This is a genomic window from Thioclava sp. F36-7, from assembly GCF_002020075.1.
Taxonomy (GTDB): domain Bacteria; phylum Pseudomonadota; class Alphaproteobacteria; order Rhodobacterales; family Rhodobacteraceae; genus Thioclava; species Thioclava sediminum.
This window is the reverse complement of record NZ_MPZR01000003.1, coordinates 222,607-279,662: the sequence shown is the minus strand read 5'-3', so window position 1 is coordinate 279,662 and position 57,056 is coordinate 222,607. Positions and strand designations below refer to the sequence as shown.

52 protein-coding genes (2 of these 52 only partly in view) are annotated in these 57,056 nt (G+C 63.9%); 29 read left to right on the top strand and 23 right to left on the bottom strand.

Translation table 11 applies throughout. The features are described from left to right. Nucleotides 1-339, top strand: partial view of a peroxiredoxin gene (locus BMI89_RS07135; RefSeq protein WP_078570365.1) — the 3' portion only. Its footprint begins 210 nt before the window's first position; only the last 339 of its 549 coding nucleotides appear in the window; its start codon lies beyond the left edge, outside the window; the stop codon is at nt 337-339. A 54-nt stretch (nt 340-393) separates the two neighbouring features. On the opposite strand, the gene BMI89_RS07130 is transcribed toward BMI89_RS07135, so the two are convergent. Both BMI89_RS07130 and BMI89_RS07125 read right to left on the bottom strand, forming a co-directional pair. Beyond that, a complete protein-coding gene (locus tag BMI89_RS07130) occupies nt 394-1,287 on the bottom strand; it encodes a hydrogen peroxide-inducible genes activator (RefSeq protein WP_078570364.1) in 894 nt (297 codons plus the stop codon). Nucleotides 1,288-1,557: 270 nt separating this feature from the next. Continuing rightward, nucleotides 1,558-2,682: a DUF6456 domain-containing protein gene (locus BMI89_RS07125; protein WP_078570363.1), complete on the bottom strand. Its 1,125-nt coding sequence runs from the start codon at nt 2,680-2,682 to the stop codon at nt 1,558-1,560. Between the two features lie 215 nt (nt 2,683-2,897). Between BMI89_RS07125 and BMI89_RS07120 the strand changes: the two genes are divergently transcribed. Then, the gene (locus BMI89_RS07120) at nt 2,898-3,314 is read left to right on the top strand and encodes a DUF6477 family protein (RefSeq protein WP_348638852.1); all 417 of its coding nucleotides are present in this window, start codon (nt 2,898-2,900) and stop codon (nt 3,312-3,314) included. Here the strand turns inward: BMI89_RS07120 and BMI89_RS07115 are convergent. Further along, entirely contained in the window at nt 3,301-4,884 is a 1,584-nt protein-coding gene (locus tag BMI89_RS07115; protein WP_078570507.1) for a helicase HerA-like domain-containing protein, read from the bottom strand. The genes BMI89_RS07120 and BMI89_RS07115 overlap by 14 nt on opposite strands. A 561-nt stretch (nt 4,885-5,445) precedes the next feature. Between BMI89_RS07115 and BMI89_RS07110 the strand changes: the two genes are divergently transcribed. Then, nucleotides 5,446-6,189 carry an invasion associated locus B family protein gene (locus tag BMI89_RS07110; RefSeq protein ID WP_078570362.1) on the top strand — a complete coding sequence of 248 codons (744 nt, stop codon included), beginning with the start codon at nt 5,446-5,448 and terminating at the stop codon, nt 6,187-6,189. Between the two features lie 72 nt (nt 6,190-6,261). Here the strand turns inward: BMI89_RS07110 and BMI89_RS07105 are convergent, their stop codons facing one another. Genes BMI89_RS07105 through BMI89_RS07090 form a run of 4 tightly spaced genes read right to left on the bottom strand, consistent with a single transcriptional unit; the run spans nt 6,262 to nt 10,554 of the window. After that, a complete protein-coding gene (locus BMI89_RS07105; RefSeq protein ID WP_078570361.1) occupies nt 6,262-7,467 on the bottom strand; it encodes a beta-ketoacyl-[acyl-carrier-protein] synthase family protein in 1,206 nt (401 codons plus the stop codon). Then, nucleotides 7,467-7,748: an acyl carrier protein gene (locus tag BMI89_RS07100; RefSeq protein WP_078546851.1), complete on the bottom strand. Its 282-nt coding sequence runs from the start codon at nt 7,746-7,748 to the stop codon at nt 7,467-7,469. The genes BMI89_RS07105 and BMI89_RS07100 overlap by 1 nt, the downstream gene beginning before the upstream one ends. Nucleotides 7,749-7,756: 8 nt before the next feature. Further along, complete coding sequence (locus tag BMI89_RS07095; RefSeq protein WP_078570360.1) at nt 7,757-8,857, bottom strand: UDP-3-O-(3-hydroxymyristoyl)glucosamine N-acyltransferase; 1,101 nt, start codon at nt 8,855-8,857, stop codon at nt 7,757-7,759. A gap of 56 nt (nt 8,858-8,913) precedes the next feature. Then, nucleotides 8,914-10,554, bottom strand: a complete 1,641-nt coding sequence (locus tag BMI89_RS07090; RefSeq protein ID WP_078570359.1) for a L,D-transpeptidase family protein — start codon at nt 10,552-10,554, stop codon at nt 8,914-8,916. 367 nt (nt 10,555-10,921) lie between these two features. On the opposite strand from BMI89_RS07090, the gene BMI89_RS07085 reads away from it, so the two are divergent. Further along, nucleotides 10,922-11,476, top strand: coding sequence for a DUF882 domain-containing protein (locus tag BMI89_RS07085; protein ID WP_078546845.1), 555 nt, complete (start codon nt 10,922-10,924; stop codon nt 11,474-11,476). A gap of 142 nt (nt 11,477-11,618) precedes the next feature. Here BMI89_RS07085 and BMI89_RS07080 read toward each other — a convergent pair whose 3' ends face one another. Beyond that, entirely contained in the window at nt 11,619-12,269 is a 651-nt protein-coding gene (locus BMI89_RS07080) for a cytochrome b/b6 domain-containing protein (RefSeq protein ID WP_078570358.1), read from the bottom strand. Continuing rightward, nucleotides 12,262-13,983 (bottom strand): tetrathionate reductase family octaheme c-type cytochrome, encoded by a 1,722-nt coding sequence (locus BMI89_RS07075; RefSeq protein ID WP_210402146.1) that lies wholly within the window; start codon nt 13,981-13,983, stop codon nt 12,262-12,264. The genes BMI89_RS07080 and BMI89_RS07075 overlap by 8 nt, the downstream gene beginning before the upstream one ends. Before the next feature lie 262 nt (nt 13,984-14,245). Here BMI89_RS07075 and BMI89_RS07070 point away from each other — a divergent pair, with 262 nt between their 5' ends. After that, the gene (locus tag BMI89_RS07070) at nt 14,246-14,821 is read left to right on the top strand and encodes a DsrE family protein (RefSeq protein WP_078570357.1); all 576 of its coding nucleotides are present in this window, start codon (nt 14,246-14,248) and stop codon (nt 14,819-14,821) included. Nucleotides 14,822-14,921: 100 nt separating this feature from the next. Here BMI89_RS07070 and BMI89_RS07065 read toward each other — a convergent pair whose 3' ends face one another. From BMI89_RS07065 to BMI89_RS07040, 6 genes are all read right to left on the bottom strand, one after another. After that, nucleotides 14,922-15,275, bottom strand: coding sequence for a cytochrome C oxidase subunit IV family protein (locus tag BMI89_RS07065; protein WP_078519282.1), 354 nt, complete (start codon nt 15,273-15,275; stop codon nt 14,922-14,924). After that, on the bottom strand, nt 15,275-15,889 hold the full coding sequence (locus BMI89_RS07060; protein WP_165756923.1) for a cytochrome c oxidase subunit 3: 615 nt from the start codon (nt 15,887-15,889) through the stop codon (nt 15,275-15,277). Before BMI89_RS07060 ends, BMI89_RS07065 begins: the two co-directional genes overlap by 1 nt. A gap of 8 nt (nt 15,890-15,897) precedes the next feature. Beyond that, nucleotides 15,898-17,961, bottom strand: a complete 2,064-nt coding sequence (locus BMI89_RS07055) for a cbb3-type cytochrome c oxidase subunit I (protein WP_078570356.1) — start codon at nt 17,959-17,961, stop codon at nt 15,898-15,900. Next, the gene (locus BMI89_RS07050; RefSeq protein WP_078570355.1) at nt 17,958-18,815 is read right to left on the bottom strand and encodes a hypothetical protein; all 858 of its coding nucleotides are present in this window, start codon (nt 18,813-18,815) and stop codon (nt 17,958-17,960) included. Before BMI89_RS07050 ends, BMI89_RS07055 begins: the two co-directional genes overlap by 4 nt. A 599-nt stretch (nt 18,816-19,414) precedes the next feature. Continuing rightward, a complete protein-coding gene (locus tag BMI89_RS07045; protein ID WP_158522062.1) occupies nt 19,415-20,062 on the bottom strand; it encodes a Crp/Fnr family transcriptional regulator in 648 nt (215 codons plus the stop codon). 213 nt (nt 20,063-20,275) lie between these two features. After that, nucleotides 20,276-21,004 carry a Crp/Fnr family transcriptional regulator gene (locus BMI89_RS07040; RefSeq protein ID WP_078570353.1) on the bottom strand — a complete coding sequence of 243 codons (729 nt, stop codon included), beginning with the start codon at nt 21,002-21,004 and terminating at the stop codon, nt 20,276-20,278. Between the two features lie 421 nt (nt 21,005-21,425). Here BMI89_RS07040 and BMI89_RS07035 point away from each other — a divergent pair, with 421 nt between their 5' ends. Next, nucleotides 21,426-21,812, top strand: a complete 387-nt coding sequence (locus BMI89_RS07035; protein WP_083075284.1) for a response regulator — start codon at nt 21,426-21,428, stop codon at nt 21,810-21,812. Between the two features lie 205 nt (nt 21,813-22,017). Further along, nucleotides 22,018-23,535 (top strand): acetyl-CoA hydrolase/transferase family protein, encoded by a 1,518-nt coding sequence (locus BMI89_RS07030; RefSeq protein WP_078570352.1) that lies wholly within the window; start codon nt 22,018-22,020, stop codon nt 23,533-23,535. A gap of 391 nt (nt 23,536-23,926) precedes the next feature. On the opposite strand, the gene BMI89_RS07025 is transcribed toward BMI89_RS07030, so the two are convergent. Together BMI89_RS07025 and BMI89_RS07020 are read right to left on the bottom strand one after the other, a co-directional pair. Then, nucleotides 23,927-24,847, bottom strand: coding sequence for a manganese-dependent inorganic pyrophosphatase (locus tag BMI89_RS07025; protein ID WP_078570351.1), 921 nt, complete (start codon nt 24,845-24,847; stop codon nt 23,927-23,929). Nucleotides 24,848-24,988: 141 nt separating this feature from the next. Continuing rightward, complete coding sequence (locus BMI89_RS07020; protein ID WP_078570350.1) at nt 24,989-25,990, bottom strand: TraB/GumN family protein; 1,002 nt, start codon at nt 25,988-25,990, stop codon at nt 24,989-24,991. 199 nt (nt 25,991-26,189) lie between these two features. On the opposite strand from BMI89_RS07020, the gene groES reads away from it, so the two are divergent. The 18 genes from groES (at nt 26,190) to BMI89_RS06930 (ending at nt 42,939) form a co-directional block, all read left to right on the top strand. Then, complete coding sequence (gene groES / locus BMI89_RS07015; RefSeq protein WP_075774612.1) at nt 26,190-26,477, top strand: co-chaperone GroES; 288 nt, start codon at nt 26,190-26,192, stop codon at nt 26,475-26,477. A gap of 65 nt (nt 26,478-26,542) precedes the next feature. Next, nucleotides 26,543-28,186 (top strand): chaperonin GroEL, encoded by a 1,644-nt coding sequence (groL, locus tag BMI89_RS07010; RefSeq protein WP_078519292.1) that lies wholly within the window; start codon nt 26,543-26,545, stop codon nt 28,184-28,186. A 170-nt stretch (nt 28,187-28,356) separates the two neighbouring features. Beyond that, the gene (locus tag BMI89_RS07005; RefSeq protein ID WP_078570349.1) at nt 28,357-29,496 is read left to right on the top strand and encodes a hypothetical protein; all 1,140 of its coding nucleotides are present in this window, start codon (nt 28,357-28,359) and stop codon (nt 29,494-29,496) included. A 71-nt stretch (nt 29,497-29,567) separates the two neighbouring features. Next, nucleotides 29,568-30,236 carry an HAD family hydrolase gene (locus BMI89_RS07000; protein ID WP_078570348.1) on the top strand — a complete coding sequence of 223 codons (669 nt, stop codon included), beginning with the start codon at nt 29,568-29,570 and terminating at the stop codon, nt 30,234-30,236. A gap of 5 nt (nt 30,237-30,241) precedes the next feature. Further along, entirely contained in the window at nt 30,242-31,189 is a 948-nt protein-coding gene (locus tag BMI89_RS06995; RefSeq protein ID WP_078570347.1) for a sugar-binding transcriptional regulator, read from the top strand. A gap of 137 nt (nt 31,190-31,326) precedes the next feature. After that, nucleotides 31,327-32,646: a sugar ABC transporter substrate-binding protein gene (locus BMI89_RS06990; RefSeq protein ID WP_078570346.1), complete on the top strand. Its 1,320-nt coding sequence runs from the start codon at nt 31,327-31,329 to the stop codon at nt 32,644-32,646. Nucleotides 32,647-32,734: 88 nt separating this feature from the next. Beyond that, a complete protein-coding gene (locus BMI89_RS06985; protein WP_078570345.1) occupies nt 32,735-33,607 on the top strand; it encodes a sugar ABC transporter permease in 873 nt (290 codons plus the stop codon). 4 nt (nt 33,608-33,611) lie between these two features. Further along, nucleotides 33,612-34,442 (top strand): carbohydrate ABC transporter permease, encoded by an 831-nt coding sequence (locus BMI89_RS06980; RefSeq protein ID WP_078546811.1) that lies wholly within the window; start codon nt 33,612-33,614, stop codon nt 34,440-34,442. A gap of 12 nt (nt 34,443-34,454) precedes the next feature. Then, nucleotides 34,455-35,450 (top strand): ABC transporter ATP-binding protein, encoded by a 996-nt coding sequence (locus BMI89_RS06975; protein ID WP_078570344.1) that lies wholly within the window; start codon nt 34,455-34,457, stop codon nt 35,448-35,450. Next, nucleotides 35,447-36,211 (top strand): L-iditol 2-dehydrogenase, encoded by a 765-nt coding sequence (locus BMI89_RS06970; RefSeq protein ID WP_078570505.1) that lies wholly within the window; start codon nt 35,447-35,449, stop codon nt 36,209-36,211. The genes BMI89_RS06975 and BMI89_RS06970 overlap by 4 nt, the downstream gene beginning before the upstream one ends. Before the next feature lies 1 nt (nt 36,212). Further along, the gene (locus tag BMI89_RS06965; protein ID WP_078570343.1) at nt 36,213-37,679 is read left to right on the top strand and encodes a mannitol dehydrogenase family protein; all 1,467 of its coding nucleotides are present in this window, start codon (nt 36,213-36,215) and stop codon (nt 37,677-37,679) included. 128 nt (nt 37,680-37,807) lie between these two features. Next, nucleotides 37,808-38,953, top strand: coding sequence for an acyl-CoA dehydrogenase family protein (locus BMI89_RS06960; protein WP_078570342.1), 1,146 nt, complete (start codon nt 37,808-37,810; stop codon nt 38,951-38,953). Continuing rightward, nucleotides 38,950-39,996, top strand: coding sequence for an enoyl-CoA hydratase/isomerase family protein (locus BMI89_RS06955; protein ID WP_078570341.1), 1,047 nt, complete (start codon nt 38,950-38,952; stop codon nt 39,994-39,996). Before BMI89_RS06960 ends, BMI89_RS06955 begins: the two co-directional genes overlap by 4 nt. Beyond that, nucleotides 39,993-40,865: a 3-hydroxyisobutyrate dehydrogenase gene (gene mmsB / locus BMI89_RS06950; protein ID WP_078570340.1), complete on the top strand. Its 873-nt coding sequence runs from the start codon at nt 39,993-39,995 to the stop codon at nt 40,863-40,865. Before BMI89_RS06955 ends, mmsB begins: the two co-directional genes overlap by 4 nt. Nucleotides 40,866-40,966: 101 nt before the next feature. Continuing rightward, nucleotides 40,967-41,164 carry a DUF2892 domain-containing protein gene (locus tag BMI89_RS06945; RefSeq protein WP_078570339.1) on the top strand — a complete coding sequence of 66 codons (198 nt, stop codon included), beginning with the start codon at nt 40,967-40,969 and terminating at the stop codon, nt 41,162-41,164. 176 nt (nt 41,165-41,340) lie between these two features. After that, nucleotides 41,341-41,766: a hypothetical protein gene (locus BMI89_RS06940; protein ID WP_078570338.1), complete on the top strand. Its 426-nt coding sequence runs from the start codon at nt 41,341-41,343 to the stop codon at nt 41,764-41,766. A gap of 244 nt (nt 41,767-42,010) precedes the next feature. Further along, nucleotides 42,011-42,358: a hypothetical protein gene (locus tag BMI89_RS06935; protein WP_078570337.1), complete on the top strand. Its 348-nt coding sequence runs from the start codon at nt 42,011-42,013 to the stop codon at nt 42,356-42,358. Nucleotides 42,359-42,507: 149 nt separating this feature from the next. After that, the gene (locus BMI89_RS06930; protein WP_143593842.1) at nt 42,508-42,939 is read left to right on the top strand and encodes a hypothetical protein; all 432 of its coding nucleotides are present in this window, start codon (nt 42,508-42,510) and stop codon (nt 42,937-42,939) included. 36 nt (nt 42,940-42,975) lie between these two features. On the opposite strand, the gene uvrA is transcribed toward BMI89_RS06930, so the two are convergent. Beyond that, a complete protein-coding gene (uvrA, locus tag BMI89_RS06925) occupies nt 42,976-45,837 on the bottom strand; it encodes an excinuclease ABC subunit UvrA (RefSeq protein WP_078570335.1) in 2,862 nt (953 codons plus the stop codon). 288 nt (nt 45,838-46,125) lie between these two features. On the opposite strand from uvrA, the gene BMI89_RS06920 reads away from it, so the two are divergent. Then, entirely contained in the window at nt 46,126-46,494 is a 369-nt protein-coding gene (locus tag BMI89_RS06920; protein WP_078546795.1) for a rhodanese-like domain-containing protein, read from the top strand. Nucleotides 46,495-46,625: 131 nt separating this feature from the next. Next, nucleotides 46,626-47,567, top strand: a complete 942-nt coding sequence (gene htpX, locus BMI89_RS06915) for a zinc metalloprotease HtpX (RefSeq protein ID WP_078570504.1) — start codon at nt 46,626-46,628, stop codon at nt 47,565-47,567. A gap of 209 nt (nt 47,568-47,776) precedes the next feature. Here the strand turns inward: htpX and lpdA are convergent, their stop codons facing one another. The 5 genes from lpdA to BMI89_RS06890 form a co-directional block, all read right to left on the bottom strand. Then, a complete protein-coding gene (lpdA, locus tag BMI89_RS06910; RefSeq protein ID WP_078539426.1) occupies nt 47,777-49,171 on the bottom strand; it encodes a dihydrolipoyl dehydrogenase in 1,395 nt (464 codons plus the stop codon). Nucleotides 49,172-49,207: 36 nt separating this feature from the next. After that, a complete protein-coding gene (locus BMI89_RS06905) occupies nt 49,208-49,792 on the bottom strand; it encodes a DUF924 family protein (RefSeq protein WP_078570334.1) in 585 nt (194 codons plus the stop codon). Between the two features lie 87 nt (nt 49,793-49,879). Continuing rightward, the gene (locus BMI89_RS06900) at nt 49,880-51,193 is read right to left on the bottom strand and encodes an MFS transporter (RefSeq protein WP_078570333.1); all 1,314 of its coding nucleotides are present in this window, start codon (nt 51,191-51,193) and stop codon (nt 49,880-49,882) included. A gap of 88 nt (nt 51,194-51,281) precedes the next feature. Then, the gene (queA, locus tag BMI89_RS06895; protein ID WP_078570332.1) at nt 51,282-52,343 is read right to left on the bottom strand and encodes a tRNA preQ1(34) S-adenosylmethionine ribosyltransferase-isomerase QueA; all 1,062 of its coding nucleotides are present in this window, start codon (nt 52,341-52,343) and stop codon (nt 51,282-51,284) included. An 8-nt stretch (nt 52,344-52,351) separates the two neighbouring features. Further along, on the bottom strand, nt 52,352-55,681 hold the full coding sequence (locus BMI89_RS06890; RefSeq protein ID WP_143593841.1) for an AsmA-like C-terminal region-containing protein: 3,330 nt from the start codon (nt 55,679-55,681) through the stop codon (nt 52,352-52,354). A 245-nt stretch (nt 55,682-55,926) separates the two neighbouring features. Between BMI89_RS06890 and BMI89_RS06885 the strand changes: the two genes are divergently transcribed. After that, nucleotides 55,927-56,430 carry a peroxiredoxin gene (locus tag BMI89_RS06885; protein ID WP_078570330.1) on the top strand — a complete coding sequence of 168 codons (504 nt, stop codon included), beginning with the start codon at nt 55,927-55,929 and terminating at the stop codon, nt 56,428-56,430. A 363-nt stretch (nt 56,431-56,793) separates the two neighbouring features. Then, a protein-coding gene (locus BMI89_RS06880) for a M23 family metallopeptidase (RefSeq protein ID WP_078570329.1) crosses the window boundary here: on the top strand, nt 56,794-57,056 show its start. Its footprint extends 1,054 nt past the window's final position; 263 of the gene's 1,317 nt are visible here — the first part of the coding sequence; it begins with the start codon at nt 56,794-56,796; its stop codon lies beyond the right edge, outside the window.

Genomic DNA, 57,056 nt, shown 5'->3' with positions numbered 1-57,056 from the left:
TTCGCCGAGCAGGGCATCGACGAGATCTACTGCCTGTCGGTCAACGACGCCTTCGTGATGAACCAGTGGGCCAAGGCGCAGGGCCTCGAGAACGTCAAGGTGATCCCCGATGGTTCGGGCGAGTTCACCCGCCGCGTCGGCATGCTGGTGCGCAAGGACAATCTGGGCTTCGGTCTGCGCTCGTGGCGCTATGCGGCCGTCGTCAATGACGGCGTGGTCGAAGCTTGGTTCGAAGAGCCGGGCCTTGAAGACAACCACGGCGAAGACCCCTACGGCGTGTCCTCGCCCGAGACCGTCATGAACTGGCTGGTCGACGCCAAGGCCGAAGCGGCGGCGTGACCCTATGCCGGCCCGTAATCGGGCCGGCTTACGAGGGACCGGGCCGCGCGGCGATCAGAAGCGTCTGCGCGCCTGCGCCACCATCCCCTCGCCGGCTTTTTGCAAGACCTGCGCGAGCGGGTCGAACCACGCCTCGGCATCGGACACTTCGCGGGCACGGACCAGCCTTACGGTCCGTGCCGGCTCCTCGTCGAACCGGCTGAGCGCGAGAGTCGGGAAGGCGCGGGTTTCCTGCAAGCTCGCGATCTCGGGCACCAGCGTCAGCCCCATCGCCTGCCCGGCCAGCGCGCAAAGCGTGGTCAGCGAGGACGCCCCCAGATCGATGCGCTGCGCCGCCCGCGTCAGCCCGCACAGCGCCAGCGCCTGATCGGCAAGGCAATGCCCCTCATCGAGCAGCAAGAGCTGATCCGGGTCGATCGCCTGCGGGCTGAGGCCGCGCACCATGGTCAACTGATCCGGCGTCCCGGCCAGCAGGAAACGGTCCTCGAACAGCGGCGTCTCGAACAGTTCGGGCGCGGGCGTCGCGATGATCGCCGCATCAAGGCGCCCCTCGGCGATCTCGGCCAGCAGCGACTCGGTCGTCGCTTCGCGCAGCCGAAGCCCCCCTTGCGCGCGCAGCCCCGCCAGAGACGCAGGCAGCAGATAGGGCGCGATGGTCGGGATCACACCGAGATTGACCTGCCCCAGCCCGCGCCGCGCCTCGGACTGCAGATCGCGCAACTCGCCCGCGACCCGCTCGGCGGTCTCCAGCACGCGCCGCCCGGCCCGCGTCAGCCGCACATCGCGCGGGCGGCGCTCGACCAGCGGCTGACCAACCTGCTCCTCGAGCTCACGGATTTGCACCGAGAGCGCGGGCTGGCTGACATGGACGATCTCAGCGGCGCGCGAGAAAGAGCGCGCCTGACCGAGCGCCCGCAGATAGGTGAGTTGGCGAAGCGTGATATTCATAATCTTCGATTATCGACATGCGAAAAACTTTACAACTTCACATTATACCATTTCCACATGGATGGCTCATGCCACGAAGAGAACTCGTGAGGGTGCGCGCCATGCCCGGCAGGACGCGGACCAGCGACAAAAAGAAAGGGCGCGAGAAAATATCACGCCCTTTCTTTCGCTTTATCAGAGTCTTGCAAAGAAAAGCTAAGGTAACCCCTTAACTTAAGCGGACTGTTAGGCATTGAGGGTTCGGCTGAGTGAGAACGCCCGGACCGCCACTCACCCAATCATCGGACTGGCACCGCCATAGGTGTCGTCGTAATGCCGCTTGAGGCGTTGCAGAGCGATGCGGAGGACGATCTTGCCCGAGCGTGCCGACCAGCCAAGCCGCTTCTCCGCCGTCTCCAGACCTTCGAGAAAGCAGCAGCAGCGCAGCGCCATGTCGCCCAGTCCCGGCCCCAGATCGCGCAGCGCGAGCGCCACCCGCTCGCGCGCGGTGTCGGAGCCACCACCCATCGCCAGCTCGGGGCGATACTGCCCGCGCCCGCCACCACCGGTCAGAAACCGTTCCCAGTTCTGACCCACGCGCGGGCCCATCTGCGCCAGCTCAAAATCCTCGCGCAGGCGCTCGCCCGCCGCGACCAGATCAGCACTCAGGAACGGCCGCCCCTGCTTGTCACGCCGCCGCGCCAGCACCGCGAGCGGGCTTTCTGCCAGATTGGCGCGCACCCGGCGCTGATGCCCGTCCGCGTCGGCGCGCGTCTCGTGGGCGAACTCGCCATGCTGGGCGGCGAAGGGATTGGCGGCTGTCTCACCGCGTGCCGCGGCCTCTTCCTCCAGCACGCGTTTCAGCGCCGCGCGCCCCGCCTGTGTGATCTCGTAGCTGGTGACGCGCCCAGCATGGGCGACCTCGATCCAGTCCTTGAGCGCGAAAGCCTGCGCCACCGCGCGCTCCAGCACCGCCGTGCGCACCGTGCCGCGCAGCACCACGGCCTTGTCCATCTCGCGCCCCACGATCAGGAGCGCGCCCGGCTCGGCCAGACGGCGCAGGATGCGGCGCGTCTCGCGGCGCAGCTGGTCTTCATCGGCGGGCGTCTCGGAGGGGCGGAAAGCAGCGGTCATGGGCGTGTCCTTTTGGAGCACGGTCGTCATCGGAGCCTCGGGATAATTGGCAGCGCCCGGCCCGGCCGCGCGGCCAAGACGTTCGAGCGCCTCATCGACCAGCGGATCGTCCCGCCGCGCCTCGATCCGGCGCACACGGCGCAGGATCGTCGAGGCCGCGCACCCTTCCGCCCGTGCCAAGGCCCGTATCGGAACGCCTTCTTCGACATGGCGCAGATAGAGTCGGGCATGTTCGGGCAGCCAGGCGGGCAGTGCCGCCGGGGCCGGTGCGATCGAAGTCATATTGTCCCCCAGATTGCGCCGCGAAATGCGCGACGAGTCCGTCCGGTAACAACCGTGAGTTGCTTTGGTTACCCGTTCGTTAATAAACGGGACGCCAGCAAGAATTCCTTAAACTTCCTAAACAAAGCTTTGCGGGGCGCGCGCTTGAGGGCGAAATTGCGCAACACCGCCTGAGGCTGGGTAACGCTCGGGATCTCACCTCAAGGGAGTTTCCGATGACCTTCGCATTTCGCCAGAAATCCACGCCCGCCGTCCACGCCCCGTCGCCCTTGCGCCTCGTCGAACCGGCCGAAGCCGACAGCGTCGCCCCTGATCCCGATCCTGTCACCGCCGTGGCGAAACTGCGCCGCCCGCGCCTGTTGATCCGCGCGGCCCGGCACGGGCTGAGCGATTACAGCCGCAAGCGCGACCTCAAGCGGGTGATGCGGATGAGCGAACTACCACGTCCGGGCGCGGCCCTGCGTGCGCTGATGGCCGAGGAAGCGGCGCTCGATCAGGCGCGGCGCGCGGGCGAGGCGACCTATTCGGTCGCCCGCCATATCGAGCTGCTGATCGCGCTTCTGGCGGAGGCGCGGCTGGCGCGGCGGCCCACCGATAACTGTGCGGCAGATCCGTCTCTCAGCGCGACTTGAAGAGCGAGCCGAGAACCCCGCGCACGATCGTCTGGCCCGTCTTGGTGCCCAACTGACGCGCAAGGCTCTTGCCGAAGGTCTCGAGGATCGTATCGGACCGGCGGGCGGACGTTTTGCGCGTCGGCTTCGACTTCGCCGTCGGATCGTAGCGCCGCGCATTGTTGAAATTGTCGAAGCCCTCATCGAGCTCGGAGCGGCCCGCGGCGGTCTTGGCCGCCTTCTCGCGCGCCTCGGCCTCCGCGGCCTCGCGCGCGGCCAGTTCGGCACGCTTGGCGAGGATTTCCTGCGCCGACTCGCGATCCACCGGCGTGTCGTATTTGTCGCCCAAACCGCTTCCCGCGATCACGGCGGCACGCTCGGTATCGCTAAGCGGGCCGAGGCGCGACTGCGGCGGGCGGATCAGGGTGCGCTCGACCATGCCCGGCACGCCCTTCTTCTCGAGGAAGGAGGTCACCGCCTCGCCGGTGCCGACTTCCTTGATCGCGATCTCGGTGTCGAAGCTCGGATTGGCGCGGTAGTTCTCGGCGGCGCGGTGCAGGTCCCGCTGATCTTTTGCGGTGAAGGCGCGCAGCGCATGTTGGACGCGGTTGCCAAGCTGGCTGAGAATGCCGTCGGGCACGTCGCCCGGGTTCTGCGTGATGAAGAACACCCCCACCCCTTTCGAGCGGATCAGCCGCGCCACCTGCTCCACCTTGTCGACCAGCGCCTTGGGCGCGTCGTCGAACAGCAGATGCGCCTCGTCGAAGAAGAAGACCAACTTGGGCTTGTCCGGGTTACCGACCTCGGGCAGTTCCTCGAACAGTTCCGAGAGCAGCCACAGCAGGAAGGTCGCGTAGAGCTGCGGGCTGCCCATCAGCTTGTCGGCGGCGAGGATGTTGATCTGGCCCATGCCGTTTTCGTCGATCTGGATCAGGTCGGCGAGGTCCAGCGCGGGTTCACCGAAGAATTGCGCCCCGCCCTGATTTTCCAGCACCAGCAGGTCGCGCTGGATCGCGCCGATCGTCGAGGTGCCGACATTGCCGTATTCGAGCGCGATCTCGTCCGCGCGCTCGCCGATATGGCGCAGCATCGCGCGCAGGTCGTCGAGGTCGAGCAGCGCCAGCCCCTCCCTGTCGGCGATGTGGAAGGCGATGTTGAGCGCGCCTTCCTGCGCCTCGGTCAGCCCCAGAAGACGGCTCAGCAGCAGAGGCCCCATCTCGGAGACGGTCGTGCGCACCGGATGTCCCTTCTCGCCGAACATGTCCCAGAAGACCGTCGGATAGGCCCGGTATTGCAGATCGAAACCGATGGTCTGCGAGCGTTCCATGAAGGCGTTGTGCAGCTTGGCCTCGGCCGAGCCAGTCGCCGCGATGCCCGACAGATCGCCCTTCACATCGGCCATGAAGACCGGCACGCCCGCCTGCGAGAAGCCTTCCGCGAGGATCTGCAGTGTCACCGTCTTGCCGGTGCCGGTCGCGCCCGCAACCAGCCCGTGACGGTTGCCGTATTGGAGCTTCAATTCCTGCGGGCTTGCGTAGCCTTCACCACCGCCCCCAACGAACACACCCTCTTCGGTCAGAACACCGGTCATCTTGCCCTCGCCAAACAAATTTCGGCTCCGACAATACTACCTTAACCCTTTTGCGCCAGTGTGATCCTGCCCCCGGAGTGCGCTTTTGCGCGGATGGGGGCGCTTCCTCCCTGTTGAACTGGCCGCGCCACGCTTGGCGCGGTCTTTTTCTTCTGTGCCAAGGGATTGCGTCCCGGAGTTCATCGCTTCACCGAGCGTCACATTTCCTCAACTTTGCCTGTTGACCTGTGAAAAATTACGGCCTAGCGTGTCGGCAATGACGAAGTCGGCCAGTCCGACAGGGGGAAAAGGAAGGGGTCCGAATGGGCCCCTTTCGCTTGGAAAGCCCAGCTTTCACTCCCCCCGGAATAGCCGATACAGCCCGCGCGAGACGCGGCTGAATCTCCCCCGCTCTTTCGGCGAAATCCCTCGCCTGCGCCAGCGCCGATGCAGGCCGTCGAGCCGCTCACGAAACTGTGGCAGTTTGCCGCCGATCCGTGAGCGCCGCTGCGGAATTCGCGACTGACAGGGGCGCAGCCCCGTGTTAAGCCTTCGCCCAATACGTTTCAGGAGAAGAGTAATATGTCTCAACTGACGAAACCGCTCGCCCTCGCTCTGGCCCTCGGCCTTGCAAGCGGGGCGTGGGCGCAAGATACCACCTCGAGCGACACGACCACGACCCCCTCGGCGGATGCGACCGCAGGCGCGACCACCGATGGCGCGGCAACCCCGGCGGCGGATGCGGGCGCAGACGCGACCAGCACCGATCAGGCGCCCGACGCCACCGCGAACGGTGCTGACGCCACGCCGACGATGCCCGGCGCCGATCAGCAGGCACAAAAGCCGCAGGAGCCGCAGACCTACACCAAGGCCACCTATGGCGATTGGGATCTGCAATGCGCCAAGTCGCCCGACGGCAAGGATCCCTGCCAGATGTATCAGGTGATCAAGGACCAGAATGGCGGCAACGTGGCCGACATCTCGGTGATCGGCCTGCCCGATGGCAGCCAAGCTGCAGCCGGCCTGACCATCATGGTGCCGATGCAGACCCTGCTGTCGCAGAACCTCGTGATGCAGGTCGATGGCGGCAAGGCAATGGTCTACCCCTATTCCTTCTGCGACCCGCGCATGATGGGTTGCTTCGCGCGCTTCGGCGTCGGCAAGGCCGAACTCGAGTCGCTCAAGAAGGGCAGCAAGGCGACGATCACAATCACGCCGCTGGCCAACCCGCAGCAAAAGGTCAAAGCGGATATCTCGCTCAGCGGCTTCACCAAAGCCTTTGACGAGACCGTGAAAACCAACAAGGAAAACGGCGTTCAGCAGTAAGCTGGATTGGTGAGCTTCGGCTCGCAACCGTTTGAAATCAAATACGCCGCGCCCCATCCGGGCGCGGCGTTTTCATATCGCGCGCAGGGCCACGACCGCGTTAAGCCCTCCGAAAGCGAAGGCATTCGAGAGTGCCGCGCCGACCTGTGCCTTGCGGGCCGTGTTGGGCACGTAATCCAGATCGCAGTCGGGATCGGGGGTGGCGTAATTCGCCGTGGGCGCGATCACCCCATCGCCAAGCGCCATCAGGCAGGCGACCAACTCCACCGCCCCCGTGCCGCCGATGCAATGCCCATGCAGCGCCTTGGTCGAAGAGACCGCGACGTGATCGGCCGCCGCACCTAGTGCCGCGCGGATCGCGGCAGTCTCGATCCGGTCATTGACTGCCGTGCCGGTGCCGTGGGCGTTGATATAGCCGACCTCTTCGGGCGCCATGCCCGCATCGCTCAGCGCGCCGGTGATCGCGGCGGAGGCGCTGTCGAGCGACGGCATCACGACATCACTCGCATCGGAATTCATCGCGAAGCCCGCAATCTCGGCCAAGGGCTGTGCGCCGCGGGCCTCGGCGCTTTCCAGCGTCTCGATCACGAAGACGCCCGCGCCCTCGCCCTGCACCATGCCGTTGCGATCCGCCGAGAACGGGCGGCAGCCATCGGGCGACATCACTCGCAGCCCTTCCCACGCTTTCAGCCCGCCGAAATTGAGCATCGCCTCGGACCCGCCCGCGAGCATCCCCTCGGCCATGCCGGACCGCACCATCTGGAACGCGAGGCCGATGGCGTGGTTGGAGCTGGCGCAGGCGGTGGCCACGGCAAAGCTCGGCCCCTGCAGCCCGTAGCGGATCGAGAGATGCGAGGGCGCGGCGTTGGCCATCAGCTTGGGCACCGTCAGCGGATGCACGCGGTTCTTTTGATCTGCGAAAACCGCGCGATAGGCGTTATTCGCGGTCGTGTGCCCGCCGCCTGCGGACCCGATGATGCAGCCCCAGCGCGCGGGATCGGGGGCTGCCTCCAACCCCGCCTGCGCCATCGCCTCCGCGCCGGAGATCAGCGCGTATTGGGTGAAGGGATCGTATTGCGCGAGCTGCGCTGAGGTGAAGCGGTCAGACGCGTCATAGCCGCGGATCTGACCGCCGATGCGGATGCTCAGCCGCTCCACATCCTGGAAGCTGAGCGGCCCGATGCCGCTGCGCCCCTCCGCCATGGCCGCCTTGGTTGCCGCAACGCCCTCGCCGAGCGCGTTGATCGTGCCCGCGCCCGTGATGACGACGCGCCGCATCAGGCGACGGCGGTCGAAGGCTTGCCGCCCGAGACGAGACGCTCCACCGCGCCGACGATCGCGCCGACCGAAGACATGTCGAATTGCGAGGCGGCGGGCTCGTTGGCGTTGAAGGGCACCGAGACATCGAAAGCTTCTTCGATGGCGAAGATCACTTCGACGAGGCCGAGGCTATCGAGCCCCAACTCGTCGAGCGTCATCTCGGGCGAAAGTTCGGAGGGCTCGCGAAGGGCTTCGCGGGCGATGATCGAGAAAACCTGGTCTTGCACGTCTGGCCTCATATCTGGGGTTACTCCGTGCCGCCTTTTTGCGTGAGTTTCGTAACAGTTTCTCGAAGCTCGGCCATTTGCGCAAACAATCTCGGCAATCTGCGGACAGATTTGTTGATCTCGAGTTGCGTTTCCATCTTCACCGCCGGACTCCCCCAGATCGTACGGCCTTTGGGAACGTTGGTATAGATATTGGTGCCGCCCGCCGCGATGACGTCATCGCCCACGGTGATGTTGTCCGAGACGCCGCATTGGCCTGCCAGCACCACGCGGTGGCCGATCCGGGTGGAGCCCGCGATGCCGACCTGACCGCAGAGCAGGCAATCCTCGCCCACCTGCACGTTATGGCCGATATGGACCATGTTATCGAGCTTGCTGCCCGAGCCGATCGCCGTCGCGCGCACCGTGCCGCGATCGATACAGGCATTGGCGCCGATCTCGACATCGTCTCCGATCTCGACCGTGCCGAGCGAATGGATGCGGGACCATTTCTGCTCGGTGATCTCCTCGCGCTGCTCCAGCGTGTGGCGGATTTCCTCGACACCCGAAGGATCAGGCGTGACGAAGGAGAACCCGTCCGAGCCGATCACTGCGCCGGGCTGACAGACCAGACGATCGCCGATCAGAACCCGCGCGCCGATCCGCGCACCGGGATAGATCAGCGCATCAGAGCCGATCTGCGCGCCCTCCGCGATGGTCACCTGCCCCACGATCCGCGCGTTCGGGCCGATCTTCGCCTCCTTGCCGATCACGGTGAAGGGGCCGATGGCGGCATCCTTGCCAATGATGGCGGTCGGGTCGATCACACAGGTCGGGTGGATGCCGGGCTCGACATTGGGGCCGGGATCGAAGGCTTTCGACAGCCCCGCCATGGCGAGACGCGGGCGGGTCACGAAGACCGCCGCCTCCAGCCCGAGCGCGCGCCAGTCGGCACCTTCCCACAGAAGCGCCGCGCGGGCCTTACCCTCGCACAGCCCTTCGGCGTATTTCTCGCTCATCGCGAGGGCGATCTGGTCGGGTTCCGCCGTCGCAGGCTCGGACGCGCCGGTCACCTCGATCGACAGGTCGCCTTCGGCGCGGGCGTTCAGCGCCTGCGCGATATGCTCGATTGTCTGGGACATGGCCGATCCTCTCATGGTCGCATGAGGGCGCGCTTGCCGCCCCCGTTGCCAGAGATTTAGCTGTCCTGCGTGCCCAATTCCACCCCGGCCTTTTGCAAGGCGTTGAAGAGGATCGCGTCACGCCCATAGACGTCGCGGCGATACTCGACATGCCCCGACGCGGTCGGCCAGGCGGTGAAGTAAGTCAGATGGACCGGGACGTGCTCTTCGAGCGGCACGACGGTTTCGCGCCCCGAATTGAGGATGCGCTTGAACTCAGCTTCCGGATCGGAGCTTTGCGCGCCCAGAAGCGTGTAGGCCAGATCGAAGGGGTCGCCGACGCGCACGCAGCCATGGCTGAACGCCCGCGTCTCTTTCTTGAAGAGCGATTTCGACGGCGTGTCGTGCAAGTAGATGTTCCAGCGGTTCGGGAACAGGAATTTCACCAGCCCCAGCGCGTTGCGGTTCGACGGCGGCTGCTTCATTGCGAAGGGGAAGTTGCTCGCATTATAGGCGGCGAAATTCACCGCCGAGCGCGGCACGACCCGGCCCCGGCTGTCGATCAGCTGAAGCTGGCTCGCCGCGTTCGGATTGCGCTTCATCTGCGGCAGGTATTCTTTGGTCACGATCGAGCGCGGCACATGCCAGGCCGGGTTGATGACCATCCGCTCCATCTCGTCGGAAAACTCCGGCGTGCGGCGGTCCGAGCTGTTCTGCCCGACCACCGTCACCGAGCGGAAGATAGTCTTGCCGTGATCGACCACGCGCACCGAGAAATCAGTGATGTTGACCCAGACGTAGCGGCCCGAGAAATCGATGCCGTTCATCCAGCGCAGACGCTCCATCGCGACGAGGATGGCTTTCATCCGCGCCTCGGGGCTCTTGTTGATCTCGCCCAGTGTGCTCGGCCCGGCGACGCCATCGGTCGCGAGCCCCTGATCGGTCTGATAGGCCTGCACGGCCTTCTGCATCTCGGCGTCATAGGTCGCGCTGGCAGAGCGGCCCAGATAGCCCATCCGCTGCAGCCGGTCGCGCAGCGCCAGCACGTCCGGCCCGCTGTCGCCGGGCTCGAGCTTGGTGCCGGGCACCGTCGGCCCCCAGCCGCCCGCTTCGATCTGATGTTCCAGATCGAGGCGCGCTTTCACCAGCTGCGCATATTGCGGCATCTGAGGCGCCAGCTCGCGCAGGAACAGCGCCGGGTTGGTCGAGGCCGCAAAAGCCGTGATCCGGGCTTCGGGATCGGCGCGTTTGGGTTCGCGCTTGATATCGGAGATGACGCTATGCGGGTCGAGCACGCCATGCGACAGGTCATGGGCGTAATCGAGGAAAATCTGGCTCATCTTCACTTCGAGCAGCCCGCGCTGACGCTCGGACTGGACGGCGGCGAAGGCGACACGCAGCCCCTCGGGGTCGTAATGCGAAGTGGGCAGCCCCTGCATTGCCGACAGATCGAGCGCGCGCATGAAAGCCGCGCGGCGGCCCGCATCCTCGGCGGCGGTCCAAATAGGCCGGTAATCGCGGGCGGCGTAGAAGGCGGCCAGAGCGGGATTGTCAGCGGCAGCCTCAGCCACGGCCTGGGTGAAGCCCGAAAGCTCGACGCCAGCCAGCGGCGACATGGCCCCTTGCGCTGCAATCTGGGCAGTGCCTTGCGCCTGAGCGCCGGCGGCGAGCGTAGCTAGCGCGAAGGCCAGCCCTATCTTACGGAAATTGCGCGTCATAGCGTCTAAACCCCTGCCCGGACCCATCGTTCCAGATGTTCCAAACTTACCTGCATCTGTCCAGCGAAGCGTTGCCTGCGCGCAACGAAGTGAGCCGACGCGCGAGGAACGATGCAGGGACGCAACAGCACCTTTCCGCTACCTCCGCCCCCGTCGTCACAGCGCTCCCACTGGGGCGTGAGACCATTTTTACTACCGGCAGGCGAATTTTTGCCGACATACCCCAACATGGCAAAGATGCATCAGTTCCGTTCTTTATCGATTAATCTGTCTATGCCATAAGGAGTAAGAAGTTTGGGTCTACCATCCCTCAACCGCTCGAAACAGAGCGGGAAAATCGAGAGACAGGCGAACACAGGAACTTGCTATGACGACGATTTCCCGGCGCGGCCTTCTGGGCGCATTTGCTGCGACCATGGTGACGGCAGCCCCCACCATGAGTAACGCTTTCGGTCTACTCAAGGGCGCAGGGGACATCCGACGGATCAAGATGTATAACGGTCGTACCGGCGAGACGCTCGACACCGTTTACTGGATCGAAGGCGAGTATATCCCCGACGCGCTGAAGGAAATCACCTACTTCGCCCGCGACTGGCGCACCAACCAGCTGAAAAACATCGACGCGCGCACCGTGGACATCGCAGCCGCCGCGCACAACCTGATGGACTCGCGCGAACCCTACATGCTGCTGTCGGGCTACCGCTCGCCGAAGACCAACGCCATGCTGCGCTCCCGCTCGAAAGGCGTCGCGAAGAACTCGCTGCACATGCAGGGTCTGGCGATGGACCTGCGGCTGAAGTCGCGCTCGGTCAGCCAGATGTACAAGGCGGCGGCCGCCTGCCACGCCGGCGGCGTTGGCAAATACTCGCGCTCGAACTTCGTGCACATGGATTGCGGCCCGGTGCGGCACTGGGGCTCCTGAGCCTCGCGCTCCTCGTCTGACCGACCCGAACGCCGCTTTCCCGAGCGGCGTTTTTCTTTGCCTGCCCTGCCGGGGGGGGCCCCAAACCGCAGACAGAAAAAGGCCCCGCATGGGGGCCTCGATCAGTCGTGCGTAGCGATGCTCAGTCGAGCACCCTTCCCTGCTGGCGGAAATAGGCCTCTGCCTCGGGCGTCAGATCGACCTTCTCATAGCCCGAGACCATGGGGCGCACATGCTGGCGGAAGCCGTGGCCGATGGTGAGCAGGTAGACATGGATCACCACGAAGCTCGCAATGGCGAAGGCCGCGAGGACGTGGAAATTCGCGATGATCTCCAGCCAGAACGAGCCGCCGTCGAGGTGATCCCAGAAGCCGTAGCTGAGATAGGCCAGTCCCGAGATCCAGATCGCCGGGAAGACCATCATCTTGAGCGCGAAATAGGCCGCCGCCTGCAGCGGGTTGTGCCGCCGCTCGTAGCTCTTCACATAAGGATGCTCCTCGCCCTTGAAGACGCCGTAGGCGTAGAAGCGGCTAACCTCCCACATCCCCTGCATGCGCGGGATGAACTGCTTGTAGCCGCCCGTGGTGAACAGCCAGAAGGTCGCGAAGGCCCAGAGCAGCAGGAGCGCCAGCGCGACGACCGTGTGGATCAGCACCGCCGCCCCGAAAGGCAGGATCGGATGCAGTCCCAGAAGCCGCGCGCCGGTGAAGAACAGCAACATGATCGAGGCGACCTGGCTCCAGTGCCAGAGCCGGTTGAAGCGCGAATAGACCTTTACGCAATGCTCAGCCATGGTGGCCTCCATTCTTCTTGCCGCGGTTGATCAGGCGCAGCGCGCCATGGCCCAAGGCCCCCAGAAGCGCCATCAGGAACATCGCGAGCCCCAGCTTGCCGCCGAGATTGATTTCCGATCCGGGAACGTAGATCCCCGCCAGATCGGCCATCCGGCCGCCCTGCGTGTGGCAGCTTTCGCATTGCAGCGCATCGTCTGCGGGCGCGACCATATGGGTGATCGGCCAGTACATGTAGGTATGGACGAAATCGAACTCGCCCGAATACTCCACACCGGCATAGTCCATGCCCGCCTTGAGGGATTTCTCCCAGTCGTAATAGGACCAGAGCGCGGTGCCGTTGCCGGGGCCATAGACGTTGTTATAGGCCAGCACATTGCGCTGGGTGTCATAGGCCTGCGTGCCGACCATCCGCTTGAAGGGGAAGATGCGGCTGTCGGGCTGACCGGGATTGCCGCCGATCTTGTTGATCTCGACCACCTGCGTCGGGTCGATCTCTTCCTCCGGTAGGGTGAAGGTCATCTCGCCGTTGGACCAGGCGTAATAGGGCGTGACGTTCTCGCCCCATTCGAAATTGCCCTTCTTCGACATGTAGGTGTGCAGGTGCTTGCCGTCGGATTGGGTGAAGCCCTCTTCGGTGATCGGCTTGCCGTTCTCGTCGAGCTTGCCCGCCGTGGACCAGTCCCAGACGGTCTTTGTGGCCACCCCGCCCCGCGCGAAGCTGGGGATGTGGCAGGTCTGGCAGGCCAGCGTGTCGGTGTGATCGTTGAGCTTCGCCGCGATCAGCGGGTTCGGCCCCTCATGCGGGCTGTCGGTGTGGCACGACTGGCAGGCGGCCGCGTCGTGGGCGGTGCCCGCCTTTCGATCGGGATGCGGGTCGATAACGTCGGTCTCGTAGCGCGAGCCCTCGAAGACGTGCTTGTCCGAGACGTGGCAGGTCTCGCAGGTGAAGTTCTGACCGTCGGGCGACATATGGACATCGACGTCGCGCGGCGGGTTGAACAGCGCCGAGCTGAGATCGCCATGCTTCACGTTGTCGCCGCCACCGCCGTAGAAGTGGCAGTTGCCGCAATTGTCGCGACCGGGCGGTGCGCCCACCGATTGCGCGGCCTCGGCCAGATCGACGGGCCAGGCGGCCGCGCCGGTGATCGTCTTCGCGCCCGCGGCCACCGGTTCCAGCGGCGGCTCGCCCGCGAGGTTATCCTGTTTGGTATATTGGCCGGATTTGTCGTGACAGACGAGGCAGTCGACCTTGGTCGGATCGTCGGGCATCGGCTCGCGCACGTCCGTCCAGCCATAGCCCGTGTGGCACGAGGTGCAGCGCACCTCGTTCGAGGCGACATTGCCGCAAAACGCGTTCATCTCATGCGCCTTGCCGAGCGTCTTGCCCGTGGCCTCGTTCTGGTATTCCCAGGTCCAGTGAACCGAATGCATCACCTGATTGGAGGCTTCGGTGTGGCACGACAGACAGGCTTCCGTCACCTCGGAGCCCGAGGCGAACGGCCCTTTGAGCTGATCGAATTTCGAGTGGTCGGCAGTGAGCTCTTTCACCGGATCGTTCATATGGGCGGCCTTCGACGCGCCTTGTGCGACGGGTGTCGATTGCGCGCCGATTGCAGGCGTCTCCTCCCCGGCCGCGTCCTGCGCATAGGCGGGAAGCTGGCCCAAAATCACGGCTGAGACGAATGCCGTGATCCGCAATGCACTCTGTGTCATCGATGCTCCGACTGGCTCACTACTGGTTACTCACATTGCTTAGCGTGAACGCGGCGATCACGGGGATGCGACATTTCGTGAGTTTTGCGTGACTTACTGTCGCATCAGATTTTGCACGCGCGGGGGTGCGGCGCGCATCACGCAGCCCTGATCTGCCGTGAGCGGTGCGGCGAGGAACGAAGCGCTGCCGCCCCGCGCTGAGCCTCACCGGGCGCGGACATCCCCATTCCCGGCCCTCAAATCGATTTCACAGGAGAGTTTCATGCAGCGCGCAACCCGCTTCGTTCTTCCCGCCGCCCTCGCCCTTGCCCTCGGTTCGGGCGCGGCGTTCGCCGCCTCTTCGAGCAACGACGGCTCGAAAACCGAATGGATCAACCCGGTCGTGAAGGATTACGGCAAGATGCACCCCGTGCCCGATGGCGCGCTCAGCCCCGATCCGAACAAGGACTGGAAGATCGTCTTCGACGTCGGGATGGGCAAGACGATGGACGGCGGCGTGAACGCGGCACTGTGGCATGTCGCGCGCGCGGTGAACGTCTACGGCAATGCGGGCGTCGACAAGGAACATCGCAAATTCGCGGTGGTGCTGCATGGCGCGGCGACCCCGCTCGCGCTTTCGCCCGAGGCGTATAAGGACAAGTTCGGCAAGGACGATCCCGACACCAAGCTGAAGCAGGAGCTCGCGGATGCGGGCGTCACGCTCTATGTCTGCGGGCAGGCACTGGCCGATCACGGCTTCACCGAGGATCAGGTCGGGCCGAATGTCGATGTGGCGCTCTCGGCTCTGGCCGCCGTGCCCGTGCTGGAAAGCCAAGGCTACCAGCTCTTCCCGATGTAAGCGCGCCTCTCAGGCGGACATGAAAAAACGCGGGCAGTTTGCGCTGCCCGCGTTTCTTTTTGCTTGACGGAGCGAGGCCCGGAGGCCCCTGCCCCTCGGCTTACATGCTGCCGGCGCCCATACCCATCCGGCTTGCCAGATCGGCCAGCACCCAGACGGTGCCCGCAGCCATCAGGATGATGAGCAGGAAGGTGAACAGCACCAGATACAGGTCCGGACGCGCCTCTTTCGAGAAGTCGAGGTGCATGAAGGCCCAGAACTGGATGATCAGCTGCGCGATGCCGAGGATGCCCACGATGGACCATGCGAGGCCCGTCGAGAACACGCCACCCGCGACGATCACAACGCCTGCGAGCGTCAGGACCACCGAGAGCGCGAAGCCCCAGACATAGCGCGCCATGTCGTGCTTGTACTCAGCCGAGTCCATGCCGACGTCGGAGTTGATATAATCCATCACAGCACCCCCATCAGGTAGACTTTCGTGAAGAGCGCGATCCAGACGATGTCCAGCATGTGCCAGAACAGGCCCAGACGCACGAGACGCGACTTGATCAGGTCGTTCATCCCGAAGGTCTTCATCTGAACCATCAGCAGGATGCCCCAGATGATACCCGAGGTGACGTGCAGACCGTGCAGACCCACCAGCGAGTAATAGGCGGTCAGGAAGCCCGACACTTGCGGCGTGTTGCCCTCGGTCCAGAACTCGTGGAATTCGTAGAGTTCGATCCCGAGGAAGATCGCGCCAAGCGCCAGCGTCACGACGAGCCAGCCCACCGTGCGCTTCATCGACGCGCCGTATTTCATCCCCAGCGTGCAGATACCGAAGGTGAAGGTGGAGATCAGCAGCGCCATCGTCTCGATGGTCGGCAGGCCGAGGCTGAACAGCTCATGCGGGCTCGGCCCGTTCGCGATGCCGTGCCATTCGGCATCGGCGTAGTTGGCGATCATCAGCGAGAAGGCGATGAGGTCCGACATCAGGAAGATCCAGAAGCCGAAGATCACCGTGCCCGTCTTGTCGTGATGGCCGTGATCGTGGGAGGCAGCGTGCGCTGCCCCCGTGTTGCTCATAGTTGCACTCATACCTGCGTCTCCATGATCAGGCCGCGGTTCTTGGTGGTGAACTCATCGTCGAGCCGGATTTGCGGCGTGGTTTCGACGAGGCGCTTGTGGGCTTCATAGCCCTCACGCAGTTCTTCCGCGGTGACGGTTTCTTCCCAGTCGGTGTCGTAGGAGCGGATCAGCACCAGCACCCACATGGCCACGAAGCCCACCGCAGCGATCAGCCACATCTGGAAGATCATGGCGAAAGCGAAGAGGGTCGCGACGAGGCCCACCAGGAACGGCATACCGGTCGGTTTCGGCAGGTGGATGTCGACGAACTCGGTCGGATCCATGACCCGCTTGCCCGCTTCCTTCGCATCAACCCACGGCTCTCGCGAGGTCATCGCCGGGATGGTGGAGAAGTCGTATTCCGGCACCGGGCAGCCCAGCGACCATTCGATACCACGACCGTCCCAGGGATCGCCCGCCGGCACCATCAGGCTCTCACGGTTCTTGACCGAGACCCAGACCTGAATGATCTGCGCGGTCAGACCCGCCAGCACGCACAGCGCGCCGAGCATCGCGATTACCAGCCACGGGAAGTAGGCCGGCTCGGTGAAGAAGGCCATGCGGCGCGGTGCGCCCATCAGACCGATCGCATAGAGCGGCATGAAGGCCCCGTAGAAGCCGATCATCCACAGCCAGAAGCTGCGACGGCCCCATTTCTCGTCCAGGCGGAAGCCGAAGCAGAGCGGGAACCAGTAGTTCACGGCCGCGAACATACCGAACAGCAGGCCCGGGATGAGCATGTTGTGGAAGTGCGCCACCAGGAACAGCGAGTTGTGGGTCGCGAAGTCGATCGTCGGGTTGGCGAGCATGACGCCCGTGATCCCGCCGATCACGAAGGTGAAGATGAAGCCGGTGGAGAACAGCATCGCGGTCGAGAATCGCAGCTTGCCGCGCCACATGGTCAGCATCCAGTTGAAGACCTTCACACCGGTCGGCACACCGATCGTCATCGTCGCGATGCCGAAGATGGCGTTGAGGTGGGCGGTCTGACCCATGGTGAAGAAGTGGTGCACCCAGACGGTGAAGGACAGCACTGCGATGGCAATGGTGGCCCAGACGAGCGAGGTGTAGCCGTAGATCTTCTTGCCCGAGAAGGTCGGGATGACTTCCGAGAACACGCCGAAGGCCGGCAGGATCAGGATGTAGACTTCCGGGTGACCGAACAGCCAGAACATGTTGGCGAAGTTCATCATGTTCCCGCCATGAGTGGCGGTGAAGAAGTGGAAGCCCGCCTGACGGTCAAGCGCCAGCATCAGCGAGGCCACGGTCAGCGGCATCATCGCGAAGATCATCAGGATCGCGGTGCAGAGCGTCGTCCAGGCGAAGATCGACATGTCGAACAGCTTCATGCCGGGGGCACGCTGCTTGTAGATCGTCACGAGGAAGTTGATGCCCGAAAGCGTCGAACCGACCGAAGTCAGGCCCAGCGACCAGATCCAGTAATCCACGCCCTCGTTCGGCGACAGCTTGATGCCCGTATAGGGCGGATAAGCGGTCCAACCGCCGGTCTCGAAGTGACCGACGACGAGCGAGGCCATCACGAGTGCCGCACCGCCGATCGACAGCCAGAGCGAGACCGCGTTCATGAAGGGGAACTCCATGTCGCGCGCACCGATCTGGAGCGGCATGACGACGTTGATGACGCCGGTCAGGAAGGGCATCGCCACGAAGAAGATCATGATCGTGCCGTGGGTCGAGAACAGCTCGGCGTGGTGTTCGACCGACAGGAAGCCCGGTGCGGGCGAGACCTGCTGGGCGCGCATCACGACCGCCTCGAGGACGCCCCGGATCAGCATGATCAGGGCGAGAACGATGTAGATCACACCGATCTTCTTGTGATCGAGCGTAGTGATCCAGTTCGACCAGAGCGGCTTCCACCAACCTTTGACGGTCAGCAGAACCATGACCGCGAGCGCGCCGAGGACGACGATGCCGCCCGCGCCTGCTGCGATCCCGGTGGACAGAGACGGATCCGTGAAGAAGGGAACGATGAAGATATCGTTCCAATCGAGACTACCAAGAATACTCATTGAGCGTCCCCTTGATGTTGGTTTTGCGAGACATGCAGCTCTTCGCGGATCGCGTCGTCGATCTTCTTCTGCTCGGGCGCATGGTCAGGAAGGATGGCTGCGCCACCGTCGTTCAGCATGTCGGGGTTCATCGCCACCTTGTCCCAGTAGCCTTTCTGAGGCGGCTCGAAGAGCTCGGGGCCCGACCAGGTCGCGGTCTTCTTGAACGCCTTCTCGAGCTGGGCGAAGGGGTGCTTGGGCTCTTGCAGGAACGCGTCGAACTGCTCCTGGCTCACCACGTCGACCTCAAACTTGTTGAGCGGGAAGGCCGCGCCGTTGAACTGGCTGTTGAAGCCATAGGTCTGCGACGGATCTTCCGAGGTGGTCAGGTTCATCTTCGTCTTCATGCCCGGCATTGCGTAGATCTGGCCAGCAAGACGCGGGATCCAGAAGCTCTGCATCGCGCCGGTGGCGGTGATGTCGAACTCGACGGGGGTGTTCTCGGGCAGGACCAACCGGTTCACGGCGGCGACCTTGCCGGGATAGATGAACATCCATTTCCATTCGGACCCGATGACCTTCACATGCATTGGTTCTTTGCCCGTTGCCTTGTAGGGGTCTTCGCCCATCACGTGGCCCCAGGTGAGCCAGCCGACGATAAGGAAGGTGAGCGTGGCACCACCCCAGATCACGACTTCGGCGGCAACCGAGTGCGACCAAGTCGGGTCATATTTGCCTTTCCCACCCTGACGGCGATAGCGCATCGCGATCCACGGCGTGCCGATCAGGATCGGCAGGGAAATGGGCAGCATCCAAAGGAAGAAGCTGATCAGGTGAGCGCGTTCTCCGGCCGCCACCGGGCCGAGCGGGGTCATCACCCCGTTCTCCGCGCAACCTGACAGCCATGCAGCCGCAACGGTCAACAGGACCGGGGCAGCGAGGCGGCTGGGCCGCTTGTAGATTTTTTCAAACAACACGGAAATACCTTTCCTATTCCCTCTTCTTGGCGCGGGGGCATAGGGGTCTCTCGGGGGAGGCCGCGAGGGCTCCCGTCCCGCGCGATGCCTCCCACTCTAGGGCAGCGCCCGCGAGGTCAATCGGTGTTGACAAATTGTCGCAGGAACGGGCGTAACCGACTGAAAATAATGCACAAATTTCATCACACACCTGCGACGCACGAAAAAATAACCAATAAATAAAGGGGGTTGGTCTTGAACGGGGGCGCCCGAATACAGGGGTAAACGGGCCCTTCTCTCGCGCTTGTGATGGAGCGGTGAGCGATCCGTGAGCAAAATGAGCAACTTAGCCGATCACGGACGCTTGAGGTCACGCGGTGCGTGAGGGGTGTCATCCGCTCAGGCTCCCGCCTCGCTCCGCGTTGGCGGGAACGGAGCGCCCTCCCCCGGCGCATGACAAACCAACGCCGCGGAAACCCCGCGGCGCGCTGTCAGAGAGGGTTACCGGAAAGGAGCGGTCAGAGCGCCGCGGCCCGGCGCAGCGCCGGGAGCGACGAGATCCGCACACGCCCGCCGGCAATCCGGAACAGACCCTGATCGCGCAGACGGCGGATCGTCTTGTTCGTATGCACGAGCGACAGCCCAAGCGAGTCCGCCACGACCTGTTGGGCGAAGGGGAACGGCGCGCTGTCCTTCTCGATCAGCCCGACCGCCTCGGCACGCTCCCATGCGTGCATCACGAACCACGCGATCCCCTCATTGGCGTTGCGCTGCCCGACCGAGGCCAGCCAGCCCGACAGCCGCGTCAGTTCACGCGTCATCAGCCACACGAGCGTTGTGGTGCGATCGGGACCATCTGGCAGAGGCTGATGCAGATCGGCCGGATCGAAGCTCGACAGCATCATCGGCGTGAGTGCCTCGTAATAGCTCGCCCCCGGACCGTAGAGCACGCTCGTCAGCCCGCACAGATCGCCCGGATAGACCAGCGCTTCGACTTGCCTGCGCCCGTCTTCGAGCAGCGTATAGCGCATGGCGATCCCGCGCTCGACCCGCACGATCAATGGCGTGGACTCGGGCAAAAGCGCCGCTCCCGCGGGAATGGCGCGTTGCGATTGGGACAGCTCCGCCAGATAGGCGAGGTCAGGTTTTCGAGACAGGTTTTCCAAGCTTGCTCGGTTCCGTTTTGTTAATTTCTGCGAAGAAACCAGCATCTGCCGCGAAAGCGCTGAGCGCGCTACGTCATAGGACATTGATGCAGATTTTTTCGGAAGTTCCTCCGCGTCACCCGGCGGAAAAACGCTTTTCGCCTATGTGAAAAGCTTTAGGAATCGCTGAACGAATGCAGCGTTCCTGAGGAATTCCGCCACTCTCCTGCGCGACTATAAATAGTAGCGCGGTGGCCCGGCCCCCAGCTCGACGACTCCTATATCGGCGAGCCTTTCGAGATCGGGCAGTTCGAGAATCCCCTGCGCCCATCTGACGAGCCCTTCGGACCGCAGACGGGCAAGTGTCTTGTTTGTGTGAACGAGCGATAGCCCGAGCGCATCCGCGAGATCCTGCTGCCGGACGGGGAACGGCATCTTGCCGTCGCGCACCAGCCCGGTCTGCGATCCACGCTCATAAAGAGTGACGAAGGCCCATGCGAGCGCCTCGCGCGCCGAGCGCTGCCCGACCGTCACGAGCGCGTCGCTCAGGAAATGCTCCTCGCGCGCAACCTGCCACGTCAGCATCATCGCGCGCTGCGGCATCTTCGAGAAAAGCTCCCACACTTGTTTACGGTCGAAAACGCTGAGCTTTACCGGGGTCAGCGCCTCGGTCGTGTGCGAGGCCATGCCCATCATGATCGCGTCGAGGCCGATCAGATCGCCGGGAAAGAGGAAATTGAGCACTTGGCGCCGACCGTCTTCCAGCATCCGGTAACGCATGGCCTGGCCTTCGATCAACGTGAAGAAGCGTTGCGGCTCGTTGCCTTCCATCACGACGGTCTGCCCTGCGGGCATCCGTAGCTCGCCCGCGCGGGCGGCCTCGGCGATTGCTTCCTCGTGCGCATCGGGCGCCATGAAGGCGGGATTATCGACGAAGGGACAATTTCTAAAGTTGCGTGTCATGCCTTGGCTCACTTTTACGTCATAAGGCAACGCGAAGGACCGTGGCAGGTTCCTTTCAAATTTCGTGGGTGGATTCCCTATTTCCCCTTATTTCCCTCACTATCTGCGCCCCGCATGTTCACGATCGCTTGTGTAACAGGCAGCCCTGTGGGATTCATGCCAGCTAGACGCTTTGCAGCAGTATGTCATAGTTAAATGACCCCGGAGATTACGAGGTGCACTAAGGTCCAAGAGGCCTCTCAGCGCACCGACAATCGGGCTGAAGCCTAAAAGCGTTATACTGACGTCGGATCGATCCCGATCCTATCCCCCCTCCAAATGCAGTAATCTGCAAGGACAGGAAGCTGATGCCCCGGATTTTCCAACACGAACGAAGCGAGATCCGCGTAAGCGGTGCCCGCCTCGCGGCTAGGCGGTCCTCGTGACTCTTTGTTCCCCCCCTCGGATCGACGGCACCGCGCTGGTGCTCGAAGACGCGATGATCGTGGCCTATGATGCGGCCGCGATGCTGAGCGAATTCGGCGCGCGCGATGTGGTCATCTTCGGCACTGTCGAAGAAGCATTGCTCCATATCGCTGGCGGCAATGACATCTCGATGGCGCTGCTCGACATCAATCTTGGCGACGAAACCTCGCTGGAAGCCGCCAAGGCGCTGCGCGAACGTGCGGTGCCGATCCTCTACTCGACCGGATATGATGAACAATCCGTGATGATGGACGGCTTTCCCGAAGGCAAGATGCTGATCAAGCCGTTCACCAATGACGATTTCGCCAATGCCCTGATTTCGATGGGTTTTGCCGAAGCCTGATCTCTGCGCCACTGGCGCTGAGATCGATATGCCATGCGCCCCGTGACAGTTGCTATGCACTCGGCGCATATCTGCCAAACATGGACATCCCGCGCAACCTCGCGTTCCTCGTCACCGGAACACCAGGTCGCGCGGCCATGCGGGGCAGAGAGGAGCCCCGTTCCGCGCCATCGCGACCGAACCATCGCGAAGGAGGCGCTTGCTCATGAACCACACGATCCGCAAAGCCCATGCCGGGCTCGCCGCCAAGGTGATGTCGGCCGAAGAGGCTGCAGAACTGATCGACAATGGCGCGACCATCGGCATGTCGGGCTTCACCGGCTCGGGCTATCCCAAGGCGGTGCCGATGGCGCTGGCTGCGCGGATCGAGGCTGAGCACGCGGCGGGCCGACCGTTCAAGGTCAAGATCTGGTCGGGCGCCTCGACGGGTCCCGAGCTGGACGGCGCCCTGGCGAAGGCCGACGGGATCGAATTCCGCCTGCCCTACAATTCCGACCCGATCGCGCGCGAGCGGATCAATGCGGGTCAGATGAAATATTTCGACATGCACCTGAGCCAGGTCGCGCCGATGGCGTGGATGGGGTTCATGGGCAAGCTCGACACGGCGGTGATCGAGATCTCCGGCATCACCGAGGACGGCAAGCTGATCCCGTCGAGCTCGGTCGGCAATAACAAGACCTGGCTCGATTGTGCCGACAAGATCATCCTCGAAGTGAACCGCTGGCAATCGCCGCTGCTCGAGGGGATGCACGACATCTATTACGGCACCGCCCTGCCCCCGAACCGCGTGCCGATCCCGCTGGTGAAGCCTGACGACCGGATAGGCCAGACCTATTTCGAGGTCGACCCCGAGAAAGTCGTGGCCGTGGTCGAGACCGACGCGCCCGACCGTAACGCACCCTTCAGCCCGCCGGATGCGGTGGCCGAGGCGATTGCCGGTCATATCCTCGACTTTCTGGGCAACGAGGTGAAACAGGGCCGTCTGCCGCGCGGGCTTCTGCCGCTGCAATCGGGCGTGGGCAATGTGCCCAATGCCGTAATGGCCGGGCTGATCGAGGCGCCCTTCGACCAGATGACCGCCTTCACGGAGGTCATTCAGGACGGGATGCTCGACATGATCGAGGCGGGCAAGCTGCGCATGGCCTCGGCCACGGCGTTTTCGCTCTCGCCCGAGAAGGCGCAGTATTTCAACGACAACGCCGCCTATTTCCGTGACAAGCTGATCCTGCGTCCGCAGGAGATCTCGAACCATCCCGAGCTGGTGCGCCGTCTGGGCTGTATCGCGATGAACGGGCTGATCGAGGCGGATATCTATGGCAACGTGAACTCGACCCATGTGATGGGCTCGAAGATCCAGAACGGCATAGGCGGCTCGGGCGATTTCGCGCGCAACGGCTATGTCTCGATCTTCATGACGCCTTCGGTCGCGAAGGGCGGCAAGATTTCCGCGATCGTGCCGATGGCCGCCCATGTCGATCACATCGCGCAGGACGTGCAGGTGATCGTGACCGAGCAGGGTTTGGCAGATCTGCGGGGGCTCTCGCCCAAGCAGCGCGCCGAGACGATCATCGAGACCTGCGCCCATCCCGCCTATCGCCCGATGCTGCGGGACTATTTCGAACGCGCGAAGAAAGGCAGCTTCGCCAATCACGCCCCGAACCTGCTGGGCGAGGCGCTGAGCTGGCACCAGCGGTTCGTGGAAACGGGGACGATGGAGGAGTGAGGCGCTGAGCCCCCCGAGCCTCGGGGTGAGCCGCGTCTTGGAAAGCTTCCAGTGGAAGGCTTCCAGTGGAAGGCTTCAGCGGCGAACGCGTCGCGGCGCCGGGGGCGTCTGTGTTTCGCGGAAAGGGCTGCGCCCGAGCCTCGGGTGGGCGCTTTGCAACGCTAGGTGGCCGGGCGATTTATCTCTCAAGCCCGAATGGCATTCGTGCCCGCGCTGACAGCGCCAATGCGCCCTCCCGGGGGAGAGTCGGGCGCGGCCCGGGGCTGGTCGCGCCGCGCCATTTGGGAAATGGGCTGCGCCACCCCACGGACCGGCGCTCGCCCTGCGCTCCACTCAAACGAAAAAGGGCGCCCAATCGGACGCCCCTTCCTTATCTCAAATCCCGAAAGGCTCAGACCTTGAGCGACGGAATGATCTGCTTTTTCCGGCTCATCACGCCCGGCAGCACCACCGTGTCGCCCTCGACCGTGGCATCGAAGCTCTTCTCGGCCACGCCCTTCACCAGATCGTTCGGCACCAGCAGCGTCGCCTCTTCCTTCAGGATGTCGATCACGAACAGCAGCACCTGATCGACGCCGTCTTCCTTCGCGACCTCTTCCATTGAGGCCATCAGCGAGTCCTTCCGGTCCAACACCATTTTCGGCGCCGTGGTCTCCAGCACCGAGACGCGGAAGCTCGTGCCGTCGACCGGGTATTCCTTGGAATCCATCCGCAGCAGTTCCGCATCGGTGAAGGCGGAGACGTCCGATTTCGCTTCGAACATCTTCTCGGCCAGCTCGTGCATGTCGATGCCCAGATCGGAGGCCAGCGCATCGCAGACGGCGCGGTCGTGATCGGTCGTGGTGGGCGAGCGGAATTCCAGCGTGTCCGACAGGATGCAGCTGAGCATCGCGCCCTTGATGCCGCGCGGCGCTTTCGCCACGTCGTCACCCATCAGATCGTAGAGGATGGTCGCGGTGCAGGCGAGCGGGCGCATCGTGATGTCGATCGGGCCCTTGGTCTCGATCCCGCCGGTCAGCTTGTGGTGATCGATGATCTGGATGACGTTGGCCGCGTTGATGCCGCTCGGCAGCTCGGCGGGGTTGTTGGTGTCGACGACGACCACGTCCTCGCCTTCTTCCACGTCAGAGATGATCTCGGGCTTGTCGAGACCCCAATGCTCGATGACGAAAGCGGCCTCGGTATTGGGCTCACCCAGCAGGCAGGGCTTGGCCGGAGTGCCTTTGACATCATTGAGATACCACGCCCAGGCGATGGGCGAGCCGGTGGAGTCGGTGTCGGGAGCCTTATGGCCAAAAACCTTGATCGTCATGGGGAGATCCTCTCGGATAATCATCTGTCGGCGCAGGTTATAGGCGCTGTGTATGGGCTTGTCACCTAGGGGTCTGGCGATGCGGAAAGGGGCGCGCCGGAACCTTGGGCGGGCGCCCCGCAAAGGCCGTGTTTCAGCTGATCAGCTATCCAGCCGCTTGATCGTCCAGCCGTCCTTTTCGAGCAGCCGCAACAGCCCCTCTTCGCCGGACAGATGCAACGCACCCACCGCCACGACGACCGGGCCATCCTCTGCCGCCGCTTCGATCTCGGGCAGCCAGTTTTGGTTGCGCGCCACCATCAGAAGATCCTCGGAGAGCTTCATCTGACGCTCGACCTCGTCGGCATCCATGCCCGCCGCGACCGCCTGATAGCGCGCCAGTTCCCAGATCAGACGCGGCTCGCCCCGGAAATAGAGATCGCCCATCGTCACGCCCATATCGTCGGCGAGGGGGGCACCGATCACCGCCGCGCGCAGCATCTCCAGCGCTTCGGTCTCGGTGATCCCGTTGAAGAGCTTGAAGACGGTATCCCACGGCTCGAGCGCCTCGACCGGCACGCCACTGGCCTCGGCCTTCGTCATCACCTGCAGGTCCAGACCTCCCTGCCCCTTCGCAAGCTCGGCCGTCGCACAAGGCGGAAGCGAGAGCGTCATCGCAACGAAAGCGGGCCGCATCTTGGCCGCGAGGAAGGCGGGCATCCCGTGGGCCGCCAGCGCCGCCTTGGTCATGTTCCAGTCCTGCTCGGACATCATCTGCGGCAGCGTCTTGCCGGTAGAGAACATCAGCGTCGGGTCGGTCTTGATCGCATGTTCCAGCTTCCCCTGCTCGTCCGGACCTGCCTCCACCAGAAGCCGCGACGCATCGTCGAGCGCCTTCGAGAGCGCGCCGACCAGCTTGTCATGGCGCGGATCGGGAAGGTGGTAAGTGCCAGCCAGCGTGATCTCTTCCTCGCCTTTGGTTGCAGAGAACAGCAATCCGCGAGAGAAGGGCGCGGAATCGGCCTCGGCGGTCAGCGCCTCCTGCTCGGCTGCGGGCAGCGCGTCGAAAATATTCGTGCCGCGACACTCGGCCCAAGCGGGCAGTGCAAGGCAGAAAGAGAGCGCGGGGGCCAGCAGCGGCCGAAGGAGCTTGGCGAGTTTCATGACGGCGAGAGTGCCACGCGATCTGCATTCCGCATAGAGGCGAAATCGCCGCGCCCCGGTCGCTCGAATTGACGCAAAAAAATTCGCCTTCCGGTTATTGACACCCACCCGTCCCAATGACTAACTCCGCCATCGTTAGCACTCACCAGTGACGAGTGCTAAAAGTTTTCGAACCTGGAACCTTTAGGGAGTGACCCAGATGGCATTCAAACCGCTTCATGACCGTGTGCTGGTCAAGCGCGTGGAGAGCGAAGAAAAAACCAAGGGTGGCCTGATCATCCCCGACAGCGCGAAAGAAAAGCCCGCAGAGGGTGAAGTTGTCGCAGTGGGTGACGGCGCGCGCAAGGAATCGGGCGAGCTGATCGCACCGGGCGTCAAAGCTGGCGACCGCGTTCTCTTCGGCAAGTGGTCGGGCACGGAAGTGACCCTCGACGGCGAAGAGCTGCTCATCATGAAAGAAAGCGACATCATGGGCATCATCTCGTAAGGCGCCCTGCCCTTACCGAGACCCCCTGATTTCCCAAGAACAACTCAGTCAAGGAGCCAACAAACATGGCAGCCAAGGACGTGAAATTCTCCACCGACGCCCGCGATCGTATGCTCGACGGCGTCAACATCCTCGCCGACGCGGTGAAGGTCACGCTGGGCCCGAAAGGCCGCAACGTCGTGATCGAAAAGTCGTTCGGCTCGCCGCGCATCACCAAAGACGGTGTGTCGGTCGCCAAAGAGATCGAACTTTCCGACAAGTTCGAGAACATGGGCGCGCAAATGGTGAAAGAAGTCGCCTCGCGCACCAATGACGAGGCTGGCGACGGCACCACCACCGCCACCGTGCTCGCTCAGGCGATCGTCAAGGACGGCCTGAAAGCCGTGGCCGCGGGCATGAACCCGATGGACCTCAAGCGCGGCATCGACCTCGCGACCTCGAAAGTCGTCGACGCGATCAAGAGCGCTGCTCGCCCGGTCAAGGACTCGGACGAAGTCGCTCAGGTCGGCACCATCTCGGCGAACGGCGAAGAAGCCATCGGCAAGATGATCGCCAACGCAATGCAGAAAGTCGGCAATGACGGCGTCATCACCGTGGAAGAAGCCCGCGGCATGGAGACCGAAGTCGAAGTCGTCGAAGGCATGCAGTTCGACCGTGGCTACCTGTCGCCCTACTTCGTGACCAACCCCGACAAGATGGTCGCGGAACTCGAAGACTGCTACATCCTGCTCCACGAGAAGAAGCTCTCGTCGCTGCAGCCGATGGTCCCGCTCCTCGAGCAGGTCATCCAGTCGCAGAAACCGCTCCTCATCATCGGTGAAGACGTCGAAGGCGAAGCGCTCGCGACCCTCGTGGTCAACAAGCTGCGCGGCGGCCTGAAGATCGCAGCCGTGAAAGCACCGGGCTTCGGCGACCGCCGCAAGGCCATGCTGCAGGACATCGCTGTCCTCACCGGCGGCCAGGTGATCTCGGAAGACCTCGGCATGAAGCTCGAGAACGTCGGCATGGACATGCTGGGCACCGCCAAGAAGGTGACCATCACCAAGGACGACACCACCATCGTCGAAGGCGCTGGTGACAAGGCCGAGATCGAAGCGCGCGTCAGCCAGATCCGCACCCAGATCGAGGAAACCACCTCGGACTACGACCGCGAGAAGCTGCAAGAGCGTGTCGCGAAACTGGCCGGTGGCGTTGCTGTCATCCGCGTCGGCGGCATGACCGAAGTCGAAGTGAAAGAGCGCAAGGACCGTGTGGACGACGCTCTGAACGCGACCCGTGCGGCCGTTCAGGAAGGCATCGTTGTCGGCGGTGGCGTCAGCCTCGTTCAGGGCGCGAAAGTGCTCGCCGGTCTCACCGGTGCGAACTCCGACCAAGAAGCCGGTATCGCGATCGTCAAGCGCGCTCTCGAAGCGCCGCTGCGTCAGATCGCCGAGAACGCCGGTGTGGACGGTGCTGTCGTGGCCGGCAAGGTTCGCGAGAGCGACGACCTGAACTTCGGCTTCAACGCGCAGACCGAAGAATATGGCAACATGTTCGAGTTCGGCGTGATCGACCCGGCGAAAGTGACCCGTACCGCGCTCGAAGACGCGGCTTCGGTTGCTGGCCTGCTGATCACCACCGAAGCGATGATCGCCGAGAAGCCGGAGCCGAAAGGCGCTGGCGGTGCCCCCGACATGGGCGGCATGGGCGGCATGGGCGGCATGATGTAATCAGCCGTTCCCGCTTCAGGGATCTATTGGGAAGGGGCGCTCCGAAAGGGGCGCCCCTTTTCACATGCGAAAATCGCAGGTTTTCATGCGCGCATTGAGCTATGTCACGGGGCCGCAAACGAATGGCGCTATACTTCCCCCAACGTCAATTTCGCTGGAGGGCCCCGGTCATGTTGCGCAATTTCCTTGTCAAATCCCTCGCCTGCCTCGCTGTCGCGCTGGCCGCCTCGGTCGCGGCGGCTGAGGAAACTCAAGACTGGCGCTTCGGCGGTGACGCCTATCTCGCGGGCCGCACCGTGAGTGCCACGGGCGAGAACATTCACGACCTCTTCGCCGCCGGTCAGCACGTAACCTTGGGCATACCAATCACCGGCGCGGCGCATCTCGCGGGCCAGAACATCGTGATCGGCGCGCGGGTGGGCGGTGATCTCTACGCGGCGGGACAGGATATCGACCTCGACGCCCCGGTGGCGGGCGCGGCCACGCTCGCGGGTCAGGCGCTCACCATCAAGGGCCCGATCTCGGGCAACCTGCGCGCGATGGGCCAGCAGGTCCGGCTAGAGGCGCCGGTCGCGGGCAGCGTGATCATCGGGGCTGATGACGCGCAGATCAACGGCGAAATTTCGGGCGATCTGGTGCTGGGAACAAAGACCGTCACCTGGGGCGATGGCGCGACGGTCACAGGCAAGGTCCAAGTCTACACCGACACGCCCGGCGAGGTGAGCGTGCCCGCCAGCGTCGCCCCGGCCGATCGGGTCAGCATCCATGAGGCGAAGGAGTTCGAGCAGGCGAAGTCGCGCGCAGCCCCGGAGCGCAATTACCTCATCGAGACCCGCGACTGGCTGGGCGGCGTGCTCGTGGTCGGGATCGTGGCGACGCTTCTTGCCGTCTTCGCGCCGGGCTTCATGGACCGGATGCGCCAACGCAGCCTCGCCCATCCGTTGCGCGCAGGGCTTGCGGGTTTCATCGGGCTCTCGGCGCTGGTCGGGTCCATCTTGCTGCTCGCGATGACGGTGATCGGCATCGTGCTTATTCCGTTCTCGCTGCTCGGGGTGCTGGTGCTGGGCTTCGGCGGCTATATCGTGGGCATCTGGGTCATCGGCGCCTGGGCGCATGATCTGATCGGGCGCGGCCATCCCGTCACCAATGGAGAATGCGCACTGGCGGCCTTCGGCGGGGCGGTGATCGGGGCGCTCATCTGCATGATCCCCTGGGTCGGTTGGCTCGGCATGATGGCGATCTTCCTGTTCGGCGCAGGCGCGATCGTGCTGCGCGTGACCGGGATCGGTGCGCAAGGCACCGCAGCCTGACCGTCCCGACCCACCTCTGGCCATCCCTGCTTTCGCGCGCTATCGCTGCGCGAAGGACAGGGAGAGGAACCATGACCGAGCTGGTGATTTTCGACTGCGACGGGGTGCTGATCGATTCCGAGATCATCTCGGCGCAGATGCTGATCGACGAGCTGGCCAAGCTGCGGGTGTCGATCGACCTCGACTATGTCGCGCGGCATTTCCTCGGACGGTCCTACCCCACCGTGATGAAGCAGATCCGCTACGAATTCGGGCTCGATCTGCCGGAGGAATTCGAGGCGCAATATCGCGCACGGCTTGTGGACGCGTTCGAGCGCGAGTTGCAGGTGATGCCGGGCGTGGCCGATGTGATGGAGAGGCTGGACGTGCCGTGGTGCGTGGCCACCTCGTCGAGCCAGCCGCGCGCGGAACGCTCGCTGGAAATCGCAGGGCTGCGCAAGCTGGTGGGCGACCGGCTGTTCACGGCAAGCGAAGTCGCGCATGGCAAGCCCGCCCCCGATCTGTTCCTCCATGCGGCAAAGAAGATGGGCGCGGCCCCTGCCCGCACGCTGGTGATCGAGGACAGTCTCAACGGCATCCGCGCCGGGCTTGCGGCCGGAATGGAAGTCTGGCGCTTCACTGGCGGCAGCCATCTGGCCGGGCGCGATCTGACCCCGCCCGAGGACGCGCAGCCGCATCGCGAATTTGCGCATTTCACCGAGTTCTTCCAGAATGACACGACTAGGGAGAAAGATTCGTGAACCGTATGAGTGACGCCGAAACCTCGCGCGATGACGAGGCGGCACGGGCCGGATGGCTCTATTATGTCGGCGGAATGACGCAGGACCAGATCGCCGCCGAACTGGGCGTCTCGCGCCAGCGCGCGCAGCGGCTGGTGAGCCGCGCGGTCTCCGAGGGGCTGGTGCGGGTGCGCATCGAGCACAAGATCGGGGCCTGTCTGGAACTGGAAGCCGCGCTGATCCGGCGCTTCGGCCTGCAGACGGCGCGCGTCGCGCCCTCGCTGGGCGAACGGGGCGATCCGTCCGCGGCCACTGCAGCCTTCGCCGCCACGCTTCTCGAACGGATTCTCGCCCGCTCGGAGCCGCAGGTGATCGCCTTCGGCACCGGGCGCTCGCTTTCGGCCATGGTGAACGAGGTGATGCAGCGTCCTGCGACCGCGCATAAGATCGTCTCGCTGATCGGCAACATCGCGCCGGATGGCTCGGCCTCGTTCTACGACGTCATCATGCGCATGGCCGACAAGCTGCGCCTGCCGCATTACCCGATGCTGGTGCCGGTAATCTCGGAGACGGTGGAAGAGCGCGCGATGTTCGACAAGCTCAAGCCGGTGCAGGCTGTGCAGCGGCTTGCGGCGGCGGCGGATGCGACCTTCGTGGGCGTCGGTCAGTTGGGCGAGGACGCGCCAGTCTACAAGGACGGCTTCGTCACCCTCGCGGAGCTGGAGGAGTTGCGCGCCGCGGGTGGCGTGGGCGAGCTCGTGGGCTCGTTCTACGATGCGCAGGGCAATTACATCGCCACCCCCACCACGGCGCGGTTCGGCTCGTTCCGGATCGAGCCCAAGCGCGAGGCCCCGGTGATCGGCATCGCAGCCGGCCCATCGAAACTGGTCGCGATTCGTGCAGCCCTCGCAGGCGGGCTTCTCAACGGGCTCGTGACCGATGAGCCGACGGCCCAGGCCCTGTTGGAAGACTGACGCCGAAACAAGGCGTTACTGTCAGCGTTAACAATTAATCAAGACATCGCAGTAATTCTGGATTGACAGTTTAGGTCGCGTTTGTGAATATTTTCTCACAGTTTGGGCATATGCTCAAAACTCAAGGGAGGAAATCTATGACTTACACGATCCGGGCGCTCATGGGCGCCTGTGCTCTTGGCGCGCTTGCGACTGCCGCAGCGGCCGAGACCACCATCACCGTCGCAACCGTGAACAATGGCGACATGGTCCGCATGCAGGGCCTGATGGACGACTTCTACGCCGAGCATCCCGACATCAAAGTCGAATGGGTCACGCTGGAAGAAAACGTTCTGCGCCAGAAGGTTACGACCGACATCGCGACCAAGGGCGGTCAGTTCGACGTGCTCACCATCGGCACCTATGAGGTTCCGATCTGGGGCAAGCAAGGCTGGCTCGTGCCGCTCGACGGCATGCCCGACAGCTATGACGTGAACGACCTGCTGCCCGCGATCCGCTCGGGCCTGACGGTCGACGGTAAGCTCTATGCCGCGCCCTTCTACGGCGAAAGCTCCTTCGTGATGTATCGCAAGGACCTGATGGAAAAGGCCGGGATGGAAATGCCCGAGAAGCCGACTTGGTCCGACATCGAGAAAGCCGCCGCGGCGATGACCGACAAGGACAACGAAGTCTACGGCATCTGTCTGCGCGGCAAGGCCGGCTGGGGCGAGAACGCAGCCTTCCTGAGCGCGATGGACAACTCGATGGGCGGCCGCTGGTTCGACGAGAACTGGACCCCGCAATTCGACACCGCGCCGTGGAAAGAGACCCTGACGCGTTATCTCGACATGATGAACAAATACGGGCCTCCGGGCGCCTCGTCCAACGGGTTCAACGAGAACCTCGCGCTGTTCCAGCAGGGCAAGTGCGGCATGTGGATCGACGCGACCGTGGCGGCTTCCTTCGTGACCAACCCGCAGGACTCGACCGTGGCCGACAAGGTGGGCTTCGCGCTCGCGCCGAACAAGGAAGGCGTCGACAAGCGCGCGAACTGGCTCTGGGCCTGGTCGCTGGCGATCCCGGCGGGCACCCAGAAGGAAGAGGCTGCCAAGACCTTCATCGAATGGGCGACCTCCAAGCACTACACCGAGCTGGTTGCCGAGAAAGAGGGCTGGGCGAACGTGCCCCCGGGCACCCGCACCTCGCTCTACGAGAACCCGAAATATCTCGAAGCGGCGCCCTTCGCGAAGCTGACGCTCGACTCGATCAACGCAGCTGACCCGAAGAACCCCTCGGTCCAGCCGGTCCCCTATACGGGCGTGCAGTTCGTCGCGATCCCCGAGTTCCAGGCGATCGGCACCGCTGTCGGTCAGCAGTTCTCGGCGGCTCTCGCAGGGCAAGTCTCGGCCGATCAGGCGCTGCAAAGCGCACAAAGCCTGACCGAGCGTGAGATGAAGAAGGCCGGTTACATCAAGTAATCTGGCCCCTCCCTGGCCGGGGCGGTCATTTTGGGTCTGACCGCCCCGCGCCTTTTTACTGCAACTCCCGATAACCGGAGCCGGACCGATGTCCACGCAAGCCTCGCGCGCTGCCGCGCGTCTCATGATTTCGCCATCCGTCATCTTGCTGTTCTTGTGGATGGCCGTGCCGCTGGGCATGACGATCTGGTTCTCGTTCCAGCGCTACAACCTGCTGATGCCCGGTCAGGGCGGTTTCGTGGGTTGGGACAATTACTATTACTTCCTCACCGATCCCGCCTTCTTCACCGCGCTCAAGAACACGCTGGTGCTGGTGGGCGGCGTGCTGGCGATCACCGTCTTCGGTGGCATCCTGCTCGCGCTGCTGCTCGATCAGCCGATCTTCGGTCAAGGCATCGTGCGGGTTCTCGTGATCGCGCCGTTCTTCGTGATGCCCACCGTCTCCGCGCTGGTCTGGAAGAACATGCTCTACAACCCGGTGAACGGCATCTTCGCCTATCTCGCCAAGGCGATAGGGCTGCACCCATACGACTTTCTCGCCCATGCGCCGATGCTTTCGATCACGATTATCGTGGCATGGCAGTGGCTGCCCTTCGCGACGCTGATCCTGCTGACCGCGCTGCAATCGCTCGATAGCGAGCAGCTGGAGGCCGCCGAGATGGATGGCGCCGGTGCGCTGTCGCGGTTCTTCTACATCATGCTGCCGCACCTCGCGCGCGCCGCGACCGTCGTGATCCTCATTCAAACGATCTTCCTGCTGTCCACCTTCGCGGAAATCCTCGTGACCACGAATGGCGGCCCGGGCAACGCGTCCACCACCCTCACCTACCTCGTCTATGTCCAGTCGCTGCTGCAATTCGACGTGGGCGGAGGCGCCGCTGGCGGTGTGATCGCCGTGATCCTCGCAAATATCGTCGCGATCTTCCTGATGCGGATGATCGGCAAGAACCTGGAGGCGTAATCCAATGGCGCGCAAAATCTCCAACCGCCGCCGCGTGATCATGACCGTGATCGCATGGGCGCTGGCCTTCGTGATCTTCTTCCCGATCCTCTGGACGATCATCCTGTCGTTCAAGACCGAGGGCAACGCGATCAAGGCCCCGTGGGACGTGCTGACCTCGGCCTGGACCTTCGACAGCTACAATGTCGTGCAGGAACGCTCGAACTACTTCCGCCACTTTATGAACTCGGTGGTGATCTCGTTCGGCTCCACCCTGCTGGCGCTGGTCATCGCGATCCCCTCGGCTTGGGCCATGGCCTTCGTCCCGGGCAAGCGCACCAAGGACGTGCTGATGTGGATGCTGTCCACGAAGATGATGCCCGCGGTGGGCGTGCTCGTCCCGATCTACCTGATGTTCCGCGACTGGGGCCTTCTGGATACGCGGACCGGTCTGGTCATCGTGCTGTGCCTGATGAACCTGCCGATCGTGATCTGGATGCTCTTCACCTACTTCAAGGAAATCCCGAAGGACATCCTCGAAGCCGCGCGCATGGACGGGGCGACGCTGGGGGGCGAGATTCTCTACGTGCTCACCCCGATGGCCGTGCCCGGTATCGCCTCGACGCTTCTGCTGAACGTGATCCTCGCTTGGAACGAAGCGTTCTGGACCCTGAACCTGACGGCGGCGAAAGCCGCCCCCCTCACCGCTTTCATTGCCGCCTATTCCAGCCCCGAAGGGCTGTTCTACGCGAAACTCTCTGCCGCCTCGACGCTGGCTATCGCACCGATCCTGATCCTCGGCTGGTTCAGCCAGAAACAGTTGGTACGTGGCCTGACCTTCGGCGCCGTGAAATAAGGAGCTAAACCCATGGGACAAATAACCCTCAAGGGCGTCCGCAAGGCCTTCGGCGATGTCGAGGTCATCCCGCCGCTCGATCTGGAAATCAACGATGGCGAGTTCGTCGTCTTCGTCGGCCCCTCGGGCTGCGGCAAATCCACCCTTCTGCGCCTGATCGCGGGTCTGGAAGATGTCTCCGGCGGCGAGATCGAGATCAACGGTCAACCGTCGGCCGAACTGCCCCCCGCCAAACGCGGTCTGGCGATGGTGTTCCAAAGCTACGCGCTCTATCCGCATATGTCGGTGCGCAAGAACATCGCCTTCCCGCTGAAGATGGCGAAGCTCGATCAGGCGGCGGCGAAGGAGAAGGTCGACAATGCCGCGCGCATTCTCAACCTCACCGACTATCTCGACCGCCGTCCCGGCCAGCTTTCGGGCGGTCAGCGTCAGCGTGTCGCGATCGGCCGCGCCATCGTGCGTGAACCGGCGGCGTTCCTGTTCGACGAACCGCTGTCGAACCTCGATGCGGCGCTGCGCGTGAACATGCGTCTTGAGATTTCCGAGCTGCACCAGAAGCTCAAGACCACGATGGTCTATGTGACGCACGATCAGGTCGAGGCAATGACCATGGCCGACAAGATCGTCGTGCTGCAGGCTGGCCGCATCGAACAGGTCGGCTCGCCGCTGGAACTCTATCGCACGCCGCGCAACAAGTTCGTCGCGGGCTTCATCGGCTCGCCCAAGATGAACTTCATCGAAGGCGACGAGGCCGCGAAATATGGCGCCGACAGCATCGGCATCCGCCCCGAACATATCGAGGTCTCGACCACGGAAGGCGCGTGGAAAGGCACTGTCGGCGTCTCCGAGCATCTGGGATCGGACACCTTCCTGCATGTCGACACCGAGTATGGCCTGATCAACGTGCGCGGCGGCGGCGAGATCGGCCTGCACGCGGGCGACACGGTCTATCTGACGCCCGATCTGAGCCAGCTTCACAAATTCGACGCGCAAGGGCAGGCAATCTGATGCGACTGAAAGGCAAACGCGCCCTGATCACCGGCGCCGCGCGCGGGATCGGCCGCGCCTTCGCGGAGAAATACATCGCGGAAGGGGCCGAGGTCGTGATCGGCGATATCGACATCGCGCGGGCCGAAGACACCGCAGCCGAGATCGGCGCTGTCGCGCTGAAGCTCGACGTGACGGACCCGGCCAGCATCGACGCCGCGATGGAGAAGATGCGCGCCTCGGGCGGGATCGACATCCTGATCAACAACGCAGCGATCTTCACGGCGGCCCCCCTCGTGGAGATCACCCACGAGGATTACGCCCGTGTCTTCAAGATCAATGTCGAAGGCACGCTGTTCATGATGCAGGCGGCGGCGAAAGAGATGATCGCGCAAGCCCGTGGCGGCAAGATCATCAACATGGCGTCTCAGGCCGGGCGGCGTGGCGAGGCTCTGGTGGCGGTCTATTGCGCCTCCAAGGCCGCCGTCATCAGCCTCACCCAATCGGCGGGTCTGAACCTGATCGAACACGGCATCAACGTGAACGCGATCGCACCCGGAGTGGTGGATGGCGAGCATTGGGACGGTGTCGACGCGTTTTTCGCGAAATACGAGAACAAACCCTTGGGCCAGAAGAAGAAAGAGGTGGGCGAGTCCGTCCCCTTCGGCCGCATGGGCACCTCTGCCGATCTGACCGGCATGGCCGTTTTCCTCGCCTCGGACGAGGCCGAATACATCGTCGCCCAGACCTACAATGTCGACGGCGGAAACTGGATGAGCTGATATGACACTTTCCAACGACACCCTCTCCGAGCTTCCCGCAGACGTGGCGCGCCCCGGTTACGACCGGGCAGCGCTCACCCCCGGCATCGTTCATATCGGCTGCGGCAATTTCCACCGGGCGCATCAGGCGGTCTATCTCGACGATCTGTTCCAGCTTGGCGAAGGTCATGACTGGGCGCTCATGGGCGCAGGCGTGCGACCGGGCGATGCCAAGATGCGCGACGCGGTCTTGGCGCAGGACGGTTTGTATAGTGTGATCGAGCTGGACCCGGCGGCGAAATCGGCCCGCGTGATCGGTTCGATGGTCGGCTTCGCCGAGGTCGCCTCGGGCAATGCGCCGCTGATCGCCGCGATGTCGCAACCCACGATCCGGATCGTCTCGCTCACCGTGACCGAGGGCGGCTATTACATCGACCCGAAGACCGGGACGTTCAGCCCGACGCACCCGGACATTCAGGCCGATGCGGCCAACCCGGACGCCCCCGAGACCGCCTTCGGTGCGATCATCGCGGCGCTGAAAGCGCGCCGTGCCTCGGGCGTGCCGCCCTTCACGGTGATGTGCTGCGACAACGTCCCTCATAACGGTCATGTCACGCGCGACGCGGTCTGCGGGCTGGCGGAACTGTCCGATCCGGAGCTGAGCGCCTGGATCAAGGCCAATGTCGCCTTCCCGAACTCGATGGTGGACCGGATCACCCCCGCCACCGGCCCGCGCGAACGCGCATTGGCCCAAAGCTTCGGGATCGAAGACGCCGCCCCCGTCACCTGCGAGCCCTTCCGCCAATGGGTCATGGAGGACAATTTCCCTGCAGGCCGTCCGGCGCTGGAGAAGGTCGGCGTGACCTTCACCGATGCGGTCGACCGGTTCGAGACGATGAAAATCCGCATTCTCAATGGCGGGCATGCGATCATCGCCTATGCCGCCGGTCTGCGCGACATCGAATACGCGCATGAGGCGATGGCCGACGATCAGATCCGCGCCTATCTCGACAAGATCGAGACGACCGAGATTCTGCCCATCGTGCCGCCGGTGCCCGACACCGACCTGAACGATTACAAGCAGCTGATCCTCGATCGCTTCTCGAACCCGGAAGTGGCCGACACGATCCGCCGCCTCTGCCTCGATGGTTCGAACCGGCAGCCGAAGTTCATCATCACCTCGATCAACGACTGTGTCGCGCAGGGTCGCGATTGCTCCGGGCTGATCCTCGAGAGCGCGCTGTGGTGCCGCTATTGCTACGGCACCAGCGAGACCGGGTCGGAGATCGCGCCGAACGATCCGAACTGGGATCACCTCGTCGCGCAGTCGAAGCTCGCGAAGGAGCGTCCCGCCGCGTGGCTGGAAATGTCCGAGATCTACGGCGATCTGGCCGAGAATGCCGAGGTGGTGGCGAAATTCACAGCACTTCTGAACGATGTCTGGGCGCGCGGCTCGCACTCGGTGATCGCGGATTATCTGGCGGGTTGAGCGCCCGCCCCCCTTCCTTCCCAGCTCTCCCCTTGCAAAACTCTCGCAAGGATTCGAAATTAAACGGGTGTTCAATTCATCCGGTTGAGGTCGAGCCTTTGCCGAAAGTGAGCTCGGGGAGGAGTTTCATGGATTACGCGCTCAGCGAGGAACAGCAGGCCATTTTCGATATGGCTTACGCCTTCGGGCAAGACGAGATCGCCCCCCATGCCGAGGCGTGGGAAGAGGCCGGCACGATCCCGAAAGAGCTCTGGCCGAAAGTGGCCGAGCTGGGTCTGGGCGGCATTTACGTCTCCGAAGACTATGGCGGATCGGGGCTGTCGCGCCTCGATGCCACGCTCGTCTTCGAGGCGCTGGCGATGTCCTGCCCCGCCGTGGGCTCGTTCCTGTCGATCCACAACATGTGCGGCGGCATGATCGACAAGTTCGGCTCGGATGAGGACAAGGCGCGCTGGCTGCCCGATCTGGTCAGCATGAAGAAAGTCTTCTCCTACTGCCTGACCGAACCGGGCTCGGGCTCGGACGCGGCGGCTCTGCGCACCAAGGCCGAGCGCTCGAACGAGGGCTGGGTGCTCAACGGCACCAAGGCGTTCATCTCCGGCGGCGGCTATTCGGATGTCTACGTGACGATGGTCCGCACCGGCGATCCGGGGCCCAAGGGCATCTCCACCGTGGTGGTCGAGGACGGCGCAAAGGGGCTCAGCTTCGGCGGTCTGGAGCGCAAGATGGGCTGGAAAGCCCAGCCAACCGCACAGGTGCAATTCGACGATTGCCACATTCCGGCGGAGAATCTGCTGGGCGAAGAGGGCAAAGGTTTCAGTTATGCGATGGCAGGCCTCGATGGCGGGCGTCTCAACATCGCGGCCTCGGCTTTGGGCGGCGCGCAGGCCGCGCTGACCAAGACGCTGGCCTATATGGGCGAGCGCAAAGCCTTCGGCAAATCGCTCGACCAGTTCCAGGCGCTGCAATTCCGCCTTGCCGAGATGGAGGTGAAACTGGAATCCGCGCGCACCTTCCTGCGTCAGGCGGCGTGGAAGCTCGACAACAAGACCCATGATGCGACGAAGTTCTGCGCCATGGCTAAACTCTATGTGACGGATGCCTCATTCGATGTGGCAAACCAATGCCTGCAATTGCATGGTGGTTACGGCTATCTTGCCGATTACGGGATCGAGAAGCTCGTACGCGACCTGCGCGTGCACCAGATCCTTGAAGGCACGAATGAAATCATGCGGCTGATCATCAGTCGCGCGATGCTGGCGGAGCGTGGATGACCGAAGAAACGATGATCGCACGAAAAGAAGGTCGCGCCGGACGGCTGACCTTCAATCGACCCAAGGCGCTCAACGCGCTCGATCACGACATGGCCATGGCGATCGAGGCGGCTCTCGATCAATGGCGCGACGACCCGGAGGTCGATCTTGTCGTGATCGACGCGGTGGGCGATCGCGCCTTCTGCTCGGGCGGCGACATTGCCGCCGTCTACCGGGCCGGAATCGCAGGCGATTATGCGCCCGGGCGCGATTTTTGGCGCGACGAATACCGGATGAACGCCAAGATCGCGGAATATCCCAAACCCGTCGTCGCCTTTATGCAGGGCTTCGTGATGGGCGGCGGCGTCGGCGTCGGCGGCCATGCCAGCCACCGGATCGTGGGCGAGAGCACGCAAGTGGCGATGCCCGAAAGCGGGATCGGGCTGATCCCGGACGTGGGGGGCACGCTGTTGCTGGCGCGCGCGCCGGGCCATGTGGGCGAATATCTCGGCCTCACCGGGGCGCGGATGAACGCGACCGACGCGCTCTATGCGGGGTTTGCCGATATGTTCGTGCCCGAGGCCGATTGGGACGATTTGAAGACCCGGCTCATCGAGACCGGCAATATCGACATCCTGCCCCATCCGCGCACCTCGCCCGAAGCCGGCAAGCTGGAGGGCCTGCGCCCCGAGATCGACCGGATTTTCTGGGCCGAGAACCTCGCCGCGATCGTCGCCAAGCTCGAGACTTCGGGCAGCGAGTTCGCCGAGAAGACCTACAAGACGGTGCTGCGCAACTCCGCGCTCTCGATGGAAGCGACGCTGCGCCTGATCCGCATGACCCGCGCCGAGAACACCATCCGCGCCGCCCTCACCCATGAGTTCCGCTTTACCTGGCGTGCGGCGGAGCTAGGTGATTTTCTCGAGGGCGTGCGGGCGCAGATCATCGACAAGGATCGCAATCCGCAATGGAAATATGCTCTGGATGCGCTGCCGGAAGAGGCGGTCGCGCAGATGCTGGAGCCGCTCGGCCCCGAATGGGCCATCTGGGAGGAGACACCATGAAAATCGCATTTATCGGGCTTGGAAACATGGGTGGGCCGATGGCGGCCAATCTGGTCGCCGCGGGTCACAAAGTGATCGGCTTCGACCTCACCGCCCCGCCGCCCGAGGGCGTGGGTCAGGCGACGACCGCAGCGGCGGCCGCGCAGGAGGCCGAGGTTGTCATCACCATGCTGCCCAACGGCCAGATCCTGCGCGACGTCGCCAAGGAGGTGATCCCGGCGATGCAGGAAGATGCGGTGCTGTGCGATTGCTCGACCGTCGATGTCGATAGCGCGAAAGCGGTCGCCGCGATGGCGGCAGAGCGCGGCCTCGGGTCGCTCGACGCGCCGGTTTCCGGTGGCGTGGGCGGCGCGACCAACGGCACGCTGACCTTCATGGTGGGCGGTGACGCGAAAAGCTTCGAGATCGTGAAGCCCCTCTTCGACGTGATGGGCCAGAAGGCCGTGCATTGCGGTGAAGCGGGTGCCGGCCAGGCTGCGAAGATCTGCAACAACATGATCCTCGGCGTGACGATGATCGCGACCTGCGAAGCCTTCGCGCTGGCCGACAAGCTGGGCCTCGACCGCGAGAAGATGTTCGACGTGGTCTCGACCTCTTCCGGTCAGAGCTGGTCGATGAACACCTATTGCCCCGCGCCGGGCGTCGGGCCGCAATCGCCTGCCGACAACGACTACAAGCCGGGTTTCGCGGCCGAGCTGATGCTCAAGGACCTGCGGCTGAGCCAGCAGGCTGCCGAGAGCGCCGATGCCGACACGCCGATGGGCAAGCTCGCCTCCGCGCTCTACGCGGCTTTCGTGGAGGCCGAAGGCGGCAAGGGGCGCGATTTCTCGGCCATGCTGCCGCGTTTCGAGAAGCGCTCGCGCAGCTGAGCGGGGGCGCGTCACCGCGCCTCCCGCAGTTAATCCTTGCCGCTTGAGCTTGCGTAACAGTATCAAGATCAAAGGAAACTGCGCCACCGAAAGGGCTTTGCATGTTCAAGAACAATGTCGGCGGCATCGACCGCACTCTGCGCATCGTGGTCGGGCTGGCCCTGATCATCGGCTTCTTCGTCACCCCGCCCGGCCCCTATCACTGGCTGTACTGGATCGGGTTGATCCCGCTTGCGACCGGGTTGCTGGGCACCTGCCCGCTTTATTCGATGCTGGGTGTCAATACCTGCAAGAAGTAACCCCTACGACCTAAGTTCGCCCTCGGGCGAGCCGGACCCCGCCGAAGGACCGTGTGTCTTCGGCGGGGTCTTGCTTGTGAGAAGGTATGTTTCGATTCCGCAATGGAACGGCCCGGCAGGTATGGTCATTTATATCCCGAGACGCGCCTGAGGCGCTTATGGAAAGGAGAGGTCACATGAAACGCCTGACCCAGCTTACCCTCGCCGCCGCCCTCGGGGCGATCCTTCTGCCCGGTGCGGCCCTTGCCGACGGGCATGGCCACGGCAAGTGGAAGAACGACCGCGGCCACGCGGAGCGCAATTACAAGGGCTGCCCGCCGGGGCTGGCCAAGAAGAACAATGGCTGTCGCCCGCCGGGCCTCGCCAAGAAGAGCTATCGCCATGACGACGAGCGTGATGACGCATGGCGGGACGCCGACCGCCGCTGGCGTCGCGGCGACAGAATCATTGGCGATTATGTCCTGATCCGCGACCCGAATCGCTACGGGTTAAACGACAATCGGACCTACTGGCGTTCGAACGGATACGTTTATCAGGTCGACCGTCAGACCGGCGAAGTGCTCGCATTGATCGGACTCGCGCGTTCGATCCTCGGGAACTGACCGCGCAAACGCAGAAACGACGTTCAAAATGACGTTACGAAAAGTGAAGACCCGCGCGGGTTTGCGCGGGTCTTTCATATTTTCTGAAACCATCATTAGAATTTATTTAAGCATTTTCAGCGCCCTAGCAAAACCGCCGGCACACAATCGCACACAAACGCGTGCATAGCGGTAATGCGGAATCTGCAATGGACCTTTTCGCCGCAATGCGGCATTTGGTCCACCAAGACGAAAGGAAACGCGCATGACTTATCTTCCCCGTATCGCGCTGATCGCGGTGATCGGTGCAGCCCTTACCCCGATGGCAGCTCTCGCAGATGGTCCGATGAGCGCCGCAGGTTCGAAACTCGCTTCGAGCGTCTCGGTCGCAAACCAGGCAAATGCTGAAAAGCCCTCGGTTCGTAACAACCTTCTGTGGCAAGTTGGCCAGCAGATCACCGAGAACCACGTTCGCCTCCGTCAGCCCGACGCATTCGGCCTGAAGGCTGACGCGACCTACTGGCGCTCGTTTGGCTACATCTACGAAGTCAGCCCCGAGAGCGGCGAAGTGATCGCCCAGATCGGCAAAGCTTCGGACGTCGTCGGCTTCTGAGCCACAGTCCAGACGGAAAGTTACGAACGGGCGGAACCACTCCGCCCGTTTTTTCTTGTCCTCAAAAGCCTGGAGGACAGAAACATGCGTCGATTCTCAATTTCATTGCCCGATGGTATCTGCGTGGCTAGGCTTTCGCGATGAGGATCGTGACACGCCCGCTCGCCCTGATCGCGCTGACCTGCGCCCTGCCCGCCCTCGCCTCCGCCGAAGGATCGGCGCAAGGGGTCCAAATGATGCGCGGCGGCAAGATCGACATGGGCAATGCCACAGCCGAGACCAAGACCGCCGCAAAAGCCGCACCGGAGTGCAAGACGCTCACGACGGGCGACACGTTCTGCAAGGTCGCCACGACCAACGGAACGGCGCGCTGGGTGCTGCAAGGCCAGATGGAGCCCGAGTTCAGCGTCGGCGACGACTTCCCGGTCTATCAGCACTCGATGATCCTGAACCTGCGCCGCTACGACCTGCCGATCGTGACCGGCGCCTGGCGCTACTACAGAGTACGCGGCGTGATCTACAAAGTGGGTGCGGAAGACCACAAGGTCATGGAAGTCATCGGCCGCACCGCGCGGCGCTGAGCCCGCGGTCACGGTCGAAGTCATCGGCGCGGCGGATCACTCCGCCGCGACCTTCACCCCCAGCATCTGCGCGAGGTAATGGCCGGTATGGCTGCGCGGATTTTCGGCCACCTGTTCGGGAGTGCCGACCGCCACGATCTCACCACCGCCATCGCCACCCTCGGGGCCGATATCGATGATATGATCGGCGGTCTTGATGACGTCGAGATTGTGCTCGATCACCACGACGGTGTTGCCCTGCTCCACGAGGCTGTGCAGCACCTCTAGCAGTTTTCGAACATCTTCGAAGTGCAAACCGGTCGTCGGCTCGTCCAGAATGTACAAAGTGCGACCTGTGGCGCGTTTCGACAGTTCCTTGGACAGCTTCACGCGCTGCGCTTCGCCGCCCGACAGGGTCGTGGCCTGCTGGCCGACCTTGATATAGCCAAGGCCCACTTCCATCAGCGCGTCCATCTTCTCGCGGATCGAAGGCACCGCCTTAAAGAACTCCTGCGCATCCTCGACCGTCATGTCGAGCACATCCGCGATGGACTTGCCCTTGTACTGGATCTCCAGCGTCTCGCGGTTGTAGCGCTTGCCCTTGCAGGTCTCGCATTCGACATAGACGTCGGGCAGGAAGTGCATCTCGATCTTGATGACGCCATCGCCCTGACAGGCCTCGCAGCGCCCGCCCTTCACGTTGAAGGAGAAGCGGCCCGGCTTGTAGCCACGCGCCTTCGCCTCGGGCAGACCGGCGAACCAGTCGCGGATCGGGGTGAAGGCCCCGGTATAGGTCGCTGGGTTCGAGCGCGGCGTGCGCCCGATCGGGCGCTGGTCGATGTCGATGACCTTGTCGAGATGCTCCAGCCCCTTGATCGTATCGCAGGGCGCGGGCGTCTGACGCGCGCCGTTGAGCCGCATCGAGGCAGTTTTGAACAGCGTCTCGATGGTGAGCGTGGACTTGCCCCCGCCCGAGACGCCGGTGACGCAGACGAACTTGCCCAGCGGGAACTCGGCCGTGACGTTCTTGAGGTTGTTGCCGGTCGCGCCAACCACCTTGAGCTTCTTCTTGTTGCCCTTGCGCCGTTCCGTCGGCACCGCGATCTCGCGCTTGCCGGACAGATATTGCCCCGTCAGCGAGGCCGCATCGGCGGCGATCTCGTCGGGCGTGCCGCGCGCGATGACCTGACCGCCATGGACGCCCGCGCCGGGGCCGATATCGAAGACGTAATCGGCATGGCGGATCGCATCCTCGTCATGCTCGACCACGATCACGGTATTGCCCTGATCGCGCAGGTTTTTCAGCGTTTGCAACAGGCGGTCATTGTCGCGCTGGTGCAGACCGATCGAGGGCTCGTCGAGCACATAGAGCACGCCCGTCAGCCCCGAGCCGATCTGCGACGCCAGTCGGATCCGCTGGCTCTCGCCGCCCGACAGCGTCCCCGCCGCGCGGCTCATCGTCAGGTAATCGAGGCCCACATTCACGAGGAAACCGAGACGTTCGCGGATTTCCTTGAGGATGGCCGTCGCGATCTCGTTCTTCTGGTGCGACAGGCTGCCCGGCACGGTGGCGACCCAGTCATGGGCCTCCTTGATCGACATCTCGACGACATGGCCCACATGCTTGCCGCCGATCTTCACGGCGAGCGCTTCGGGCCGCAGTCGATAGCCGCCGCAGGCGTGGCAGGGGCGGTTGTTCTGATACCGCTCCATCTCTTCGCGCGACCAGGCGGAGTCGGTCTCGCGGTAGCGGCGCTCCATATTGGGGATGATCCCCTCGAAGGTGCGACTGACCTCATAGACGCGCCCGCCCTCGTCGAAGCGGAACTTGATCTCCTGATCGCCAGAGCCGCGCAGGAACAGCTCCTGCACAGTCTCCGGCAGGTCCTTCCACGGCTTCTTCGGATCGAAACCGTAATGTTTCGACAGCGCCTCGATCGTCTGGGTGTAATAGGGAGACTTGGTCCGCGCCCAAGGCGCCAGCGCCCCGCCCTGCACCGAGAGCGTCACATCGGGCACCATCAGGCGCTCGTCGAAGAACAGCTCGACGCCGAGGCCGTCACAGACCGGACAGGCCCCGAACGGCGCGTTGAACGAGAACAGGCGCGGCTCGATCTCGGGAATGGTGAAGCCCGAGACCGGACAGGCGAAGTTTTCCGAAAACGTCGTGCGTTCGGGTTCACCCTCGCCTTCGCGCGGGGCGCTCTCGAAGATCGCGATACCGTCAGCAAGGTCGAGCGCGGTGCGGAAGCTGTCCGCCAGCCGCGTCTCCATCCCCTCGCGCACGACGACACGATCCACGACCACGTCGATGTTGTGGCGGAATTTCTTGTCGAGCGTCGGCGGCTCTTCCAGCTCGTAGAATTCGCCATTGACCTTCACGCGCTGGAAGCCCTGCTTGCGCAGCTCGATGAACTCCTTGCGATATTCGCCTTTGCGGTCGCGCACGATGGGGGCGAGCAGATAGCCGCGCGTGCCCTCCTCCATTTGCATCACGATATCGACCATGTCCTGCACCTGCTGCGCCTCGATCGGCTCGCCGGTGGCAGGCGAATAGGGCGTGCCCGCGCGGGCGTAGAGCAGACGCAGGTAGTCGTAGATTTCGGTCACGGTGCCGACGGTGGAGCGCGGGTTCTTCGACGTGGTCTTCTGCTCGATCGAGATCGCGGGCGACAGGCCCGAGATGTGATCGACATCGGGTTTGCCCATCATATCGAGGAACTGGCGCGCATAGGCGCTCAGACTTTCGACATAGCGGCGCTGCCCTTCGGCATAGATCGTATCGAACGCCAGCGAGGATTTCCCGGAGCCCGACAGCCCCGTGATCACCACGAACTGGTCGCGCGGAATATCGACATCCACGCCCTTGAGATTGTGCTCGCGCGCGCCGCGCACTTCGATGAACTTCAGTTCAGCCATCCACGCCCCCTTTATCACCAGCCCTAGATAGGTGTTTCCGTGCGAGTCTCCAATCCAAATCTGCGAACGAAATGTGAACTTTTGACTCTGCGCGGATGTCACGCGCTTTGCGCGCGCCGCCTGCCCGCCTCGCAGCAGGATCAAAATCGTGGCAGATCGGCGTTAAATTCCATTTCTTGAATGTATTTTCGCTCCGTTCCGCGCTAATACTCTTGAAAGCCTCCCGGCATTTGCCACATGAGGCGGGAAACGGATCTTTCGGGTCCAGCGAACGCAAGAGGTATTGAGATGCTGAACTTCCTTCGTCCTTCCGGCGGTGGCCGCGTGGAAAAAATCTCGGCGAAAGACGCCGTGGCCAAGGCGAAAGCCGGCGAACTGACCGTCGTCGACGTGCGCGAGGGCATGGAAGTCAAAAGCTCGGGCAAGGCCAAGGGCGCGCTGCATATCCCGCTGGCGACGATCCGCATGAAGGCCGACCCGTCGAGCCCCGAGAAGCATCCCAAGCTGGACACGTCGAAGCCGGTCGCCCTCTATTGCGCCTCGGGCGCGCGTTCGGCCGGTGCAGCGCAGATGCTCGCCCAGCTGGGCTACGAGCATGTCTACAACATCGGCGGTCTAGGCGACTGGCATGCAGGCGGCGGCGAGATCGAACGCTGATCGCGCGCTGCATCGCATGATTTTGAAGGGGTCCCGCCGGGGCCCCTTTTGTTTTGCGCGCCCCGCGGAATTGCGCGGGCGCGGCGCGTGCCTATATCGAGACCGAATGTTTTCGCGTGGAGATGATCACGATGGGATATGCCAAGACTGCGATGCTGATGGCGGCGATGACGGCGCTGTTCATGGGGTTGGGCTACCTGATGGGGGGCGCGACCGGCATGGTGATCGCGCTGATCTTCGCCGCCGGGATGAATGTCTATTCGTGGTGGAATTCGGACAAGATGGTCCTGCGGATGCATAACGCGCATCTGGTTGCGCCGGGCGACCGCGCGGGGCTGAACGCGCTGGTGGGCCAACTGGCGAAGAACGCCGACCTGCCGATGCCCGCCGTCTACCTGATCGACACGCCGCAGCCCAACGCGTTCGCCACCGGCCGCAACCCCGAGAATGCCGCCGTCGCGGTGACCGCCGGGTTGATGCAGAGCCTGTCGCGCGAGGAGCTGTCCGGCGTAATCGCCCACGAGCTGGCCCATATCAAGCACCGCGACACCGCGATAATGACGGTGACGGCAAGCTTCGCCGGTGCGATTTCGATGCTGGCGAATTTCGCCCTGTTCTTCGGCGGCTCGCGCGAGCGGATGGGGATCATGGGGACGCTGGCGATGATGCTCCTCGCCCCGATGGCGGCGGCGCTGGTGCAGATGGCGATCTCGCGCACCCGCGAATATGCGGCCGACAAGGAAGGCGCTGCGATCTGCGGCAATCCGCTCTGGCTGGCCTCGGCGCTGCAGCGGATCGAGGCGGGCGCGCGCCGGGTCGAGAATGTCGCCGCCGAGCGCAATCCCGCGACCGCGCATATGTTCATCATCAACCCGCTGAGCGGGCATGGCGCGGATAACCTGTTCGCCACCCACCCCTCGACCGAGAACCGCGTCGCCGCGCTGCGCCAGCTTGCGGGCGGTACGGGTGCGCGCCGGGAACGCGCGGCCCCTGCTCCGGCTACGGGCGATTGGAGCGGTGCGCGCTCGATGCCGAAGGTGCGGCGGAAGGGCAAGAACGGGCCTTGGGGGTGAGGGCCGCGCCCGACCCTCGGGTGGGCGCTTTGCTCCGTCAGAGACCGGGCACTTTATCTCTCAAGCCCGCAAGTCGGTCGGCCTCAAACTGACATCGCCAATGCGCCCTCCCGCGGGGAGGGTCGGGCGCGGCCCGGGGCTGGTCGCCCCGCGCTATAAGAAAAAGGCCGGGGTTTACCCCGGCCTTTCGCATCTCTCGGCACATCCGATCAGAAGTGGATCGCGCGCCCGTAAGCGTCGAGCACCGACTCGTGCATCATCTCCGACAGGGTCGGGTGCGGGAAGACGGTGTTCATCAGGTCTTCCTCGGTGGTCTCGAGCTGACGACCCACGACATAGCCCTGGATCAGCTCGGTCACTTCCGCGCCGACCATATGCGCGCCCAGCAATTCGCCGGTCTTCGCGTCGAACACGGTCTTCACCAGACCTTCGCTCTCGCCCAAGGCAATCGCCTTGCCGTTGCCGATGAAGGGGAAGCGGCCGACCTTGATGTCGTAGCCCGCCTCTTTCGCCTTCGCTTCGGTCATGCCGACCGAGGCGACCTGCGGCTGGCAATAGGTGCAGCCCGCGATCGAGCCCGGCTTGACCGGATGGGCGTGCTTGCCCGCGATCAGCTCGGCCACCATCACGCCCTCATGGCTCGCCTTGTGCGCGAGCCACGGTGCGCCCGCGATATCGCCGATGGCATAGAGCCCGTCGACGCCGGTGCGGCAGTATTCGTCGGTCACGACATGGGTGCGGTCGACCTTCACGCCCGCTTCTTCAAGGCCCAGATCCTCGACATTGCCGACGATACCGACCGCGGAGATCACCGTGTCGACCTCCAGCGTCTCGGTCTTGCCGCCCTTGTCGAGCGTCGCGATGACCTTGTCGGCCTTGCGGTCGAGCTTGGTCACGGTGGTCTTCTCGCGGATCGTCATGCCCTGCTTCTCGAACTGCTTCTTGGCGAATTTCGAGATTTCCTCGTCTTCGACGGGCAGCACGCGATCCATCACCTCGACGACCGTCGTCTCGGCGCCCAGCGTGTTGAAGAAGCTGGCGAATTCAATACCAATCGCGCCCGAGCCGATGACAAGCAGCTTCTTCGGCTCATGCGGCGGGTTGAGCGCGTGCTTGTAGGACCAGACGCGCTTGCCGTCGGCCTCGAGCCCCGGCAGGTTGCGCGCCCGCGCGCCGGTGGCCAGCACGATGTTCTTGGCGGTCAACTCTTCGCTACCCTTGTCGGTCTTGACCGAAACTTTACCCTTGCCGGCAAGCTTCGCCGTGCCCATCACGACATCGACCTTGTTCTTCTTGAGCAGATGGCCGACGCCGGAAGCGAGCTGCTTGGCCACCCCGCGCGAGCGTTTCACCACCGCGTCGAGGTCATAGCCGAACTTCTCGGCGCTGAGACCGAAATCCTTCGCGCGCTCCATCAGGTGGAACACCTCGGCCGAGCGCAGCAGCGCTTTCGTGGGGATACAGCCCCAGTTGAGGCAGATGCCGCCCAGATGCTCGCGCTCCACGATCGCGACCTTAAGGCCCAGCTGTGCGCCCCGGATGGCGCTGACATAGCCCCCCGGCCCTGCCCCGATCACAATCATGTCGTAGCTTTTCGATGCCATGTCTTCCCTCCGGTCAGAAACTGGTTTGGCATTAAACTATTTTACGGACAGCTTCAACTCATCCGCATCCGCAAGCGCTTTGCGGTAGCCGCCCTGTTCCATAAATGCCTGTTCCTCGGGCGTCGTTTCGCGATCTAGCGCGGAATTGCGCCAAGGGAAGCGCCCGAACCGTTCGATCACTGAACGATGTGCGCGCGCATGGCGCAGGTTATCCTCCGAGCGCCAGCGCTCGGCGAACAGAGAGACCGCCCGGTCCTGATCGGACAGCGCCTCGGAATGCATGAAAGGCAGGTAGAAGAACTGCTGCAGCGGCGGGCCGATCTGCAGGTCGAACCCTTCGGCAATCGCGCGATCGGCATGGCGGCGCGCCATTGGGTCGGTCTGAAAGGCGCGCGGGTCTTCGCGAAACATGTTGCGCGGGAACTGATCGAGCAGCAGCAAAAGCGCCAGCGCGCCCTCGGCGTTACGCTCCCATTCGCTCAGCGCGCCTTGCGCGCCCACCTGCCAGAGCGGCGCATAGCGACGCCGGATCGCGGCGTCGATCTGCTCGCTCGACTGATACCAGTATTTCTCGCCGACCTCGATACGCCAGAAGCGTATAATCTCATTGATGCGATCCATGGTGACGGCCCTCCCCTGCCGTGCCTGCCCCGCCTGATCTTCAGATCATGGTAGGGCAAGCGCAGGAGCAGGCAAAGGGGGCTTGCGTCAGCCGGTGGTCTCGGTGCGCTTGTCGGCCTCGGACGGCTCGTCCGCCTCTGCCTCCGCTTCGGCTTCTGCTTCGGCTTCCGCTTCTTCCTGAGCGACTTCGAGACGGGCCTCGACCGCTACCGCCGTCGCCGTCGGCGAAAGCAGCGTGTAGGAGCCGGTCTCGTCCGCCGAAGGCGCTTCGCGGCGCGTCATCCGCCATGCGGCATAGCCCGCGATCCCGGCACAGAGCACCCCGATATAGAGGAAGAACCCGCCCGGTCCCATGACGCTCATCAGCCAACCGGTCACCAGCGGCCCCGCCACCGCGCCGAGCCCGTTGATGAACATCAGCCCCGCCGAAGCGGACGCCATATCGGAATAATCGAGATAATCGTTCGTATAGGCGATCAGCAGCGAATAGAGCGGGTTGGCCACACCGCCGATCAGCGCCGCCCCGATCAGCAGCACCCAGAAGGGCGGGTTCGTCGCGAAGATCGCGAAGGTCACCACCGCACCTACAAGCGCCGCGCCCATGATCACGCGGCGCCGGTCCATCCGGTCCGAGGCCCATCCGATTGGAAACTGCAAAAAGAGGCCGCCCACGTAGATCGCCGCCACGAAGGCCGAAATCTGCTTCACGTTGAGCCCTTCGGCGGTGCCCCAGACCGAGGCCATGCCGAACATCGCCGAGATGATGCCGCCCAGCAAAAAGATCCCCACCATGCCCAGCGGCGAGGCCTCCCAGAGCCGCTTGAAGGTCATGCGCTGGATCGTCTCGAAGCTGGGTGCGGGCGACGCCGCGAGCAGGATCGGCGTGAAGGACAGCGACACAAGCACCGAGGGGATCACGAAGAGGAGATAGCCCGCCGGGTCGCCCACGTTCAGCAGCAGCTGCGCGGTGACGATGCCGAACATCTGCATGATCATGTAGAGCGACAGCGCCTGCCCGCGCGTCTCGTTGGTCGAGCCCGCGTTCAGCCAGCTTTCCGCCGTGATATACACGCCCGAGAAGGAGAAGCCGATCAGCACGCGCAACGCCACCCAGGAGGGCCAGTTCGGGAAGGCGGCATAAAGGACGAGGATCGCCGAGATCAGTGAGCCGAGCGCCGCGAAGACCCGCACGTGACCGACGCGCGCGATCATCTCCGGCACCATGCGCGACCCGAACAGGAAGCCCGCGAAATAGGCCGACATGACGAGCGACATGTAGAAAGTGTCGATACCCTCGATCTTGCCGCGGATACCAAGCAGCGTGCCCTGCATCCCGTTGCCGACCATCAAGAGCATGATGCCCAGCAATAGCGGCCATGTCTGGCGCAGCACTAACAACATGTCTTGGACTCCCGGGGACTGATTTGGATTGCGTCGTGTCGCGGCATCTAGTCCGCAGCGGAGACATTTCCAAGCCCTGAAAGCGACTCTACGGAATTAGAAGCGACGCATCGCCGTAAGAGAAGAAACGATATCCCGTCTTAACTGCATGATCGTAAATTTCGCGTATACGGTCCTGGCCCATCAAAGCCGAGACCAGCATCAGCAGGGTCGATTTCGGCAGATGGAAATTCGTCATCAGCGCGTCGGTGATGCGGAATTCGAAGCCGGGATAGATGAAGATGTCGGTGGCGTCACGGAAGGGCACGATATGGTCCTTCGCGCCGCCCTCGGCGCGCGCGGCGCTTTCGATCAGGCGCAGCGCGGTGGTGCCCACGGGAATGACCCGGCCGCCCGCCTGTTTGGTCGCGTTGATCTCGGCTGCCGCCTGTTCGCTCACCTCGCCCCATTCGGCATGCATCTTGTGGGTGGTGACGTCCTCGACCTTCACCGGCAGGAAGGTGCCCGCGCCGACATGGAGCGTGACTTCGGTGAACTCCACGCCCTTGGCGGCGAGCGCCTCCAGCAGCTCGCGGGTGAAATGCAGGCTCGCGGTCGGGGCCGCGACCGCACCGGAATGGCGCGCGAAGACGGTCTGGTAATCGCGCTTGTCCTCGTCATCGGGGGCACGCAGCGCCGCGATATAGGGCGGCAGCGGCATCGCTCCGGCCTCAGCCAGAGCGGTGTCGAAATCCTCGCCCGACAGATTGAAGCTGAGCCGCAGCTGGCCGTTCTCGATCGCCTCGACCCTGGCCGAGAGCGCGTCCGAGAAGACGATCTCCTCGCCCTCCTTCACCTTGCGCAAAGGCTTGGCCAGCGCCGACCATTCGCCGCCCGGTGCGGGTTCCAGAAGCGTCACCTCGACCTTCGCGACCACCTCGCCCTGCGCGCTTTGCCGGGTCCGGGTGCCTGCCAGCCGCGCCGGGATCACCTTGGTGTTGTTGAGCACCAGCCGGTCGCCGGGGCGGAAGATGTCGATCAGGTCGCGCACATGGCGGTCATGGATCGCATCGCCCTCGGCCAGCAGCAGCCGCGCCGCATCGCGCGGGCGCGCGGGCCGCGTCGCAATCAGCCCCTCTGGGAGCTCGAAATCGAAATCGTCTAGCTTCATCGTCAGCCTTATTCGCTCAGCACCTTGGGCGGCCCCGCCCGGAACAACTCGCGCAGACCGCCCGGCGCGAGCACCGAGAGCGGGTTGATCGAGACCTTCGGCGCATCGGCGCTTCCGCGCAGCGAGTAGTTGAACCCGAAAAGCCCCTCGCCTTGCTTGGAGATGACCTGACCGATCCCGTTCACGAGATAGAAAGGCGAGATCACGCCCTTCATGTTCAGTGTCTTCGATTGCGGGTAATAGTTGCCCGTCATCGTCACCCCCATAGAGGCCCCCACGGCGGCGCCCCGTGTGACACTCACCCCGTTGGGCGTCAAGCGGAAGGCGCCATCGACCGAGCTGAACAGGATGCCATCACCGCTGAGCTGCTCCAGTAGACCGACGCCCGAGGCCGCGGACAGGAGCGAGGCCAGAACGGGCGCGTCCTTCACCCGCAGGTTCGCGACCGTGAGCTTGCCGTCATAGCTCTTCTGTCCCAGTGGCGTCAGCACCAGCGCGCCCTGCCCGCCGCGCGCCTTGGTGAAGATCCCGGTCGCCGCCAGCGCGCGGCCTGCGTCGCGGGTTTGCGCACGCACCGAAACGCGCCCGCCCGCCGCCGGGATCACCGTGCCGTCGATCGGCGCGCTGCCGTTGAGCTGCCCCTGGAACCGGCCCGAGAGACCGCCGCGCGTGCTGAAATCGCCCCGGAACCCGGTGAGCGCGATGCCATCCGTGATCTGCAGCCGGTCGAGCGACGCGCTGATCGCCGTACCGGCACCGCCCGCGCTGGCACCCGCACGGCCGCCCAAATCTGCCTTGGCGAGGTCCAGCCTGCCCGAGGTGACATTCACTTTCGGCGGGCGCGCCTTGCCCTGACCGATCAGATCGACGCTGCCGGAGAACCAGTTGCCGACGCTCAGGCTCGAGAACCGCGCCCGGTTCAGCCCACCGCCCTTGTTCAAGGTGATGTCGCCCTGCGTCTTCAGCCCCGCAGCACTCAGCGACAGGCTGTCGACCTGCGGCGGCGCGCCGAGCATCCCGGACATTTTCAGATCGCCCGCGCTGCCCGCCGATTTACTCCAGCCGATTTCCGGGATCGACAGGCGGATCCCCTGCAACGCGCTCGCGAAGGTGAACCGCGTCGGTTGATCCTTGCGCAGATCGAGCGCGATACGCCCCTTACCCGCGCCGCGCACCATACCGTTGGGCAGCGCGATCCCCAGCCGGTCAAGCCCATCGGCGCTGACATCGACCGTGCCCGCGACCTCCGAGCGCCCCTTGTTCTCCGGCCCGAATTTCTGCGTCCAGGCGGCATCGAACCCGACACCGGACAGAGTGCCCTTGCCCGAGATCGTCATCCCTTGGGGATCGGCCTTCAGCGTCAGCAAATCGGACCGCAGCGGCCGGTCGGGCACCAGCGTGTCGCTCTTTACTTCGGTCAGCCGGGCGGTCACGTCGAAATCGATCTCGTCCTGCGGCACATTGGGCTTCAGCGGCAAGCGGATCACCGAGCGCGCCTCGGCCCAGCCCTGCGCCACATCGGTGCTCATGCCCGCCTTGCTGAGGAATTCGAATGGCGGCTGGTCGAGCAGCGACAGAGCCGCCGGGATCGGCGAGCGCGTCATCAGCGTAACCTTCGCCGGGGCGGGCTTGATGCGGATATCGGGCACGATGAGCGACGAGCCCGTCACCTCGATCCGCCCGCCCGACGGCGCGGTCACATGTCCCTCCTCGACCTTGAGCGCCTGCCGCGTGTCGATGATCGTGGCAAAACCTCGGCCCTGCTGCACGGGCGGCAAGGTTTTGATGATCCGCACATCCGCGCCCCGGAACTCGTAGCCGAGCGCCAGTTTCGGCTGCGCGCCCGGCACCAGCCGCAGCGCCACGCGGGCATTGCGCAACTGGCCCGTGGTCACGTTCTTCTCAAGCCATTCGCGGGTCTTCGGCACGACCGCCGGCGGCCAGAGCGCGAGCAGCTTGGTCTGGTCGATCTGGTCGATCCCGGCATCGAGCGCGACTTTCCAGCCGTCCTTTTCCGCGCTGACCTTGCCGCTCGCCGAGATCGTCGTGTCGCCCTGGTCGTTGAGTTCCAGCTGGCCGATATCGATGCGGAACGGATCGAGGTTAAGCCGGAAATCGACCGCCCCTTGCGCGAATTGCACCGGGCTCTCGAACAGCCCCGCCGGATCGAGCTGGAGATCGGAAATCGCGATCTGGCCGACGATCTTCTTCGGCACCCCGCCTTCGAGATCGCGCAGATAGGTGTGGCCCGCCGCCTTCAGGCGCAGCGCCCGGCTGTTGAGCGAAAGCGTCGAGACCTCGACGCGCTGCCGTTTCGGATCGTAGTTGAGATAGAGCTTGCCGTTCTCGATCGGGATCGGGTTCACACCCTCATTGGGCCGGATCGCGCCGCGCCCGATCTCGAGCATCGCATTCATCCCGGTCAGCTCGCCCTTGTCGTTGAGCCCCGAGCGCAGCGCCCCCGAGATCGGCGCATCGAGAACGCCGAGCGCCGCGAGCGCCGGGGCCTGCACCGCCAAATCGCGCGCCGGAAGCGAGGTCACGGCGGCCCCGAAACTGGCTTCGCGGCTGGCTTTCTGCGTGGTCATCGACAGCGCGACCTGCGCTGGTTTCGTCTGCCCGCTGCCCAGATCGAACCCCAACGCGACCGAGATTTCACTATCGCTCTGGGTCAGCTTCACGCGGCCATCGGTGACCTTCCAGAGCCGGTCGAGCCGCTCGTCCATCAGCCGGATCTGCAGGTCTTCCGCACTGATCTGCTGCAGCCGAGACAGCGCCGGAACTTCCAGGGTTTTCTCAAAGGTCTCAATGAGATCGGAAGCGTTGTTCAAGTCGATATTGGCAAAGCGATTGCCGCCGCCGAAATCGAGATCCAGATTGCCGTCGGGCAGACGATGCAGCGACAGGCTCGCCCCGCGCAGCCGAAACGAGCGCGGCTCGACCCGCCCGCGCAGCAAAGGCTCCGCCCAGAGCGTCATGCGCAATTCCGGCAGGACCGCGATCGGCAGGCCCGAGGGCCGCTCCAGCCGCACCGTGTTCAGCCGGATCCGGGGGCGCATGCCGTCATCGACATAGAGATCGATCCCGCCGGACAGCCGGACCCGCATCTGGCCTTGCAAGGCGTCATTTGCGCGGGTCTCGATGCGCGCGACGATCCATTGCGGCACGGCGACCGCGCGATGCGTTATGACGAGAAAGGCGCCGGCGGCTACGACCCCGAGAAACACGAAGCTGAGTACAAGAAGCAGGCCGGTGCGGGCTCTGCGGCCGCGGCTCACCGGGGTCGCTGCTCCGGGCTGGGTCTCTGCCTCGGATTTGGGCGTCTCGGCATCGCTCAACGACGCATTGCTCGCCCTTTCGGGCGCGCCGGACGTTTCGCGACTATCGGGACGCTGTCTCTCCATACCGTTCGTCTTGCGCCCGTTGGATCGGGGCTTTTTCTCCCTCGGCGGCGGCGCGTGCCGACCCCGTCTCTTATGCCGGGCCCACCGCGCGCGGTCTTGCCCGGGTCTCCTGCCTCGTGGTTAAGTCTCGCGCAAGCGGGCGTGGAAAGTAAGCCCCGAAACTGCAAGGAGGTTCCCCAATGATCGAGACAGGCGAAAAAGCGCCGGAGTTCACCCTTCCCGCGACGGGCGGCAAGAGCTTCGAAACGCTCGGAAATCCGATCACGAAAGACGGAAATCTGACGCTGTCGGCCTTTGCGGGCCGTCCGGTCGTGCTGTATTTCTACCCCAAGGACAACACGCCCGGCTGCACCACCGAGGCGCTGGATTTCACCCGGCTCGCGCCGGATTTCGCCGAGGCCGGCGTGGTCGTCATCGGCATTTCGAAAGACAGCCTCAAGAAGCATGAGAATTTCTGCGCCAAACATGATCTGGGCATCTACCTCGCCTCGGATGATGGTGGCGAGACCTGCGAGAGCTACGGGGTCTGGGCGGAAAAATCGATGTATGGCAAAACCTTCTGGGGCATTGTTCGTGCGACTTTCTTGATCGGCGCGGACGGCAATGTCGCGCGGGTCTGGCCGAAGGTGAAAGTCAAAGGCCACGCCGAAGAGGTACTCGAAGCCGCCCGCGACCTGAGCTGACCGCCATGCGGGCGCAACGCCCCGCACGCCCCCTCAACGAGCGACAGATATCGCGCCGCGGGGGCGTCGTGCGGCGCGCGCCCATCGGCAAGCGCGGATCACACCAACGTGACGCAGACATGACTGGCGGGACCGAAACCGCCGGGCCGCCCTCCCTTTTGGGCAGAAAACCGCTCATACCGCGCGCGCGAGGGAACCGTGACCAAATGCGAGGGGGAAAGAGGTTGCCCGGACCTGCCCCCCTTGGTAATCCCTTGGCTCGAGGGCGGAGGACTTATCCACAAGCAGGACGGGTGCGCCGCCGCAAGTGACGTGCGGCCCCGTGGCCGCGCTTGATCCGCAACAAACACAGGACCGACCGGCTTGCCTAGACGCATTCTCGACCGCCTGAACACCCGTCTCGAGCGCATCCTGCCCGAACAGCGGCTGTTTCTGAAATCAGACAGCGCCACGCGGTTCGTCCGACTGCGCCCCCTCACCCAAGCGAGTGTACTGGCGATCGGCGCAGGCGTGTTCGTGTGGTCGATGGCCGCGACCTCGATGCTCTTCATCGACGGGATTTCCTCGGGCGGGGCCGAGCAGAACGACAAGGTCGCGAAACTCGCCTTCGAGCGCCGCCTCGACGC

Coding starts and splice junctions, on each gene's coding strand:
- BMI89_RS07130 (WP_078570364.1), bottom strand. CDS start 1,287: ATGAATATCACGCTTCGCCAACTCACCTATCTGCGGGCGCTCGGTCAG.
- BMI89_RS07125 (WP_078570363.1), bottom strand. CDS start 2,682: ATGACTTCGATCGCACCGGCCCCGGCGGCACTGCCCGCCTGGCTGCCC.
- BMI89_RS07120 (WP_348638852.1), top strand. CDS start 2,898: ATGACCTTCGCATTTCGCCAGAAATCCACGCCCGCCGTCCACGCCCCG.
- BMI89_RS07115 (WP_078570507.1), bottom strand. CDS start 4,884: ATGACCGGTGTTCTGACCGAAGAGGGTGTGTTCGTTGGGGGCGGTGGT.
- BMI89_RS07110 (WP_078570362.1), top strand. CDS start 5,446: ATGTCTCAACTGACGAAACCGCTCGCCCTCGCTCTGGCCCTCGGCCTT.
- BMI89_RS07105 (WP_078570361.1), bottom strand. CDS start 7,467: ATGCGGCGCGTCGTCATCACGGGCGCGGGCACGATCAACGCGCTCGGC.
- BMI89_RS07100 (WP_078546851.1), bottom strand. CDS start 7,748: ATGAGGCCAGACGTGCAAGACCAGGTTTTCTCGATCATCGCCCGCGAA.
- BMI89_RS07095 (WP_078570360.1), bottom strand. CDS start 8,857: ATGTCCCAGACAATCGAGCATATCGCGCAGGCGCTGAACGCCCGCGCC.
- BMI89_RS07090 (WP_078570359.1), bottom strand. CDS start 10,554: ATGACGCGCAATTTCCGTAAGATAGGGCTGGCCTTCGCGCTAGCTACG.
- BMI89_RS07085 (WP_078546845.1), top strand. CDS start 10,922: ATGACGACGATTTCCCGGCGCGGCCTTCTGGGCGCATTTGCTGCGACC.
- BMI89_RS07080 (WP_078570358.1), bottom strand. CDS start 12,269: ATGGCTGAGCATTGCGTAAAGGTCTATTCGCGCTTCAACCGGCTCTGG.
- BMI89_RS07075 (WP_210402146.1), bottom strand. CDS start 13,983: ATGACACAGAGTGCATTGCGGATCACGGCATTCGTCTCAGCCGTGATT.
- BMI89_RS07070 (WP_078570357.1), top strand. CDS start 14,246: ATGCAGCGCGCAACCCGCTTCGTTCTTCCCGCCGCCCTCGCCCTTGCC.
- BMI89_RS07065 (WP_078519282.1), bottom strand. CDS start 15,275: ATGGATTATATCAACTCCGACGTCGGCATGGACTCGGCTGAGTACAAG.
- BMI89_RS07060 (WP_165756923.1), bottom strand. CDS start 15,889: ATGAGCAACACGGGGGCAGCGCACGCTGCCTCCCACGATCACGGCCAT.
- BMI89_RS07055 (WP_078570356.1), bottom strand. CDS start 17,961: ATGAGTATTCTTGGTAGTCTCGATTGGAACGATATCTTCATCGTTCCC.
- BMI89_RS07050 (WP_078570355.1), bottom strand. CDS start 18,815: ATGACCCCGCTCGGCCCGGTGGCGGCCGGAGAACGCGCTCACCTGATC.
- BMI89_RS07040 (WP_078570353.1), bottom strand. CDS start 21,004: ATGACACGCAACTTTAGAAATTGTCCCTTCGTCGATAATCCCGCCTTC.
- BMI89_RS07030 (WP_078570352.1), top strand. CDS start 22,018: ATGAACCACACGATCCGCAAAGCCCATGCCGGGCTCGCCGCCAAGGTG.
- BMI89_RS07025 (WP_078570351.1), bottom strand. CDS start 24,847: ATGACGATCAAGGTTTTTGGCCATAAGGCTCCCGACACCGACTCCACC.
- BMI89_RS07020 (WP_078570350.1), bottom strand. CDS start 25,990: ATGAAACTCGCCAAGCTCCTTCGGCCGCTGCTGGCCCCCGCGCTCTCT.
- groES (WP_075774612.1), top strand. CDS start 26,190: ATGGCATTCAAACCGCTTCATGACCGTGTGCTGGTCAAGCGCGTGGAG.
- groL (WP_078519292.1), top strand. CDS start 26,543: ATGGCAGCCAAGGACGTGAAATTCTCCACCGACGCCCGCGATCGTATG.
- BMI89_RS07005 (WP_078570349.1), top strand. CDS start 28,357: ATGTTGCGCAATTTCCTTGTCAAATCCCTCGCCTGCCTCGCTGTCGCG.
- BMI89_RS07000 (WP_078570348.1), top strand. CDS start 29,568: ATGACCGAGCTGGTGATTTTCGACTGCGACGGGGTGCTGATCGATTCC.
- BMI89_RS06995 (WP_078570347.1), top strand. CDS start 30,242: ATGAGTGACGCCGAAACCTCGCGCGATGACGAGGCGGCACGGGCCGGA.
- BMI89_RS06990 (WP_078570346.1), top strand. CDS start 31,327: ATGACTTACACGATCCGGGCGCTCATGGGCGCCTGTGCTCTTGGCGCG.
- BMI89_RS06985 (WP_078570345.1), top strand. CDS start 32,735: ATGTCCACGCAAGCCTCGCGCGCTGCCGCGCGTCTCATGATTTCGCCA.
- BMI89_RS06980 (WP_078546811.1), top strand. CDS start 33,612: ATGGCGCGCAAAATCTCCAACCGCCGCCGCGTGATCATGACCGTGATC.
- BMI89_RS06975 (WP_078570344.1), top strand. CDS start 34,455: ATGGGACAAATAACCCTCAAGGGCGTCCGCAAGGCCTTCGGCGATGTC.
- BMI89_RS06965 (WP_078570343.1), top strand. CDS start 36,213: ATGACACTTTCCAACGACACCCTCTCCGAGCTTCCCGCAGACGTGGCG.
- BMI89_RS06960 (WP_078570342.1), top strand. CDS start 37,808: ATGGATTACGCGCTCAGCGAGGAACAGCAGGCCATTTTCGATATGGCT.
- BMI89_RS06955 (WP_078570341.1), top strand. CDS start 38,950: ATGACCGAAGAAACGATGATCGCACGAAAAGAAGGTCGCGCCGGACGG.
- mmsB (WP_078570340.1), top strand. CDS start 39,993: ATGAAAATCGCATTTATCGGGCTTGGAAACATGGGTGGGCCGATGGCG.
- BMI89_RS06945 (WP_078570339.1), top strand. CDS start 40,967: ATGTTCAAGAACAATGTCGGCGGCATCGACCGCACTCTGCGCATCGTG.
- BMI89_RS06940 (WP_078570338.1), top strand. CDS start 41,341: ATGAAACGCCTGACCCAGCTTACCCTCGCCGCCGCCCTCGGGGCGATC.
- BMI89_RS06935 (WP_078570337.1), top strand. CDS start 42,011: ATGACTTATCTTCCCCGTATCGCGCTGATCGCGGTGATCGGTGCAGCC.
- uvrA (WP_078570335.1), bottom strand. CDS start 45,837: ATGGCTGAACTGAAGTTCATCGAAGTGCGCGGCGCGCGCGAGCACAAT.
- BMI89_RS06920 (WP_078546795.1), top strand. CDS start 46,126: ATGCTGAACTTCCTTCGTCCTTCCGGCGGTGGCCGCGTGGAAAAAATC.
- htpX (WP_078570504.1), top strand. CDS start 46,626: ATGGGATATGCCAAGACTGCGATGCTGATGGCGGCGATGACGGCGCTG.
- lpdA (WP_078539426.1), bottom strand. CDS start 49,171: ATGGCATCGAAAAGCTACGACATGATTGTGATCGGGGCAGGGCCGGGG.
- BMI89_RS06905 (WP_078570334.1), bottom strand. CDS start 49,792: ATGGATCGCATCAATGAGATTATACGCTTCTGGCGTATCGAGGTCGGC.
- BMI89_RS06900 (WP_078570333.1), bottom strand. CDS start 51,193: ATGTTGTTAGTGCTGCGCCAGACATGGCCGCTATTGCTGGGCATCATG.
- queA (WP_078570332.1), bottom strand. CDS start 52,343: ATGAAGCTAGACGATTTCGATTTCGAGCTCCCAGAGGGGCTGATTGCG.
- BMI89_RS06885 (WP_078570330.1), top strand. CDS start 55,927: ATGATCGAGACAGGCGAAAAAGCGCCGGAGTTCACCCTTCCCGCGACG.